This is a genomic window from Campylobacter sp. RM12654, from assembly GCF_020137585.1.
Taxonomy (GTDB): Bacteria; Campylobacterota; Campylobacteria; order Campylobacterales; family Campylobacteraceae; genus Campylobacter_E.
The window spans coordinates 1-57,671 of record NZ_JACGAR010000009.1; the positions used below are offsets into that span (position 1 = coordinate 1).

The 57,671-nt window shown below is 27.7% G+C and carries 56 protein-coding genes, 1 tRNA gene, 1 other RNA gene and 3 pseudogenes (1 of these 61 running past the window's edge); 42 read left to right on the forward strand and 19 right to left on the reverse strand.

Translation table 11 applies throughout. The annotated features are described in order from the left end of the window. Positions 1-495 precede the first annotated feature (495 nt). The 7 genes from AVBRAN12654_RS04180 to AVBRAN12654_RS04210 form a co-directional block, all read right to left on the reverse strand. Positions 496-1,257 carry an FAD:protein FMN transferase gene (locus AVBRAN12654_RS04180; protein ID WP_336613996.1) on the reverse strand — a complete coding sequence of 254 codons (762 nt, stop codon included), beginning with the start codon at positions 1,255-1,257 and terminating at the stop codon, positions 496-498. Continuing rightward, positions 1,254-2,858: a hypothetical protein gene (locus tag AVBRAN12654_RS04185; RefSeq protein WP_336613997.1), complete on the reverse strand. Its 1,605-nt coding sequence runs from the start codon at positions 2,856-2,858 to the stop codon at positions 1,254-1,256. The genes AVBRAN12654_RS04180 and AVBRAN12654_RS04185 overlap by 4 nt, the downstream gene beginning before the upstream one ends. Positions 2,859-2,980: 122 nt before the next feature. Continuing rightward, entirely contained in the window at positions 2,981-4,420 is a 1,440-nt protein-coding gene (gene pyk / locus AVBRAN12654_RS04190; RefSeq protein ID WP_239803220.1) for a pyruvate kinase, read from the reverse strand. Position 4,421: 1 nt separating this feature from the next. After that, positions 4,422-5,768 (reverse strand): FAD-dependent oxidoreductase, encoded by a 1,347-nt coding sequence (locus tag AVBRAN12654_RS04195; protein WP_214150335.1) that lies wholly within the window; start codon positions 5,766-5,768, stop codon positions 4,422-4,424. A 43-nt stretch (positions 5,769-5,811) separates the two neighbouring features. Next, entirely contained in the window at positions 5,812-6,423 is a 612-nt protein-coding gene (locus AVBRAN12654_RS04200; RefSeq protein WP_214116219.1) for a type III pantothenate kinase, read from the reverse strand. Then, entirely contained in the window at positions 6,420-7,340 is a 921-nt protein-coding gene (locus AVBRAN12654_RS04205) for a hypothetical protein (protein WP_336613998.1), read from the reverse strand. Before AVBRAN12654_RS04205 ends, AVBRAN12654_RS04200 begins: the two co-directional genes overlap by 4 nt. Then, positions 7,337-7,846 (reverse strand): hypothetical protein, encoded by a 510-nt coding sequence (locus AVBRAN12654_RS04210; protein WP_214116215.1) that lies wholly within the window; start codon positions 7,844-7,846, stop codon positions 7,337-7,339. Before AVBRAN12654_RS04210 ends, AVBRAN12654_RS04205 begins: the two co-directional genes overlap by 4 nt. Positions 7,847-7,978: 132 nt before the next feature. Between AVBRAN12654_RS04210 and gatC the strand changes: the two genes are divergently transcribed. Genes gatC through AVBRAN12654_RS04260 form a run of 10 tightly spaced genes read left to right on the forward strand, consistent with a single transcriptional unit; the run spans position 7,979 to position 15,618 of the window. Continuing rightward, the gene (gene gatC, locus AVBRAN12654_RS04215) at positions 7,979-8,257 is read left to right on the forward strand and encodes an Asp-tRNA(Asn)/Glu-tRNA(Gln) amidotransferase subunit GatC (RefSeq protein ID WP_214116213.1); all 279 of its coding nucleotides are present in this window, start codon (positions 7,979-7,981) and stop codon (positions 8,255-8,257) included. Positions 8,258-8,311: 54 nt separating this feature from the next. After that, positions 8,312-9,358 (forward strand): type IV pilus twitching motility protein PilT, encoded by a 1,047-nt coding sequence (locus tag AVBRAN12654_RS04220; RefSeq protein ID WP_275592004.1) that lies wholly within the window; start codon positions 8,312-8,314, stop codon positions 9,356-9,358. Then, positions 9,355-9,912 carry a CvpA family protein gene (locus AVBRAN12654_RS04225; RefSeq protein WP_214116211.1) on the forward strand — a complete coding sequence of 186 codons (558 nt, stop codon included), beginning with the start codon at positions 9,355-9,357 and terminating at the stop codon, positions 9,910-9,912. The genes AVBRAN12654_RS04220 and AVBRAN12654_RS04225 overlap by 4 nt, the downstream gene beginning before the upstream one ends. 11 nt (positions 9,913-9,923) lie before the next feature. Next, the gene (locus tag AVBRAN12654_RS04230) at positions 9,924-10,373 is read left to right on the forward strand and encodes a Fur family transcriptional regulator (protein WP_214116209.1); all 450 of its coding nucleotides are present in this window, start codon (positions 9,924-9,926) and stop codon (positions 10,371-10,373) included. Positions 10,374-10,397: 24 nt separating this feature from the next. Continuing rightward, positions 10,398-11,882 carry a lysine--tRNA ligase gene (lysS, locus tag AVBRAN12654_RS04235; RefSeq protein ID WP_214116207.1) on the forward strand — a complete coding sequence of 495 codons (1,485 nt, stop codon included), beginning with the start codon at positions 10,398-10,400 and terminating at the stop codon, positions 11,880-11,882. A gap of 59 nt (positions 11,883-11,941) precedes the next feature. After that, positions 11,942-13,177 (forward strand): serine hydroxymethyltransferase, encoded by a 1,236-nt coding sequence (gene glyA, locus AVBRAN12654_RS04240; RefSeq protein WP_336607011.1) that lies wholly within the window; start codon positions 11,942-11,944, stop codon positions 13,175-13,177. Further along, positions 13,171-13,716: a DUF1882 domain-containing protein gene (locus tag AVBRAN12654_RS04245; protein ID WP_214116202.1), complete on the forward strand. Its 546-nt coding sequence runs from the start codon at positions 13,171-13,173 to the stop codon at positions 13,714-13,716. Before glyA ends, AVBRAN12654_RS04245 begins: the two co-directional genes overlap by 7 nt. A gap of 10 nt (positions 13,717-13,726) precedes the next feature. Then, entirely contained in the window at positions 13,727-14,521 is a 795-nt protein-coding gene (locus AVBRAN12654_RS04250) for an SPOR domain-containing protein (protein ID WP_336613999.1), read from the forward strand. Next, positions 14,511-15,272, forward strand: a complete 762-nt coding sequence (locus AVBRAN12654_RS04255) for a shikimate dehydrogenase (protein WP_214119972.1) — start codon at positions 14,511-14,513, stop codon at positions 15,270-15,272. The genes AVBRAN12654_RS04250 and AVBRAN12654_RS04255 overlap by 11 nt, the downstream gene beginning before the upstream one ends. After that, positions 15,247-15,618 (forward strand): YraN family protein, encoded by a 372-nt coding sequence (locus tag AVBRAN12654_RS04260; protein ID WP_214119971.1) that lies wholly within the window; start codon positions 15,247-15,249, stop codon positions 15,616-15,618. The genes AVBRAN12654_RS04255 and AVBRAN12654_RS04260 overlap by 26 nt, the downstream gene beginning before the upstream one ends. Before the next feature lie 28 nt (positions 15,619-15,646). Here AVBRAN12654_RS04260 and AVBRAN12654_RS04265 read toward each other — a convergent pair whose 3' ends face one another. Together AVBRAN12654_RS04265 and AVBRAN12654_RS04270 are read right to left on the reverse strand one after the other, a co-directional pair. Beyond that, a complete protein-coding gene (locus AVBRAN12654_RS04265) occupies positions 15,647-16,420 on the reverse strand; it encodes a 3'-5' exonuclease (protein WP_336614014.1) in 774 nt (257 codons plus the stop codon). Between the two features lie 65 nt (positions 16,421-16,485). Then, on the reverse strand, positions 16,486-16,890 hold the full coding sequence (locus tag AVBRAN12654_RS04270) for an acyl-CoA thioesterase (RefSeq protein ID WP_214116195.1): 405 nt from the start codon (positions 16,888-16,890) through the stop codon (positions 16,486-16,488). Positions 16,891-17,088: 198 nt separating this feature from the next. Between AVBRAN12654_RS04270 and AVBRAN12654_RS04275 the strand changes: the two genes are divergently transcribed. The 3 genes from AVBRAN12654_RS04275 to AVBRAN12654_RS04285 all read left to right on the forward strand — a co-directional run bounded on the left by AVBRAN12654_RS04275 (position 17,089) and on the right by AVBRAN12654_RS04285 (position 19,979). Continuing rightward, positions 17,089-17,163 (forward strand) — tRNA-Glu (locus tag AVBRAN12654_RS04275). A gap of 92 nt (positions 17,164-17,255) precedes the next feature. Continuing rightward, positions 17,256-18,458: a uracil-xanthine permease family protein gene (locus tag AVBRAN12654_RS04280; RefSeq protein WP_214119970.1), complete on the forward strand. Its 1,203-nt coding sequence runs from the start codon at positions 17,256-17,258 to the stop codon at positions 18,456-18,458. 165 nt (positions 18,459-18,623) lie between these two features. Beyond that, on the forward strand, positions 18,624-19,979 hold the full coding sequence (locus AVBRAN12654_RS04285; protein WP_336614000.1) for a CitMHS family transporter: 1,356 nt from the start codon (positions 18,624-18,626) through the stop codon (positions 19,977-19,979). A 20-nt stretch (positions 19,980-19,999) separates the two neighbouring features. Here the strand turns inward: AVBRAN12654_RS04285 and AVBRAN12654_RS04290 are convergent, their stop codons facing one another. The 5 genes from AVBRAN12654_RS04290 to AVBRAN12654_RS04310 form a co-directional block, all read right to left on the reverse strand. After that, positions 20,000-20,812, reverse strand: coding sequence for an HpcH/HpaI aldolase/citrate lyase family protein (locus tag AVBRAN12654_RS04290; RefSeq protein WP_214116190.1), 813 nt, complete (start codon positions 20,810-20,812; stop codon positions 20,000-20,002). Further along, positions 20,802-21,995 carry a CaiB/BaiF CoA transferase family protein gene (locus AVBRAN12654_RS04295; protein ID WP_214116188.1) on the reverse strand — a complete coding sequence of 398 codons (1,194 nt, stop codon included), beginning with the start codon at positions 21,993-21,995 and terminating at the stop codon, positions 20,802-20,804. The genes AVBRAN12654_RS04290 and AVBRAN12654_RS04295 overlap by 11 nt, the downstream gene beginning before the upstream one ends. A gap of 10 nt (positions 21,996-22,005) precedes the next feature. Beyond that, positions 22,006-22,836, reverse strand: a complete 831-nt coding sequence (locus AVBRAN12654_RS04300) for a hypothetical protein (RefSeq protein ID WP_239803226.1) — start codon at positions 22,834-22,836, stop codon at positions 22,006-22,008. An 18-nt stretch (positions 22,837-22,854) separates the two neighbouring features. Beyond that, positions 22,855-24,144 (reverse strand): SLC13 family permease, encoded by a 1,290-nt coding sequence (locus AVBRAN12654_RS04305; protein ID WP_214116450.1) that lies wholly within the window; start codon positions 24,142-24,144, stop codon positions 22,855-22,857. 244 nt (positions 24,145-24,388) lie between these two features. After that, a complete protein-coding gene (locus tag AVBRAN12654_RS04310; protein ID WP_214116183.1) occupies positions 24,389-24,697 on the reverse strand; it encodes an SEL1-like repeat protein in 309 nt (102 codons plus the stop codon). A gap of 94 nt (positions 24,698-24,791) precedes the next feature. Here AVBRAN12654_RS04310 and glyQ point away from each other — a divergent pair, with 94 nt between their 5' ends. The 4 genes and pseudogenes from glyQ to AVBRAN12654_RS09535 form a co-directional block, all read left to right on the forward strand. Beyond that, the gene (gene glyQ / locus AVBRAN12654_RS04315; RefSeq protein WP_214116180.1) at positions 24,792-25,643 is read left to right on the forward strand and encodes a glycine--tRNA ligase subunit alpha; all 852 of its coding nucleotides are present in this window, start codon (positions 24,792-24,794) and stop codon (positions 25,641-25,643) included. Positions 25,644-25,847: 204 nt separating this feature from the next. Continuing rightward, positions 25,848-27,278, forward strand: a complete 1,431-nt coding sequence (locus tag AVBRAN12654_RS04320) for an acetyl-CoA carboxylase subunit A (protein ID WP_336614001.1) — start codon at positions 25,848-25,850, stop codon at positions 27,276-27,278. An 11-nt stretch (positions 27,279-27,289) separates the two neighbouring features. Further along, positions 27,290-28,772, forward strand: a pseudogene (locus AVBRAN12654_RS04325) (biotin attachment protein); the annotation flags it as partial. 137 nt (positions 28,773-28,909) lie between these two features. Continuing rightward, a pseudogene (locus AVBRAN12654_RS09535) lies at positions 28,910-29,092 on the forward strand (acetyl-CoA carboxylase biotin carboxyl carrier protein subunit); the annotation flags it as partial. Positions 29,093-29,141: 49 nt separating this feature from the next. Here AVBRAN12654_RS09535 and ruvC read toward each other — a convergent pair. After that, positions 29,142-29,615 (reverse strand): crossover junction endodeoxyribonuclease RuvC, encoded by a 474-nt coding sequence (gene ruvC / locus AVBRAN12654_RS04330; protein WP_214116175.1) that lies wholly within the window; start codon positions 29,613-29,615, stop codon positions 29,142-29,144. Between the two features lie 347 nt (positions 29,616-29,962). On the opposite strand from ruvC, the gene dnaA reads away from it, so the two are divergent. The 6 genes and pseudogenes from dnaA to AVBRAN12654_RS04360 all read left to right on the forward strand — a co-directional run. Then, positions 29,963-31,279, forward strand: a complete 1,317-nt coding sequence (gene dnaA / locus AVBRAN12654_RS04335; RefSeq protein WP_336614003.1) for a chromosomal replication initiator protein DnaA — start codon at positions 29,963-29,965, stop codon at positions 31,277-31,279. A gap of 26 nt (positions 31,280-31,305) precedes the next feature. Further along, complete coding sequence (gene dnaN, locus AVBRAN12654_RS04340; RefSeq protein ID WP_214116171.1) at positions 31,306-32,388, forward strand: DNA polymerase III subunit beta; 1,083 nt, start codon at positions 31,306-31,308, stop codon at positions 32,386-32,388. A gap of 9 nt (positions 32,389-32,397) precedes the next feature. Beyond that, on the forward strand, positions 32,398-34,710 hold the full coding sequence (gyrB, locus tag AVBRAN12654_RS04345; protein WP_214116169.1) for a DNA topoisomerase (ATP-hydrolyzing) subunit B: 2,313 nt from the start codon (positions 32,398-32,400) through the stop codon (positions 34,708-34,710). Further along, positions 34,707-36,035, forward strand: coding sequence for an EAL domain-containing protein (locus tag AVBRAN12654_RS04350; RefSeq protein WP_239803231.1), 1,329 nt, complete (start codon positions 34,707-34,709; stop codon positions 36,033-36,035). Before gyrB ends, AVBRAN12654_RS04350 begins: the two co-directional genes overlap by 4 nt. Continuing rightward, positions 36,032-36,454: a preQ(1) synthase gene (queF, locus tag AVBRAN12654_RS04355; RefSeq protein WP_336614004.1), complete on the forward strand. Its 423-nt coding sequence runs from the start codon at positions 36,032-36,034 to the stop codon at positions 36,452-36,454. Before AVBRAN12654_RS04350 ends, queF begins: the two co-directional genes overlap by 4 nt. Beyond that, a pseudogene (locus tag AVBRAN12654_RS04360) lies at positions 36,454-37,644 on the forward strand (HD domain-containing protein); the annotation flags it as partial. The gene queF and the pseudogene AVBRAN12654_RS04360, both read left to right, overlap by 1 nt. Here AVBRAN12654_RS04360 and ffs read toward each other — a convergent pair. Next, positions 37,645-37,742, reverse strand: an RNA gene (gene ffs / locus AVBRAN12654_RS09540) — signal recognition particle sRNA small type. A gap of 43 nt (positions 37,743-37,785) precedes the next feature. On the opposite strand from ffs, the gene AVBRAN12654_RS04365 reads away from it, so the two are divergent. The 4 genes from AVBRAN12654_RS04365 (at position 37,786) to AVBRAN12654_RS04380 (ending at position 44,746) form a co-directional block, all read left to right on the forward strand. Further along, positions 37,786-38,217, forward strand: coding sequence for a hypothetical protein (locus tag AVBRAN12654_RS04365; protein ID WP_214116160.1), 432 nt, complete (start codon positions 37,786-37,788; stop codon positions 38,215-38,217). Positions 38,218-38,264: 47 nt separating this feature from the next. Beyond that, on the forward strand, positions 38,265-39,866 hold the full coding sequence (locus AVBRAN12654_RS04370; RefSeq protein WP_214116158.1) for a CTP synthase: 1,602 nt from the start codon (positions 38,265-38,267) through the stop codon (positions 39,864-39,866). Continuing rightward, the gene (recJ, locus tag AVBRAN12654_RS04375) at positions 39,854-41,431 is read left to right on the forward strand and encodes a single-stranded-DNA-specific exonuclease RecJ (protein ID WP_239803232.1); all 1,578 of its coding nucleotides are present in this window, start codon (positions 39,854-39,856) and stop codon (positions 41,429-41,431) included. The genes AVBRAN12654_RS04370 and recJ overlap by 13 nt, the downstream gene beginning before the upstream one ends. A 75-nt stretch (positions 41,432-41,506) precedes the next feature. Then, complete coding sequence (locus AVBRAN12654_RS04380; protein ID WP_336614006.1) at positions 41,507-44,746, forward strand: autotransporter outer membrane beta-barrel domain-containing protein; 3,240 nt, start codon at positions 41,507-41,509, stop codon at positions 44,744-44,746. Between the two features lie 151 nt (positions 44,747-44,897). Here AVBRAN12654_RS04380 and AVBRAN12654_RS04385 read toward each other — a convergent pair whose 3' ends face one another. The 3 genes from AVBRAN12654_RS04385 to AVBRAN12654_RS04395 form a co-directional block, all read right to left on the reverse strand. Beyond that, positions 44,898-45,923, reverse strand: coding sequence for a GGDEF domain-containing protein (locus tag AVBRAN12654_RS04385; protein WP_214116147.1), 1,026 nt, complete (start codon positions 45,921-45,923; stop codon positions 44,898-44,900). 109 nt (positions 45,924-46,032) lie between these two features. Then, positions 46,033-46,620 (reverse strand): hypothetical protein, encoded by a 588-nt coding sequence (locus AVBRAN12654_RS04390; protein ID WP_214116145.1) that lies wholly within the window; start codon positions 46,618-46,620, stop codon positions 46,033-46,035. A 279-nt stretch (positions 46,621-46,899) separates the two neighbouring features. After that, positions 46,900-47,781: an RluA family pseudouridine synthase gene (locus tag AVBRAN12654_RS04395; RefSeq protein WP_442862317.1), complete on the reverse strand. Its 882-nt coding sequence runs from the start codon at positions 47,779-47,781 to the stop codon at positions 46,900-46,902. A gap of 137 nt (positions 47,782-47,918) precedes the next feature. Here AVBRAN12654_RS04395 and AVBRAN12654_RS04400 point away from each other — a divergent pair, with 137 nt between their 5' ends. The 15 genes from AVBRAN12654_RS04400 to rplX all read left to right on the forward strand — a co-directional run. Further along, on the forward strand, positions 47,919-50,294 hold the full coding sequence (locus AVBRAN12654_RS04400; protein WP_214116143.1) for a ribonucleoside-diphosphate reductase subunit alpha: 2,376 nt from the start codon (positions 47,919-47,921) through the stop codon (positions 50,292-50,294). A 698-nt stretch (positions 50,295-50,992) separates the two neighbouring features. After that, complete coding sequence (locus AVBRAN12654_RS04405; RefSeq protein ID WP_336614008.1) at positions 50,993-51,769, forward strand: RsiV family protein; 777 nt, start codon at positions 50,993-50,995, stop codon at positions 51,767-51,769. Positions 51,770-52,268: 499 nt separating this feature from the next. Then, positions 52,269-52,580 (forward strand): 30S ribosomal protein S10, encoded by a 312-nt coding sequence (gene rpsJ, locus AVBRAN12654_RS04410; protein ID WP_214116107.1) that lies wholly within the window; start codon positions 52,269-52,271, stop codon positions 52,578-52,580. Positions 52,581-52,589: 9 nt separating this feature from the next. Further along, positions 52,590-53,165 carry a 50S ribosomal protein L3 gene (rplC, locus tag AVBRAN12654_RS04415; protein WP_214116105.1) on the forward strand — a complete coding sequence of 192 codons (576 nt, stop codon included), beginning with the start codon at positions 52,590-52,592 and terminating at the stop codon, positions 53,163-53,165. Further along, positions 53,162-53,773: a 50S ribosomal protein L4 gene (rplD, locus tag AVBRAN12654_RS04420; RefSeq protein ID WP_214116103.1), complete on the forward strand. Its 612-nt coding sequence runs from the start codon at positions 53,162-53,164 to the stop codon at positions 53,771-53,773. The genes rplC and rplD overlap by 4 nt, the downstream gene beginning before the upstream one ends. A 1-nt stretch (position 53,774) precedes the next feature. After that, a complete protein-coding gene (locus AVBRAN12654_RS04425) occupies positions 53,775-54,056 on the forward strand; it encodes a 50S ribosomal protein L23 (RefSeq protein WP_214116101.1) in 282 nt (93 codons plus the stop codon). Position 54,057: 1 nt separating this feature from the next. Then, the gene (gene rplB, locus AVBRAN12654_RS04430) at positions 54,058-54,888 is read left to right on the forward strand and encodes a 50S ribosomal protein L2 (RefSeq protein ID WP_214116098.1); all 831 of its coding nucleotides are present in this window, start codon (positions 54,058-54,060) and stop codon (positions 54,886-54,888) included. Between the two features lies 1 nt (position 54,889). After that, positions 54,890-55,171: a 30S ribosomal protein S19 gene (rpsS, locus tag AVBRAN12654_RS04435; protein WP_214116097.1), complete on the forward strand. Its 282-nt coding sequence runs from the start codon at positions 54,890-54,892 to the stop codon at positions 55,169-55,171. A gap of 10 nt (positions 55,172-55,181) precedes the next feature. Further along, entirely contained in the window at positions 55,182-55,520 is a 339-nt protein-coding gene (gene rplV / locus AVBRAN12654_RS04440; protein WP_214116095.1) for a 50S ribosomal protein L22, read from the forward strand. 1 nt (position 55,521) lies between these two features. After that, positions 55,522-56,220 (forward strand): 30S ribosomal protein S3, encoded by a 699-nt coding sequence (gene rpsC, locus AVBRAN12654_RS04445; RefSeq protein WP_214116093.1) that lies wholly within the window; start codon positions 55,522-55,524, stop codon positions 56,218-56,220. A 2-nt stretch (positions 56,221-56,222) separates the two neighbouring features. Continuing rightward, positions 56,223-56,648 (forward strand): 50S ribosomal protein L16, encoded by a 426-nt coding sequence (gene rplP, locus AVBRAN12654_RS04450; protein WP_214116091.1) that lies wholly within the window; start codon positions 56,223-56,225, stop codon positions 56,646-56,648. Continuing rightward, a complete protein-coding gene (gene rpmC / locus AVBRAN12654_RS04455; protein ID WP_214116089.1) occupies positions 56,635-56,820 on the forward strand; it encodes a 50S ribosomal protein L29 in 186 nt (61 codons plus the stop codon). Before rplP ends, rpmC begins: the two co-directional genes overlap by 14 nt. 10 nt (positions 56,821-56,830) lie before the next feature. Continuing rightward, the gene (gene rpsQ / locus AVBRAN12654_RS04460) at positions 56,831-57,082 is read left to right on the forward strand and encodes a 30S ribosomal protein S17 (RefSeq protein ID WP_214116088.1); all 252 of its coding nucleotides are present in this window, start codon (positions 56,831-56,833) and stop codon (positions 57,080-57,082) included. Then, entirely contained in the window at positions 57,082-57,450 is a 369-nt protein-coding gene (rplN, locus tag AVBRAN12654_RS04465) for a 50S ribosomal protein L14 (RefSeq protein WP_214116086.1), read from the forward strand. The genes rpsQ and rplN overlap by 1 nt, the downstream gene beginning before the upstream one ends. After that, positions 57,450-57,671: the 5' portion of a 50S ribosomal protein L24 gene (gene rplX / locus AVBRAN12654_RS04470; RefSeq protein ID WP_214116077.1), read on the forward strand. 12 nt of this gene lie beyond the right edge of the window; 222 of the gene's 234 nt are visible here — the first part of the coding sequence; the start codon lies at positions 57,450-57,452; the stop codon falls past the right edge of the window. The genes rplN and rplX overlap by 1 nt, the downstream gene beginning before the upstream one ends.

Below are 57,671 nucleotides of genomic sequence, written 5' to 3' on the forward strand. Positions count from 1 at the left end.
TTTAATTTTATTTTTAGCTCGTATCTAAAATCAAACAAATATTTTAAATATTAAATTCACAATATAATTATTTGCAAAAAAATAGAATTTAAAATTGGTAGCACAATATAAAAATCATAGACAAAAACTATATTAAATATAAGTATAAAACTTAGTGAAACTTCTAATTATTTTAACAAAACAAACATATTAAGAATTAGTAAAATATTACAAATAAAATATAAAAAGCAATAGTTTTAAGCACTATTCATAAAAATATATTTAAGTTTTTAAAAATTCTTAAATTATGATTTTGATAAAAATTATGTTGCAATGAGTAAGATAAGAAGCGGTATTTGTAATTTTATATATTTTATGAAAGTAATACAAAAATTATTGCTATTTTTCTTTAAATATCTAAAAAACAAGCATTTGTAACAATATTTTTAATCAAGATTGTTCTAAAGTAACATAATAAAACTCTCTTTATTTTCACTTCACTTAAAATATATTAAATTACCTGTCGCGATTAGATTGGTATTTTATTTCGTTATTAAAATCAATGCAAATTGCTAAATACTCTTTAGGCAAAATAAATTCTTCAAAGCACAAAGCAGTGGAAAATACCCCGCAACTAAGCGTGTTTTCTCCTATTACACTAACTTGAGAGTATTTAAAATCTTTTGTATTTATTATGTGATTTGCTCTTTCATATTGTGCTGAAGTTGTTAGCGATTGATTTAAGATTTGCCATTTTTTAATAGCTTCTTGTGGATTTTTAGGATTTTTAATATTTACAAATATTTCTTTATTAGTCTTTAAATCCCCTCCAAAATTAATCACATATTTGTATTTTTCACAAATTTTAGCACATTCATCAACTGCAAATTCTTTAACCACACCACCTAAGTCAATTTTTGTATTTATATCTTCAAATTCTATAAATTTTTTAGATAAAAAATATGAATTTTTACCATATTTTGCATTGTTTTTTAATTTTTTATTGATTAGTGTAATATCAAAAGCATAATTAGTAATTTCACTAAGACTTAAGAGTTTTTGCAAAATCATCATAGTTTGTTGGTCTAATTTTATACGATTTTTGCTTTTATTATTAATTTTAGATACCAACGAAGAATTATCAAAATAATTATATTTTAAATGTAGATTTTTACAAAGCTCAAAACATTTAATAGCCAAATTAGAAGCTTCATATTCGCTAGCTTCTAATTTAACAACACATTTTGTACTAAAGCAAGAAAAAATAAATTCTTTCACTTACTAACTTTTATATTAAATGGAGTTGTTAAGGCTTCTTCACGAATTATTTTGCCGTTTTCACATAGCTTTAATATAACGCTAAATTCCCCACTTAAATCATTTTTTGGTAAAGCAAAAATTTTACCTTTTTCATCAACAAAATCTGCAAACTCATCAGGTAAAAGATAAACAATATTTATCCCATCAATATGTTGTGGAAAAATAATATCTGATTTTATTTTTTCTTTTCCACCACTATTTTTCATCTTAATTTTAATGTTTTCCATATTTGGTGCAATAAAACTAAAAATATTTGCTTTTAAATTCTCAAATTTATCATCTATACTAATGCTTTTGCCTTTTGATAAATCATAAATATCAATATTTCTACGATTATTAGAAACAATTAATGTATTATTGTCTTTAAATGTAGCGGCATAACTTACATTCCCACCCTTAATACTTCCTGCTAAATACGGCTTATTTTCAATATTAAAAATGCTAGTTTGCCCTAATCTATCTCCAAAAGTATAAGCCAAAGTTTTACCATCTGGACTAATAGCATAAGAGCCAGAATATAAAGCAAAACCTGTATTTGAACACTCTGTTGTGTGATTTAATACACTTACTTTACATAGCTTAGAATTATAATTATGTGGTGTTGTATAATAAATATTTTTTGCATCAGGACTTACTAAAAAAGGGCTTGTAGTAGCTTTTATAGGACGACCAAAATATTGTGCGTTAAAATCTGCGATTTTATTTAGTTTAGATTTTTTAATATCGTATTCATAAATGCCTTTATTTTCGCCTTTTAAAAGCACAAATAATCTATCAAGACTAACATCAGCCTTTACTACATCTTTAATCTTAAAGCTTTTTATCAATTTTAAATTCTTATCAAAAATACTAAAAGTTTCTTTATCATCTAAAGCAATTACACCATCTTTGTATTTTCTAAACAAAAAATATTCACCCTTTAAAAAGGCTAATTCCTTTAAATCACCGCTATTATCTAATTTTATTTTATGTAGTCCTGAATGGTGTAAATATGGTCTAGCATTTTTATTATCTCTTCCTAAATATTTTGGCATAGTATTTACAAAAGCAGTTTTATCATCTATAAATTCTACTTGCTCTACGAAAAGCTCACTTGCCCCACTCCACTCATCATCATCGTTATTATTATCTGTTTTGCTATCTTCTTTAACTTTTTCTTGTTTTTTTGCATCGTCGGTAGCTTCTGGATATTTCTTACCTAATTCAGAATGATCAGCATCCTTTATCGCATAAAAATCATTATAAACAATATTGTCATTTTTTAAGTCAAATAACACTATTGATGAATGATAGCTCCCTGCTGCTAGTAATTTATCATTTCTTACACTAATATCTCTAAAATATAAATCAGTTTTTGATTTTCCTTCAAAGTATCTTGCATAATGCCATTTAAAACTATCATCTGGATTTAAAGACTTAATAAGATTTGCTTGAATGCTAGTTTTATTAATACTATCATCATAAATATCAATCATTTCATTTGGTTTTATTACATAACTAGCATTTAAAGAACTTGCTAAAACACAAGCTAAAGTTGAGCTTAAGAATATTCTCTTCATTTAAACTTCCTTTCATAATTATTGATAAGTATTATAATAATTATTATTTAATATAAGTTTAAATATCATTCATTTTTTAGAATTTAAAATAAGCAAAAGCCTATTTTAAATTCCTTTTTTTTCTACAAGTTTAAATAATACTCTATTTGTTCTTTTCCAAGAACTCTGATTAAATTCGTGCTACCTGTTTCTCCTACAGGATAACCTGCTGTAATAACATAATTTTTACTCTTATCCATAATGCCTTTTTTTACCCCTACTCTTACACAATTTTGTAAAAGTTCGTGCAAACTACCTGCCTTATCAACCACATAAGCTTCACTAAGACCCCAACAAATACTAAGGCTTTTTAGTGTTTTATCACAATGGCTCATTGTTATTATCTTTGTATCAGGTCTATATCTTGCCATTTTTTTAACACTCGCACCACTACTTGTAAGACAAATCAATGCGTCTGCATTAATATCTTTTGCAAGTTGCACAGCTGATGCTGCGATGGTATCAGTCATATCTCTTTTATCGTGATTAAAATTGCAATATGGATAGATTTTCTCTACTTCGCTAATCGTTGCAGCCATAATGCTAACGGCATTTACAGGGTCAATTCCAACTGCACTTTCTTCGCTAAGCATAACTGCATCAGTTCCATCTAACACAGCATTTGCAACATCGCTTATCTCTGCTCTAGTTGCACTTTTGTTATTTGCTAAAGAAAATAGCATTTGAGTTGCAGTGATTACTGGCTTACCTATTTCATTAGCTTTTTTAATTATTGATTTTTGTATGCTTGGAACCTTATAAAAAGGAACTTCTATTCCTAAATCCCCACGAGCAACCATTATCCCATCGCTTACATTAAGAATTTCATCTATATTCTCAACAGCGTCAAATTTTTCAATCTTTGCAAAAACAGCAGTTTTATTTCCGTTTTCGGCTAATATTTGCTTAGCATTTTTGATATCATAAGCGTTTTGAACAAAAGATATTGCCATATAATCAACATCATTTTTAACACCCCACAATAAATCATCTTTATCTTTTTTAGTAATTACTTCTATATTGATTTTTGTATTAGGGAAATTTATACCTTTATTTGACGCTAATTTTCCATCGTTTTGAACTTGGCATTTTAAATAATCTTGATTTACATCTTCAACTATTACTTTAATAGAACCATCGCATAAATATATAGCTTCACTAACTCTTACTGCACCTAGAATTTCATTATAATTTGTGCTTACTTCATAGTGATTTTGTGCTTTTTGATTAGCCTTTATTGTATGTCTATAAATATCTAATCTATCGCCTTTTTTTAATAAAAATGGCTCGGGAAGTTCTAATACCCTAATCTTTGGCCCTGAAATATCTTGTAATACTCCGATATTTTCGCCTAATTCTTCAGCTATTTTTCTTACCTTATCTAAATTCGCTTTATGATATTCGTGAGAGCCGTGAGAAAAATTTAAACGAAATACATTAACACCTGCTTTTATCATTTCTCTTATACATTCTTCGCTATCGCTTGCAGGCCCTAAAGTTGCTATTATTTTTGTTTTTTTCATTTTATCCCCTTAGTTCTTTATTGAATAGTTCTTCGTTAAATTCAAGTTTTAAATAATCAACCACCATTCTTAAATCTCTTAAAGCATTTCCCATACAACTAGTCGCACCTGGACTTGGGGTCATATTAAAGATTATTCCTTGATTTTGTGGCACTATACTAGCTTCGCCTAGCATTAATTTCTTTTCAGTTTTGTTTAGCACTTGTGGGCGAACTCCACCAAAACCTTTTGCGTAAGTTATATCATCAGTTGTAAGACTTGGGACGATTTTTCTAGCGTCTTTTACGAAAAGATTTTTATTAAGGTATGGCACTTCAAATAAGAAATTTCTTAAAATATAATTTCTAATAGTGCTATCTTTCATTAAATCAAGCAATATTTTAATAGTAGTTCCATCAAGGCGTAAAGTTGTAAAAAATTCAGGCAAACTCTTAAGCCCGTGATAACGCTCAAGCTTAGGTAATACTAAAGCAGTCGGACCAAAACGAGTATTCATATCACATAAAATATCAGGGTCGCCGTGTAATGCTGCAAAAGGTAATTTTGGATTTTGAACCATATAAACTTTACCATTTAATAAATGCTTTTTAGTTAGATAAAAGCTACCTGCAACAGGCAAACAGGCGTAATCAAGACCATAACCCATCTTATGTGCTAAAAACAATGAATGAGCACCTGCATTTACCACTACGAAATTCGCACTAAATTCAGTCTTGTTAGCACTAATTAGATAAAAAACATCGCCTTTTTTATAAATATTTACAATTTCTTCATTAAAAAACATTTGATTTTCTTGATTAGCTTTCATTGCTTCTTCAGCTAAACTCTCGCTCATTTTGCCAAAATCAACCGTTGTATAACAATCCCCTGCTAATGCACCCATTGCAAATATTTCTTCAGGTCTATCACCACCACCTAAAGCTTCTACTACTTTTGGCTCTATTCTTTTTATTTCTGCTTTATCAAACTTTCTAATATAAGGATAAATATCTTTAAATTCTTCATATCTTTTTTGCATAAAAGCACATTCTTCTTCACCAACAGCTAAAGCCATTTTTTGATGAGAAAACATAAACTTCTCTTCTGCTTTTACTAATTTTGCGTAATTTACAATCATATCAGCGTTAGGTTTTACTTTTGAAGCTTTTTCATAAGTATAATTTGTCTCTATATCTCCGCTATGAATTGTTTGAGAATTGCTAGTGCCTTTAGAATTGAGAGTGCTTAATGCGTGATATTTTTCTATTAATGCCACTTTTTTTACATTTGTATATTTGCTAAGCTCATAAAACAAAGCCGCTCCACTAATTCCACCACCAACTACTATAACATCAAAATGTTGTGCCATACTCCATCCTTTTTGTAATTTTTTTAATGATAATTTTATTTATTTATAAATTCAAGTCTTTAATTAATTTTTGCATTCCTTGAAATACTAAATTTTTCTCATTTATTGCGTTTTTAAAAAACTGACTTAAAAAGCTTGCATCTCCACCAGTTAGATAAATTATCTCATCATTGGCAAAATCATTAATACTATTTACAACACTTGAAATTATCCCGTAGCTAATAGCGTCTTTTGTGGAATTTGGTAACGAATTTAAATCAATAGATGTATTTAATTCATAATCTAATCTACAAGAAATATTCTTATAAGCATTAAGATATGATTGAATACCTGGCAAAATAAATCCGCCTAAATGTTTACCACCACTCATTTTATCAATTGTAATTGCACTACCAGCATCTACAATAATGCCAGAATCAATGCAATAACAAGAAGCAATTCTATCAACACCCAGACCAACATAAGAAGTGTTAAGACTAAAATAAGGTTCAAGATTAATATAGTTATTAGGTAGTGTAGAAAAATTAGAATTTACACTTATATAAAATACTTTTTCTTTAAAAGAGTTTGGGATAAAGTCTTTTAACTCTATCCTTTTTGCATGTTCTTCTTTATAAACACAAGCTGTTGTGTTTCCAATATCAATTAAAGTCATTTCAATTCATAGCTTTTGTTATTATAAAATAAAATATTATCCTTAAAATAAGCACCTGAATCTATTTTAGAATCTAAATTATAAACAGCTAATTCATTTAATTTATCATCTAATTTTATCAAGTATCCATTATGCTCTAAAGCATAAATAAAGTTATTATAAACATAAACATCACTATAGTTTGCATATTTAAATTTAATTTTTGTAATTTCATTTAATAAATAATCAAATTTATAAATTACGCCTTCGTTTGATAAAATATAAATATAATTATCTTTTTCTAAAGCCTTTTTAATATTGATTAGTTTAGTATATGTTTTATTATCAATTATTGTAAATACCTTACTAGAACTTGCTGCGATTAATTTTTCACTATCAGCTTTTAAAAATACAACATTATTAAAAAATTCTTGAGTTCCTACATTTATACTTCTTATAAAAGTATTGGTATTGTTATTGATAACGATTAATTTGCCATCTAAGCTAGGAATTATTATCACATTGTTATTAAAACTAGGATTTGCTAATTTTTTCACCACTCCATTTGCTTGTCCGTAGTTTTCACTAAATAAATATTTTTGTTCTAACAAATCAAATATTATTATATTATTCAAAGCATCAACCATTACAGCTTTATTGCCTTCTGTTGCGATGCTTACAATTTTTGCATCAAATTTCTTATCAAAAATTATTTCTTTATCTTTTAAGATTTTTAAAAATCCTAAATCATTAGATAAATATAAGATATTATCTTGTTTGTTAATGATTTCATAGCCTTTAAAATTCTTCAAGATATTCTCATTTTTCGTTTTAATTGTTGTAAGCTTTTGAGTATTTTCTGGCTTATAGTATTGTTTTGAACCTGAACAAGCCGCTAAAAATACTAAAGATAAAGCTATTAAAGAATATTTTTTCATTGGTTACCTTGATAATGTTTTAAATTATTAGCAATTCTTAAAAATACAGAATTTGCACTTATTGAATTAAGTTTTACTTCAGCTTCTTTAATTTTATTATCTTTTAACAACGCATAAGCTTCTTGTATTGTTTTTAAATCTGTTAAGAAAAAATCTGATTTAAATTCTCTAGCTTTATAAATTTCTAACAATAATTTATCCTCATTACTAGGATTAAATTGTAATAATTCATCTAAATATTTTTCATCTAAAAGCACTGCTAAATATAAATTAGGATTTAAAGATTTTAATTGATTTAATTTATCATTATTTTTAGTAATTAATAGCTCATTATATAAAGCATTTGCTTCTTCTTTTGTTTTTTGTTTTATAGAATCATTAATAGATGTTATAACAAAATAAGCAACAATTACGATTATCAAAAATATAAAAAGAAATTTGTATTTTCTAATAAATCTTTCAACTTTAATGCCAAATTCTTCTACGCTATATGAATTTTCTTTCAAATTAAATTCCTTAAAAATTAATAAAATTAAAGCTGAAATTGTAACAATTTTTCGTAAATCTTGATAAATTTAGTGCTATATTAAATTTTTATTATATAATCAGATGAAATTTTATTAAAGCAAGGTGAACTTATGGTAGTCAATGAAAAGCTATTAGAAAGATTAGAAAAATTATCATCAATTAGGTTAAATGATAATGTAAGAAAAGAACTAATTGCTGATTTTGATGATATTTTAAAATTCGTAGATAATTTAAATGAAATTGATACTAATAATTTAAAAATCAATAATTTAAATTATACTCCACTAAGAGAAGATATACCACAAAAATCAGAAGTTATTGAAGATATTTTAAAAAATGCACCATCTACAAATGGACATTTTTTCTCTGTACCTAAAATCATAGAATAAGGAAAATAAATGGAAGAAAATATTCAAACTCAAGATAGCGTTAATACCATTCAAATGAATGGAATTTTAACATTTATGAAAGAAAATGATGCGAGTGATTTGCACTTTATTCCTGGTAGAAAACCACTTTTAAGAATTCACGGAACTTTGAATGATTTGGAATTTGCTGTTTTAAATTCTGAAATTATTAAAGCTTCTTGTTATAGCATTTTATCAGACGCACAAAAAGCAACCTTAGAAGAAGAAAGAGAACTAGACTTCGCTTATGCAGTTGAAGGAGTAGGGCGTTTTAGGGCAAACTATTACTATGTTGAAGAAGGAAAACTTGCAGCTGCATTTCGTCTAATTCCTGAAAATATCCCTAGTTTAGATGATTTAAAAGCACCACCAATTTTTAAAGAATTAATCAAAAAAGAAAAAGGACTAATTCTTGTAACAGGTCCAACAGGTTCTGGTAAATCAACAACTCTAGCAGCAATGTTAAATGAAATCAACGCAACAGAAAGTAAGCATATTTTAACCATAGAACACCCAGTTGAATTTATGCATAAAAACAAAAAATCAGTATTTTCTTACAGAAACGTTGATATAGATACTAAAAGCTTTCAAACAGCTTTAAAATATGCTTTAAGACAAGACCCTGATATTATCTTAATCGGTGAGATGAGAGATAGAGAAACAATAGCAGCAGCAATTACAGCAGCTGAAACAGGTCACTTAGTATTTGGAACCCTACATACAAACTCAGCTATGCAAACAATCAATCGTATCGTAGATAGCTTTAGTGGTGGAGAACAAGACCAAATTAGAAATATGTTATCATTCTCATTACAAGCAGTTATAGCACAAAGCTTAATACCTAAAAAAGGTGGTGGTCGTTTAGCAATTCACGAAATTATGATTAATAATATGGCTATCGCAAACCTTATTCGTGAAAACAAAAACCATCAAATATATTCACAAATGCAGTTAAATCAACAAGGCACAGGTATGAAAACCCAAACACAAAGCTTAGTTGAAGCGGTTCGCTCTGGTTTAATCACTCGTGAGCTTGCTTTAAGATATAGCACTCAATATAATGAGCTAGTGAATTTGATATGAATAGCGGCTTAATACTAGATTGTGTAATAATTGGCGTAACGCTAATTTTAGGTATTGGTGGAATTATTTCAGGACTTATTAAAGAAGGTTTTGGATTAGCTGGTATTTTAGTAGGCGTATATGTAAGCACTAGCAATTCAGAAAAAGTAGGGGCATTAATTAATCAATATGTTTATAAAAGTGATAATGAGCTTTTATTAAACCTATGTGGTTTTGTTATAACTTTAGTTATAGTTTGGGGAATTTTTCTTATTTTAGGAAGAATAATATCAAAACTAGTAGCCTTAAGCGGACTTGGAATAATTGATAAAATTATGGGATTTATATTTTGCGCTGGAAAAATATTTATAATTTTTTCTATAATTGCATCTTGTATAAATGCCTTACCTATAATAAATAGTAAAGTAAACCAATTTTTTGCAAATAGTATGATGTATCCTGTTTTAATTCAAACAGGTGGAGCAATCGCTAATATACAAGCGATTCAAAATACTATAAATACAAAAAAAGAAAATTTATTAAATAATGAATTAAAAGAAGAAAATTCAAAATAAAAGGAGAAAACATGGAAAATATGGAATACGATGTATTATTAGAAGAATTTAAAAAAATTCTAAAAACAAGTGGATTAAAATACACAAAACAAAGAGAAAGTTTATTAAAATTACTTTATAACAATGACGAACACTGCACTCCAGATGAACTTTATGAAGCATTAAAAGAAATGGATCCTAATCAAAACATAGGTATCGCAACAATTTATAGAACTTTAAATCTTTTAGAAGAATCAGGAATGGTAACTTCAATTTCTTTTGGAACTGCAGGTAAAAAATTTGAGCTTGCAAACAAGCCACACCACGACCATATGATTTGTAAATCTTGTAATAAAATTATAGAATTTCAAGATGATATAGTAGAGCAAAGACAATTAAAAATTGCAAAAGAACATGGTTTTAAACTATCAAGCCATTTAATGCAATTATATGGAACTTGCAAAGAATGTCAAAAAAAATAATTTAATATAAAGAAAGGTAAAAATATGTTTGAAAACCCACTAGAACAGCAAAAAATTAGTAAAGCTAACGAACTAAGGTCTTTAGGTATTAATCCTTATTCTCATTTTGTAACAAAACCGATGAGTATAAAAGAATTTAAAGATAAATATGATTTCATAAATGAACTTGAAGAAAAAAAAGCAGAAGAAATCTGTGAATTAATCGGTAGAATTAAATTTATGCGTGATGGTGGGAAAGCCGTTTTTGCGAACATTGAAGACTTTAGTGGCTCAATTCAGATTTATTTTAATAAAAGCACAATTGATGAAACTTGGTTTGATAATATTAAAAAACTCATAGAAGTAGGCGATATTATCAAAGTTCGTGGTTATGCTTTCGTAACAAAAAAAGGCGAATTTAGTATTCATGTAGATAAATTAGATTTAGTTACTAAAAGTATTTGCGTATTACCTGAAAAATTTCACGGCTTAGTGGATATGGAAAGCCGCTATAGACAAAGATATCTTGATATGATTATGAATGCTGAAATTAGACAAGATTTTGTTAATAGAAGTAAGATTGTTTCATTTGTTAGAAGATATTTTGAAAATCTAGGATTTTTAGAAGTTGAAACTCCTATGATGCACGAAATTGCAGGCGGAGCTAACGCAAGACCATTCATTACCCATCATAATACTTTAGGTGTTGATAGATTTTTAAGAATTGCACCTGAACTTTACTTAAAACGCTTAATAGTTGGTGGTTTTGAAGCTGTATTTGAATTAAATCGTTGCTTTAGAAACGAAGGAATGGACCTTACTCACAATCCTGAGTTTAGCACGATTGAGTTTTATTGGGCTTATCATAATTATAAGGATTTAATGAATTTGACTGAAGATTTATTAAGCAAATTAATAGCTCACTTAGGACTTAGCACTACTATTACATACGATGATAAGCAAATAGATTTTAGCACTCCATTTGCAAAAATTCCATATAAAGATGCCTTAGTTCAAATAGGTGGTATTGATGCTGCTATAGTAAATGATAAAGCTGCAATTTTAAAGAAATTAAAGGCTGATGGATTTGAAGCAAATGAAAAATTAGATTTAGGACATTTACAAGCAGAATTATTTGATAATTATGTAGAAGACAAGCTTATAAATCCTACATTTATTACGGATTTTCCAGTATCAATTAGTCCATTAAGTAGAAGAAGTGATGAAAATCCTGAAATAGCCGAGAGATTTGAATTATTTATAGCTGGAAAAGAACTAGCAAATGGATTTAACGAATTAAATGACCCACTTGATCAATACGAAAGATTTTTGGCTCAAGTAGAAGCTAAAAAAGCTGGAAATGACGAAGCATGCGAAATGGATGAAGATTTCGTAAATGCGTTAGGGTTTGGTATGGCACCAACTGCAGGTGAGGGCATAGGAATTGATAGACTTGTTATGATGCTAACTAACAAAAAATCAATCAAAGATGTAATATTATTCCCTGCTATGCGTCCTAAAAAGGATTGATAATTTCAATTTGTGAATGATTACTAGCGAGAATTTATATATAAAAAAAAGGGGTTAAGATGATATTTGATACAGAAATTAATGAAATTATAAAAGAAGAATTTAAAAGACAAAATGAGAATTTAGAAATGATTGCTAGTGAGAATTTCACTTTTCCTGAAGTTATGATGGCTACAGGTAGTATTCTTACAAATAAATACGCAGAAGGCTATCCATCAAAAAGATATTATGGTGGTTGTGAAATCGTTGATAAAGCAGAAGTTTTAGCAATTGAGCGTTGTAAAAAATTATTTAATTGTAATTACGCAAATGTTCAACCCCATTCAGGCTCACAAGCAAATCAAGGTGCATACGCAGCATTATTAAATCCAGGAGATATTATTTTAGGAATGGATTTAAGTGCAGGTGGGCATTTAACTCACGGCTCAAAGGTAAATGCAAGTGGCAAAGTATATACTAGCTATAGCTACGGAGTGGATGAAAATGGTTATTTAAATTATGATGAAATTGAAAAAATTGCCCTAGAAGTAAAACCAAAATTAATAGTTTGTGGTGCTAGTGCTTATGCTAGAATAATTGATTTTGAAAGATTTCGTAAAATTGCTGATAAAGTAGGAGCATTTTTATTAGCTGATATTGCACATATTGCTGGTCTTGTAGTAGCTAATCTTCACCCAAGTCCATTTCCACACGCTCACATAGTAACTTCAACAACTCATAAAACTCTAAGAGGGCCAAGAGGTGGGATAATAATGACTAATGATGAAGAACTTGCAAAAAAAATAAATTCAGCAATCTTTCCTAACCTTCAAGGTGGTCCATTAATGCATATTATTGCAGCAAAAGCAGTTGGATTTAAATATAATCTTGATGAAAGTTGGAAAACATACGCTAATCAAGTTATAAAAAATTGCAAGGTATTAGCCGATGAATTGCTAAAAGAAGGATTTAAATTAGTAAGCGGTGGAACTGACAATCACTTATTGTTAATGGATTTTAGTGATTGTGAATTTAGTGGAAAAGATGCTCAAATAGCATTAGAAAAAGCAGGTATTACAGCTAATAAAAATAGCGTTCCTAACGAAAAGCGTTCTCCTTTTATTACAAGTGGATTAAGACTTGGCACTGCTGCACTTAGTGCTCGTGGTATGAAAGAAGAAGAAATGAAAGTAATAGCACAGACAATAAGCCTAGTGCTAAAGAATTTAAATAACGATGAAATTATAAAAAAAGCAAAAGAAACTACGCTAAAATTAAGCGAAAATTTCCCATTATATAAGGACTTAAAATGTTAACAAGCAATGAATTAGCCTTAATTAAAATGATTAATTCACATTATTTTATAAAAAGAGATACTATAGTAAGCAAAATTGAGCATAAAGGTAGAACTTTTTTTAATAAGTATGAAAGAGTTAATGAATTTTTATCTCCAAGCTTAATAAGAGAACATTCAGAAGGTAAAATAACAATAGCTCACAATTTAATAAACGCACAAGATAAAGTAGAAAATATAGTATTTGACTACAATGGTTTTAATACTGAAAAATTTTGGCATAGAGCTCAATTATTATTAAGAGAAGAAGGTTTTATTAATTTCACAGCGTATAAAAGCAAAACGCCAGGTCATCTTCATTTATATATTCACAAAGGTCATACTGCATTTGCCGAAGGTTGTGGATTAGCTAATAAACTAAGTGCAATGTTGGCTCAAAAAATGCCCGTTGAATGGAGAGTATTTCCAACACTTGATATGCCTAAGGAATACAATATTTTAGCATTACCTTATGAAATTTATCAAAAAGAGCGTGGGGCATCTTGGTCAAAACATATGTAAAGGATTGAAAATGCAAGAACACAATAAATTTGAAGATTTAGTTTTAGAAAGTAACAACAAAAAGAATAAACAAAAACAAATGTTATTTAAGATAATTATAGGCATAATAGTTTTTCTAATTGCCTTAATTATATATAAATTAATAAGCAATGGAGATAGTCAAAAAAGCCCATTACCACCGATAGAACCTAATGCTACATTTGAACAAAAAGCTCAAGATAATGAAGTTTTTGAGAATTTAAAAAGTGAAAATGATGGTTTTAGTGATGATTTTACATCTTTAGAAGAAAGATTAAAAAAAGAAAATAATATAGTAGAACCAGAACCTAAAAAATCTCAAGAAGTTCAAAATGTTGTAAAAGAATTAGCAAAAGCAAATCAACAACCTACACCAGCACTTGAAACTCCTAAAGAAGAAGTAAAACCTGCTGTAGTTGAAGAGAAAAAGCCTGTGGTTGTAGAAGAGAAAAAACAAGCTACTCAAACAACAAAACAAGAAAACTCAGTATTTGATACATTAAATATTAAAAAACCAGTTGCTCAACAAGAAAAACCAGCAAATAAAGCACCTACTACAAGTGATAATGGAAGCTATATTCAAGTATATGCAGGTAAAAATATTGACCTAAAATCACACGAAATTAAAAAACTAGATACGCTAGGATTACAATATAAAGTAGTTACTGATAATAAAGGTATGAGTAGAGTAATTGTAGGACCTTATTCAAATTCTGATAAAGCAAATGCCTTAAAATTTGTAAGAGATAATGTGAAAAAAGACGCATTTTATTATCATGCAAAATAATATTTACGGAGTGATAGGAAATCCTATCGCTCACTCAAAATCTCCTATAATTCATAATCTATGGTATGAAAGATTAAATATAAATGCTAATTATGAGAAAATTTTAGTAGAAAATCCAAATGATTTAAAAAACACAATTTTAAAATATAAAGGTGTTAATGTAACTTTGCCTTATAAAGAAGAAGTTGCAATACTAGCAAATTATAAAGATGAAGGCGTTATAAACACAAAAGCAGCAAATACTATAATAAATGATAATGGAACTTTAAAAGCTTATAATACTGATATATTTGGGTTTTATGAACCTATAAAAAATTACAAAATAAACAATGCCTTAATAATAGGGGCAGGTGGGGCTGCTAGAGCTGTTTATTATTCTTTAGCAAAAAATAATATAAAAACCAAAGTAATTAATAGAAGTAAAAAAGATGATTTTTTATGCGAAGTTCATACGACATTAGATGAATTTGAATTTGATTTAATTATAAACTCAACAAGCGCAAGTTTAAAAAATCTACTACCTTTAGAAGAAAATCTTTTAGAAAAACTAGCAAAAAATACAAAAATTGCTTATGATTTAGCATATAATCACGATATATTTTTAGATTTTTGTAAGTTAAAAAATCCAAATATTATTACTCAAGATGGACTTGATATGCTTATTTTTCAAGCAGCCCTTGCTTTTGAGTATTTTTGCGGAATTTATCCTAACGAAGATTTAATAAATGAAGCAAGAGAACTTATTAAATAAGAGTATAAAAGGACTAAAGTCATATATTTTTGGCTATGAAAACGAACAAAAAGCTAAAAAATACTTAGAAAAAAATAATTTCAAAATAATTAAAACAAATTATAAAACCAAATTTGGAGAAATTGACATAATCGCTTTAAAGGATAAAACCTTGCATTTTATTGAAGTAAAATCAAGCAAAAATTATGAAAGCGAATATTATTTAACACCAAAAAAATTAGAAAGAATTATAAAATCTATTTATATTTTTAATCAACATTATGAAGATTATAATAATTTAAATTATTGTATAGATTTAATAGCAATAAACGATAATAACATTAATTATATAGAAAATATAACATAGAAAAAATGATAATTTGAGATTTAAATTCTCAAATTAATCCTAAAAATTTCTTGATAGAATATTTTAAATCTTCATCATCTAAATTATTCATAGCCCACAACAAATATCCATTATCAACAGCTCTAACCTCATCAAAACTTTTGCCCTTGTATTTTCCAAAGCTAAATTTAGTGCTAATTAATGGGGCTTTTGTAATTTCATGCAATTCTTCATAATTTTTATGTTTTAATAATTCATCTAATAATAATTTCATAACCAAAACATCACCTATCGCATCATGAGCTTTTATAATTATTCCTAATTTTTGTGCTTCTTCTTGCTCAATTTTATAAAGCCCTAAAAAATATCTTAAATATTGCAATCTGTGATGATTAAAGTCAGGAAAAATAGCCTTAGCGCACTTATAAGTATCAATTAATTTAAAATTATTTTGAAAGCCTTCTTTTTCTAACATTCCTAAATCAAACTTAATATTATGAGCTATTAAGTAATTTTCGTTTGAATTAAGTTCATTTAACATTTTTGAAAATTTCGTTTCACTAAATTTTGGCTTATTAACAAGCATTTCAGGGGTTATGTTATGAACTTCCATAGCTTCAAAAGAAATATTTACTTCACTACTACATAATTCATCAAATACTAAAACTTTTCTTTCTTGTATATTGTCAAAAATATTTTCAGCATATTCTATTTCATTAAATTCATATTTTTCACTATCAATTACCAAAGCGCCTACTTGAATAATCCTATCTAATTCTGTATTTCCTGTAGTTTCTGTATCAAATAAAACATATTTCATAATTATCCTTAAAAGTTTTTTTAATTCTAACAAGTAAGTTTAAAAAGTAGGTTGAATAAAAGGGATTATTAAAATCCCTTGTAGCGTTTTAAATTTTCATCAATTTTGATTTTTTCTCCGTTTTCATCAACATTTACATAAGTTAAAAGTGCACTTGTAACAGGCACACAAACTCCATATAATTTAGGAGTGCAGCGTTCAGCGATAACTTCTACTTGAACTTGTATTGATGTGCTTCCAACTTTTACAATATCAGCATAAAAGCTCACAATATCTCCAACATAAACAGGTTTTTTAAAGGTCATTTGTTCAACTGCGATAGTAACTACTCTACCATTTGCTATTTCTTTAGCTGCAACTGCACCAGCTAAATCTATTTGACTCATTATCCAACCACCAAAAATATTGCCTGCAGGATTTGTATCTTTTGGCATAGCAACTAATCTAAGCCTTGCTTCTTTTAATTCTTTCATATATTCTCCTTATAAAAAAATGTAAATATTAAACATAAAAGATTAAAATTATCGTTTTTAAATTGAAAATTTTCATCAAAATTACAATTTTTTACAAAAATTTTAAAAAAATTGAAAAAATTTTTATAATTTAAGAAAACTTTAAGAATTTTCACATATAATAACGGCTTTTACATCACAAGAAAAAACTTCTTGAAAGGCCCATTCGTCTAGCGGTTAGGACATCGCCCTTTCACGGCGGTAACACGAGTTCGAGTCTCGTATGGGTCACCAATCCTCCTTTATGTTTATTTAATTTAATGAAAAAAATCCTTTTTTACCTTACCCCTGTGAGATAATAACTCAAAATAAAAAAGGATTTTTTTATGATTAAAGACGCGATATCTGGACTTCAGATTTTATTCGTAGCCTTTGGTGCAATGGTATTAGTTCCTTTACTTACCGGACTAAATCCTGCAATGGCTCTTTTAGGTGCTGGGTGCGGAACGATTATTTTTCAAATTATTACGAAATTTAAAGTTCCTATCTATCTTGGCTCATCATTTGCATTCATAACCCCTATAATTTATTCTATGAAAGAATGGGGAATTAATTCAACTATGTTTGCCTTATTTTGCACAGGATTTGTTTATTTTATCTTTGCTGCAATTATCAAAACAAAAGGCGAGAGTTTTATTAGCAAACTTTTTCCCGCAGTTGTAATTGGCCCTGTAATTATCGTAATAGGTCTTAGCGTTGCTGTAAGTGCGGCTGGAATGGCTATGGGTATGAGTGGTTCAACTCAAGTAATTGATAAAGATATAGCTTTAATGCTTTCTACTTTTTCATTCTTAGTTACTATTGTAATTGCTATTTTTGGCTCAAAAATGTTTAAATTAGTTCCTATTTTAATAGGTGCTATTTGTGGATATATTTTAGCCTTTATTTTAGGCTATGTTGATACTAGTGCAATTAAAGCTGCACCTTGGTTTGCAATCCCACATTTTGAAACACCTAGCATTAATTTTAGTGCAGCAATTTTTATGATACCTGTTGCAATTGCTCCTGTAATTGAGCATATTGGTGCAGTTATGGCAATAGGTGCAGTAACTAAAAAAGATTACACAAAAGACCCAGGTCTTCATAGAACTTTAAGTGGAGATGGTGTTGGAGTTTGTGTTGCAGGTTTAATAGGTGGTCCTCCAGTTACAACCTATTCAGAAGTTACAGGTGCAATAATGATTACAAAAAACGCACAAGTAAAAATTATGACTTGGGCTGCAATATTTGCAATATTACTTGCATTTGTGGGTAAATTTAATGCTATTTTACAATCAATTCCATTGCCTGTAATGGGTGGAGTTATGATACTTTTATTTGGAACAATTGCTAGTCTTGGGATTAAAACCTTAGTTGATGCTAAAATAGATTTAACTAACAATAAAAACCTAGTAATTATTAGTTCTACTTTGATTGTAGGTGTTGGCGGTCTTAGTGCTAGTTTTGGAAGCGTTTCGTTTTCAGGAGTTGGACTTAGTGCCTTACTTGCAATTACTCTAAATCTAATCTTACCTAACAAACAAGATTAATTATTAATTCAAATTCTTTTTAGAATTTGAATTATTATTTTTTAATTTTTTCTTAAATTCTAAAATTTGTTACGAAACTTAACACTTTTTAAAAAAATTATCCATTTTCAATTATTTCAAATTGTAACTTTGTTAAAATCTAACATTTTTTTATGGAGGTTAAAAATGGATTTATTTTTATCACTTACAGGCTTTATTGGGCTTGGATTTATTGTATGGCTACTCTTAAAAGATAAAACCACTCCTGCGATAGCATTTATTTTAGTTAGCTTTGTAGTTGCTGCGATGCTTATGATAATGGATTATTGTGGGTTAGAAGTCGGAAAAGCTTTAGGAGTTAAAGGAGATGTTTTAAACTTTAAAGCAATGAAAGGTTTTATAAAAGATGGTGTAAACACCGTTAGCGATACAGCGGCTTTATTTGTATTTTCTATTCTTTTTTTTAGTGTGCTTAGTGCTAGTGGATTTTTTAATAAAATTATTAATTTCTTACTTAGCAAAGTTACACCAAATGTATTTGTAATCACAATTCTTACTTCACTTATGGCAATGTTTGTTCATCTTGATGGTAGTGGAGCAGCTACATTTTTAATAGTTATTCCAGCTATGCTTCCAATTTATGAAAGACTTGGAATGAGAAAATCATCACTTTTATTAATTTGTGCTAGTGCAATGGGTGTTATGAATGTTCTTCCTTGGGGAGGTCCAACTCTAAGAGCTGCAACGGTTATTAAAGCTGACGCTAATGATTTATGGCATCAATTAATCCCTATGCAAGTTTTAGGTCTTGTTTTAGCACTAGCTTTAGCTATTTTTATCGGTTATCAAGAAAAAAGGCGTGGTGCTGGTGGTAATCTTGAAGGAATTAAACTTGAAATTGAAAAAAGCGAATTTCAAAACGATAAATTTTTCTTAGTAAATGTATTTTTACTAATAGCTGTTATTGCTGCTTTAGTAATTAATGTATTACCTTCTTATGTTTGCTTTATGATAGGTTTTGCAATTGCGTTGCCACTAAATTATCCTAATTTAAAAATAGCTAAAAAAGTTTTAGATAAAGCAAGTAGTGGAGCAATAATGATGTATATTACTTTAATTGGTGCAGGAATTTTAATTGGTGTATTTGATAAAAGTGGAATTATGAATAAAATGGGAGCTTCAATTCTAACTCTTGTGCCTAATGAATATGGTAATTTAATTCCTTTAGTAGTAGGCTTACTTGCTGTTCCTATGGCATTAATCTTTTGCACAGATTCTTATTTTTATGGCGTTATGCCTGTGGTTTTAAGCGTTACAAATGCTTTTGGAATTGACCCAATGAACCTTGCTATTATTATGGTTTTAGCTAGAAATTGTGCTACATTTATAAGCCCTGTTGTTCCTGCTACATTGCTTGGATGTGGTCTTGCTGATGTATCTATAAAAGACCATATTAAACGCTCATTCTTTTATATTTGGGCAATTAGTATTATTTGCTTGATTTTTGGATATATTGCAGGAATAATCCCACACTTATTTTAATATCTCTCCTAAGAGAGATATTAGATATTTGCTAGTATATTTTGAGCTTTCTTAATTACTGGCAAATCTATCATATTGCCTTTATAATTAAATACAATATCATCAGTATTTTTTGCCAATTCTACTATTTCTTTAGCCCATAGAATTTGTTCTTTAGTAGGACTAAATACTTGATTAATTATTGGAATTTGATTTGGATGAATGCTTAAAGACCCGCCAAAACCCATAGAAGATACAAATTCTAATTCAGATTTTAAACCAATTTCATCTTTAATATCAGGATATACTCCATTAATTGGTGGTAATAATTTATATTTTGCACTTTTTATCACTATTTGATTTCTTATGTGATTTAATAAATTTTCTCTTCCACTGCCTTCTTTTAATCCTAATTCTAAAGAAATATCTAAAGCACCAAAACTTAATAATTTAATTAATTTTGAACTTGCAATATCATCTAAATTATCAACGCCCAAAGCACTTTCAATAATTGGAATTATTATTAAATCTTTAAAATCTTTAAATAATTCAAATTCTTTTGAGCTCTCACTCTTAGGCAATACAATTGCATATAATTTTTTCATTTTATTTAATTCATCTAATAATTTCATATCATCATTAAAATATTCACTCTTAGTATCATTAATTCTTATAAAAAAATTAGCATCTGTATTATTTGCAAATTCTAAAATGTTAGCCCTGCCTTTATCTTTTTGATTAGGGCTAATTGAATCTTCTAAATCAATAATAATATAATCAGCTCCGCTATTTAAAGCCTTATTAAATCTATCATTTTTAATTGATGGAACAAACAAAAAACTCTTAGTTTTCATCTCTTACCTTTATTATGTTTTTTGATTGTAGTTGAGAAATCTCATCTTTAAATCCAAATTCTTTTAAGATTTTATGAGTATGTTCTCCTAACGCTGGGATTTTATCCATTCTAGGCTCATAATTATTATTTGTAGCCGGTGGCAATAATGCTGGGATTTTACCTACTTCAGTATCAACTTCTCTCCATCTATTTCTACTTTTTAATTGAGAGTGATTCCACACATCTTTTAATTCATTTACATTACCATTTGCAATTTTTGCTTTTTCTAATCTATCCACAACATCTTTTGCCGTTAGATTTTTAAATTTATTTTCTATTATTTCTTTAATCTTTTGTGCGTTTTTTGTTCTTAATGTGTTATTTTTAAATTCTTCATCATTAATTAAGCTTTCATCTTCTAATACAATCTTACAAAAATTACTCCATTCTCTTTCATTTTGAAGACCAAACATAACAACATTACCATCACCAGCCTTATAAGGACCATAAGGAGTAATACTAGCGTGAAAAGCACCTTTTTTAATAGGCGGATTAGCACCCTTATAAGTATAATATATTGGATACCCCATCCATTCAGCCATACATTCTAACATTGATATTTCTATTCTTGAGCCTTTATTTGTTTTTTCAAGATATAAAAGAGCTTGTAAAATCCCACTATAAGCATACATTCCAGCAGATATATCAGCTATACTAATTGGCACTTTTACACACTCATCGCCAGTTCCTGTTATAGATACTAAGCCACTTTCTGATTGAATTAATAAATCATAAGCTTTTTTATGTTCGTATTCTCCACCTTCTCCATAGCCAGAAATATCACAAACAATCATTTTTGGATTATATTTAATTAAATTTTCATAATCTAATCCTAATCTTTTTGCAGCCCCAAATGCTAGATTTTGAACGAAAATATCCACCTTAGGTAAAATTGATTTTATTATTTTCATACCTTCTTCAGTTTTTAAATCAATAGCTAAACTCTCCTTACTTCTATTAGTCCATACAAAATGACTTGCAAGTCCATCTACTCTAGTATCATATCCTCTTGCCAAATCCCCTACATCAGGGCGTTCTATCTTAATAACTCTAGCACCTAAATCAGCTAATTGTCTAGTGCAAAATGGTGCTGCTATTGCTTGTTCTATACTTAATACTAATTTTCCTTCTAATGGCAACATTTTTTCTCCTTTATTTATAATTTATAATGCCTTGATGAGCTATAAAGCCGTCTTTATTTATCCACACATTTGCTTCGTTTTCACTAATTATTTTTGACTCGACGCAAAAACTACTAGGAGTGCAAACTGCGTGTAATCCTCTATAACTATATTTTGTGATTTTTTTATCTTTATGATTTTTTGCAAAACAACTAATCATCTTAGTAGCTAATAAAGGTCCGTGAATTACTAAGCCGCTATATCCTTCAACCATAGTAGCGTAAGGATAATCATAATGAATTTTATGCCCATTAAAAGTAAGTGCTGAATATCTAAATAATAAAGTAGAATCAGGGCAAAAACTTTCAGAAAAATCAGCTTCGCTTACAGGTTTATTGCTAGTTAATTTTGGTGGAGTTGGCTCTTTATAAACTATATCTTGTTCTTCAATAATTTTTAAATCTTCATCTTGATAATATTTATGCTCTAAAGTAACAAAAATTAATTTTCCTGTATTTCCAATTTTTTCTTGAATATCTTTTATAGTAGTAATTTTAGTAGCGATTTTGCCTATAATCAACGCTGAATTAAAAGTAAATCTACCACCAGCCCACATACGATTAACATTTCCAAAACTAGGTAAAAAACTATCATCGCTTCCGCCTAATTTAGGGTGTCCGTCTTTGCCTAATTTATCTTTATTTAAAGCCTTATTAAAAAAGCACCATTGCCATAAATAAGGTAATTCATCACCTAATTTTAAATCTTTATAATCAAGTGTTGCGACTATTTTTTCAACTTGAGTAAGACTTATTTCTTCTTTTATAATTTCTTGTTTGCCTATATAATTTTTAAATTCCATAATTTTCCCTTTCATAAATTAATTAATAACACCTAAAAACAATAACAAAAACCCAAATAACACAAGCAAAATAGGTAATATTAATAACCTAATAAATAAATATTTTCTTTCTTGCTCATCTTGTGTCCCTGCTAAAACCAATGCTCCACCTGATGAAAAACTTGAATACCCCGTAAATGTTGCAAATGTTGCGATAATAGAAAATGCCAAAGATGGCTCTAATACGCTAAGACTTGGAACAATAGGAAAAAATGTCGGCATTACAACGCCCATACTAGATGCAAATGCACTCATTGAAGAAGATAAAACGCCTAATAAATAATATATCCAGCTACTATCATTGCCACCTTGAGCGCTTAAAAAATTGCTTATTATTTGCATAGCACCAGTAGATTTTCCAAGTGCTATTAGCATAGTTAATGCACCAATCATAAAAATTAAATTCCAAGGTATATTTTTAAAAGCTTGTGTTTCATCTCCTATCTTAAATACAATAGCTAAAATAATTCCTAAGAATGAAACAAAAGTAGGATTAAAAAATATAGTCATTTTACTCATCAATAAATTTTCAGGTTGAAAAGATAAATAAATTGATGGAACCATAACCAAAGAAAATACAAATGTAACTATTAAAATCGTTTTAATTTGTATAGAATTTAGTTTTTCAGGTTTATCAATATTTGATGAATATACAACCTTATACCCCTTTAATAACACATATCCTAAAATAAAAATTAAAGTATGTGCTATAAACATATTTTTTCCAAGATTTAATTGCATAATTGCTGATTGTTCAGGTGTAAAACCTAAATTCTCAATTAGATTATAAGTAACCCTACCACCTAAAGTAAAAGGATTAAATCCCCCAGCACAAGAACCTGAATAAATTATAATAGCAGCTAAAATTTTATTCATTTTAATCTTATTAGCTATGTATAAAACTAATGGGCTCATAAAGGCAAATCCAGCATAATGTCCTGGTCCAATACCGACAAAAATTACAACAACAATATACAAAACAATAGGAATACTCCAAGGATAGTTTCTTACCCCATAAACTGCTTTTGAAGCTAGATTATTTAAAGTTCCATTATTTATGACAAAGCCATAAAAATATGTAATAGAAACTAAGATAAAAAATAAATCAAGCCCCCATAATTTTACAATTTCACTAGGTTTTAAGCCATAAATATAAGCAGCAATAAAGCATAATACAATTGCAAAAATACCAATATTTGCTTTAAATAAATAGCCTAAAACTATTGACAATAATAAAAAAAATAAAATGATTAAGTTAATTTGTTCAATCATAAATCCTCCTTGCTTAAATACTATAAGAAAAGAAAATCATTAAGATTAATATAAGAATAAAATATAATAAAAATAAAAATCATTGTTACAATTTTACACAATTAATAATAATTTTTATTCTTTAATATATTTTCTTAAAAAATTATAATTATTTTATTAATTTGATATTTTGATTTTTTATTTAATTGAAAGAATATATTTAAAAGAATTTAAAACTAACTTGTTTTAAATTCTTAAAAGGTTATTTTTTTAATTCGTTAGCTTTATCGCACCCAATTGCTAAGCCAAAAGAACAAGCTAATTGATAGTAATAACCTGCTGCTTGAATGTTTTGAGAAGTTGAAGTGCCTTGTAATAAAACATTTGCAATATTTAAACAAGAGCTTGCATTTTTGTTAGTAATGCAGTTAGTTTGTTCGTCTTTTAAGCTAGGATTTAAAGCAGTTTGTAAAGCAAGATTCATTAAATTGCTTTTTACAACTTCATTTTCTTGACTAACACAAGCACTAAAAACAAATAAAGAACTTGTAATTAAAATTAATTTTTTCATATAATCTCCTTAAAAAATCGCTAATTATATGCAAAATAACATAAATTTATATTAATTTTGTATGATAAATAAAATTTATTTTAAAGGCTTTTAAATGACATTTTCAGAAATTATTTTAAACTTACAAAAGTATTGGTGTGAGCAAGGTTGTGCTTTAATTCAGCCTTATGATTTTCCTGCAGGTGCAGGGACTTTTCATCCACAAACATTCTTAAAATCACTTGGAACAAAACCACATAATGTTTGTTATGTTGCTCCATCTCGCCGTCCAACTGATGGAAGATACGGAGAAAATCCAAATCGTTTAGGTGCTTATTATCAATTTCAAGTATTAATGAAACCAAGTCCAGCAAATATTCAAGATTTATATTTAAATAGCTTAAAAGTTTTAGGAATTGATTTAAATAAACACGATGTAAGATTTATAGAAGATAACTGGGAAAGCCCATCTTTAGGAGCTTGGGGGCTTGGCTGGGAAGTATGGCTTGATGGAATGGAAGTTACTCAATTTACTTATTTTCAACAAGTTGGTGGATTTTCTTGTGATTTAATTAGTGCAGAGATTACTTACGGACTTGAACGCTTGGCAATGTATATTCAAGATATTGATAATGTTTATGATATTAATTGGGGCGGTGGGCTAACTTATGCTGATGTTCATAAGCAAGGTGAGTTTGAATACTCTAAGTTTAATTTTGAATTAGCAAATGCTTCAAGACTTAAAGAAATGTTTGATATTTCATATAATGAAGCAAGAAGTGTGCTTGATAGTGGTTACTCACTACCTGCGTATGATTATTGTCTAATGTGCGCGCATTTATTTAATACCCTTGATGCTAGGGGTGCAATTAGCGTTACTCAAAGACAAGATTTTATGCTAAAAATAAGAGAACTTAGCAAAGATTGTGCTAGTGTATATTTAAAAAGCCAAGAGAATTTAAAATAAATTATAATTTGCTTATTTTGGTTTATATTGATTTTTCAATATAAACCAAGTAAAAATATTAAAATCAAATTCCATAAACTAAAAAATTGAATATTTAATTTTGTTACTTTTAGTAACAAATAAATGGTTAAAACAAAAGCAAACTCATCTTTTTCAATCTAAAATATTAAAATAAAATCACTATTTAAAATTAGGAGTTTAAAGGTGATTAGTAAGGTTTTAATAGCAAATAGGGGAGAAATTGCTGTTCGTATCATAAGAGCTTGTAGGGATTTGCATATTCAAAGTGTAGCTATCTATACAAAGCCTGATGAAAATTGTCTGCATGTAAAAATCGCAAGTGAAGCAAAATGTATAGGTGAAGATGCCATTAAGGGCTATTTAGACGCAAAAATAATAATTCAAACTGCAAAAGAATGTGGTGCTGATGCAATCCATCCTGGATATGGATTTTTAAGTGAAAATTATGAATTCGCAAAAATGGTAGAAGATGCAGGATTAATTTTCGTTGGACCAAAATCTCAAGTTATTAAAAATATGGGAAATAAAAATATAGCAAGAGAATTAATGCAACAAAACGGTATTCCAGTAGTTCCAGGAACAAAAGTATTAAATGAATGCAAAGAAGAAGAAATAAAAGAATTTGCCAAAAAAATTGGCTATCCTGTAATATTAAAAGCTAGTGGAGGTGGCGGTGGTCGTGGGATTAAAGAAGTCTGGAATGAAGATGAATTAATACCTGCATTTAATACTTGCAAAAGAGAAGCTAAAGCATATTTTAATAATGATGATGTCTTTATGGAAAAACTCATAGAAAATCCACGCCACATAGAATTTCAAATATTAGGCGATAATTATGGCAATATAATTCATTTATGTGAAAGAGATTGTTCTATTCAAAGACGCCATCAAAAAATAATAGAAATCGCACCTTGTCCATCAATAAGCGAACATTTAAGAAAAAGTATGGGAGCTACTGCAGTAGCAGCTGCAAAAGCGGCTGGATATACTAATGCAGGAACGGTTGAATTTTTGTTAGATGATTACAATAGATTTTATTTTATGGAGATGAATACTAGAATACAAGTTGAACACGGCGTTACAGAAGAGATAACAGGGGTTGATTTAATAGTAAGACAATTAAGATATGCAGCAGGACAAATTCAAGAATTAGAACAAAGTGATATTAAATCAAATGGTTTTGCTATTGAAGCTAGAATTACTGCAGAAGATGCTAATAAGAATTTCATACCAACACCAGGAATGGTTACAGAATATTATCCTGCTTTAGGACCTTCAGTTAGGGTTGATAGCCATCTTTATAAAGGTTATAAAATCCCGCCATTTTATGATTCTTTAGTCGCAAAATTAGTTGTAAAAGCGTCTAGTTATGATTTAGCGGTAAATAAATTAGAAAGAGCTTTAGAAGAATTTACAATAGAAGGCGTAAAAACAACAATTTCATTTTTAAAAACTATTGCAAAAAGTAAAGAATTTAGAAAAGGTATTTTTGATACGAGTTATATAAAAACAAATTTAGAAAAAATTCTAAGCAATATTGATGATAAAAATAAAAAAGATAAAGATGAAATAATCGCTTCAATTTGTGTGGCATTAAAAGATAAATTAAATTAAAGGAGAGAAAAATGGCTAAAAAATATATAGATATTATGGATACAAGTTTTCGTGATGGCTTTCAATCAGTTTATGGAGCTAGAGTTTTAATGAATGATTTTTTCCCAGCATTACAAGCTGCAAAAGAAGCTGGGATAAGGCATTTTGAATTTGGTGGAGGGGCAAGATTTCAAAGCCTTTATTTTTATACAAACGAAGATGCATTTACTATGATGGATAAATTCCGTGAAATTGTAGGAGATGGTATTAATCTTCAAACCCTTGCTCGTGGAGTAAATACCGTTACACTTGATACTGGTAGTCGTGAAATAATAGATTTACACGCAAAATTATTCGCAAAACACGGAACTACTACGATTAGAAATTTTGACGCTTTAAATGATGTTGAGAATTTAAAATATAGTGGCGAAAGAATAGTGCATTATGGTTTAAAACACGAAATTGTAATAACTATGATGGATTTACCAATAGGTTGCAAAGGCGCTCACGATACTAAGTTTTATGAAAAAACCTTAAAAGAAATTTTAAAAGCTAATATCCCATTTTATAGCATTTGTTTTAAAGACGCATCAGGGACAAGTAATCCACAAAAAGTATATGAAACAATAAAAATGGCTAGAAAAATTTTACCTGCAAATACTCACATTAGACTTCATACTCACGAAAGTGCAGGTGTTAGTGTAGCTTGTTATTTAGCAGCACTTGAAGCTGGTGTTGATGGAATTGACCTTGCAGCAGCTCCTGTTAGTGGTGGAACAAGTCAGCCTGATATTCTTACAATGTTACACGCTGTAAAAGGTAAAAATTATGATTTAGGTGGGCTTGAAGTTGAAAAAATCTTAAAATATGAAGAAGTATTTAAAGATTGTATGAAAGATTATTTTATGCCACCTGAAGCTATACAAGTTAGTCCATTAATACCGATTTCACCTATGCCAGGTGGAGCATTAACAGCGAATACTCAAATGATGAGAGATAATAATGTATTAGATAAATTCCCTGATACTATAAAAGCGATGAGCGAAGTGGTAAAAAAAGGTGGCTTTGGAACTAGCGTAACTCCTGTTAGTCAATTTTATTTCCAACAAGCATTTAATAATGTAATGTTTGGCGAATGGAAAAAAATTGCAGAAGGCTATGGCAAAATGGTTTTAGGCTATTTTGGAAAAACTCCTGTAGCACCAGATCCAAAAATAGTAAAACTTGCAAGTGAGCAATTAAATCTAAAACCAACAAAAGAAAAAGCAATAGATTTAGCCGACCTTGATGAAACCAAATCACTTAAATATATTGAAAAAATACTTAAAAAAGAAGGTATTTTAGTAACTGATGAAAATCTATTCATAGTTGCAGCTTGTAAAGAAAAAGGATTAGCATTTTTAAAAGGTGAAGCAAAAGTCAATGTTAGAAAAATTTCTCAAAATACTAAATCAAATTCTAACAATCTTTATTCAGTGCAAGTCAATGATAAAACCTATGATGTAGAAATTGAAAAAGATAAAATTTTAGTAAATGGCAATAGCTATGAAGTAAAAGTAAAAGAAAAAGAAAATACTTCAAAAATTATTGAAAAACAAGAAATTTCACAATCAATAGCTAATGATAAAAGCATTTTAGCCTCAATGTCAGGAAATGTGTTTAAAGTGCTTGTAAAAGCAGGAGATAAAGTAAAAGCAGGGCAAGAATTATTTATTCTTGAAGCTATGAAAATGGAAGTTCCAATTGAAGCAACGAGTGATGGAACAATAGATAAAATACTTGTAAAACAAGGAGATAATGTAGAAGCTATGCAAATTTTAGCTAGTTTAAAATAAATTTTAGAATCTGTTTTGACAGATTCTAATATATCTTTAAGTTAATATTTTAAGTATTTTTTATATAAAAACTATGAGTTAATGCAACCGCCATTGCGTCGGTTATATCAAGTGGTTTTATTTCTTTATTGATTTTTAAAAGCTTTTTAACCATAAAAGCTACTTGTTCTTTCTCTGCTTTTGCTTTGCCTGTGATTGTTTTTTTAACTTGTAAAGCTGTATATTCACTAAAATTTCCATAAGTTTGTAAGATTTTAAGTAGCATTGCTCCACGAAATTGTGCGAGTTTTAAAACACTTTGCGGATTATAAGCAAAAAATATATTTTCAACCGCAACACTAGCATTTGGGACTTTTTTAAAAATCATTTCTAAAGCTTCGTTTAATTCTAAAATATTATCTATTAATTCTTTACTCTTAAATCTTATTAAACCTGCTTCTAAAAGAGTATTTGTGCTACCATTTTTTTCTAAAAGGCAATATCCACAAAATCTAGTTCCTGGGTCAAATCCTAAAATTTTCATATGTGAAATCCTTGTGAAATTTAAAATTATTTTTTTATGAAATACTTATTATTACGATAAATTTCTTAATGAAATAGAATTTCACATAAACTGATTTTTATAGAATTTCACGAAAATTTATAAGAATTTTAAAAATTACAATAAAAATTCATAAAAAAATTTCACTAAATTAAAGAATTTTTTTAAAGAGCTTGTGAAATTTATGATGAAATATTGTAAATTGTTTGTATATTTTTGGTATATTTTTTCACTATTAAATGCATTGATATATAGGTGTTTTAAATATTTTTAAACAAATATTACTAGATTTTCACATCATCAAAGGTAATAACAAAAAAGAGGAATAAATGTTAAATAAAATTCTAGAAGAATTAAAAGTATTAATTGGAGAAAATCAATATAAAAATTATTTTGAAATTTTACAAATTAATGAAAGCAAAAATAATGAAATAATTCTAAATGCACCTAATCAATTCATAGCTAAACATATTCAAACAAAATACCAAAACATATTAGAAAAAATAGCAGAAAAAACAAATAGTAAAAAATATAAAATTACAATTCAAGTAAATAATGAAAAAATAAACAAACCACAAGAAACTCAACCAATAGTAACTAAAAAACAAATTTCAATATTAAATCAAAGTCTTACTTTTGATAATTTCATAGTAGGACAAAGTAATGAGTTTGCTTATAGAATTTGTAAAACAATAACAGATGAAAATAAATTTGGAAAAGACTTTAATCCAATTTTTATATATTCAAATACAGGTTTAGGTAAAACGCATTTATTGCACGCTAGTGGACATGAATGTTTAGAACTTGGAAAAAAAGTAATTTATAAAACTTCAAAAGGATTTAAAAAAGATTATTATAATGCTATATTAACAAATAAATTTGATAGTTTTAATAGTGAATATAAAGATTGTGATTTATTATTAATTGATGATATTCAGTTCTTAGGCACTACTGATAAAATGCAAGAAGAATTTTTTCATATTTTCAATGATATTATTGAAAGAAAAGGACAAATTATAATAACTTCTGATGTAGCACCAAAAAATCTAAATGGAATTGAAGATAGATTAAAATCAAGATTTAATAAAGGAGTTCTTGCAAATATTAGTGTACCCGATATAGAAACCAAAAAAGCAATTATTAAGAAAAAAAGCCTTGTATATGATATAGAATTAAATGATGAAATGATTAATACTATTGCTAATTATATAGGTGAAAATGTAAGGGATTTAGAAGGAATTATAAATTATATTTACGCTTTTCAAAGTATAAGAAAACAAAAAATAACCTTAGATGATTTAAAAAATCAAATAAAAGAATACATTAAAGAAAATCAATCAAATATTGAAATTGAAGATATTTTTGATATAGTAAGTTCAGAATTAAATGTAAAAACAAGCGAAATAAAATCAAGTTCTAAAAAACAAGAAATAGTAAAAGCTAAAAGAATAGTTATATTTTTAACTAAAGAATTAATTTCAAATTCAGTAAGTCAAATAGCAACTCATTTTCAAATGAAAGACCATAGTGCTATTTCAAAACATATTAAAAAAATAAATGAAATGATATGTCTTGATGATGATTTTAGAAGCTTAGTAGAACATTTAAAAAATAAAATAATAAACTCAAAAAATAAAGATTATTAAATATAATAAAGCGAAAAAGGAAGAATATGGAAATACAAATAGACAAAAAGAGATTAGAAAATATAGCTTTAATAGTTAGTAATTATGTTGAAAAAAAAGATAATACAAGTTTAAATTCTAATATTTTATTATTAGCTTATAACAATGAATTAATTTTAAGAGCAAGTGATAGTGAAATAGGAATTGAATATAAAATTCAAGAATGTAATATCATAAATGAAGGGCAAATTTTTATCAATGCTAAAAAATTAATTGATATTTTAAAAAGCCTTGATAATAGTGATATTAAAATCAAAAAATTAGAAAAATCTATCAAAATTACTCAAAATAAAACTAATTTTTCATTGCCAATAAATAGTGAAAATAATTTTTCTTTCTTAGAAGATGAAAATAGCAAAACACCTATTTTAATAAGTGCAAAAGAACTAAATATCGGCTTTAAAATGATTTTACCTGCTGTTGATAATAATGGTATTTCTTTTCAATTTAATTGCTGTTATATAGATATTTTAAAAGATAGCATTGTTTTTGTAGGAAGCGATTCTAAAAGAATTCACAAATATTCATTCATAGCTCAAAATGAATACGAACAAAGATTAATAATTACAAAAAAATCAGCTCAAGAACTACAAAAATTATTAAATGAAGAAGTAAGGGTTTATAAAACAAATAATTATTTAATCATTGAAAATGATAATTTTAAATTCTTTACAAAATTAGCAACTATTGATTTTTTAAGATATGTTGAAGTAATGCCACATAAATTACCTACAAATGAAATTATCATTAAAAACGAAGACTTTTTAAATGAAATAAAAAAACTAAGTGCAGTTTGCACAAAATGTCAAATAGAATTTGAAACCGGTAAAATCACATTTAAAAATAATGCTTTAAGTGATGATTTTAACGAAACAAATGCTACAAGTGAGCTAGAAACAAATATTACTATAGAAGATAAATTTGAAATAAATCTTACGAACAAACATATGATGGATTTTTTACATTTAAATGAAAATGAATATTTCACATTTAAATTCTATTCATCAGCAGCTCCTGTTGTGTTAGAAAGTAAAAATTTCTTATCACTAATATCAGCAAATAAAAACTAAGGATAAATAATGCAAGAAAATTATGCAGAAAGTAAAATTAAAGTATTAAAAGGACTAGAAGCAGTTAGAAAACGCCCTGGAATGTATATTGGCGATACTAACTTTAATGGTCTTCATCATATGGTTTATGAAGTAGTTGATAACTCTATTGATGAAGCTATGGCTGGCTTTTGTAATACTATTGATATTGAAATTACCAAAGAAGGTTCTTGTATAGTTACTGATAATGGTCGTGGAATTCCTGTTGGAATTCACCCAACTGAAAATATATCAACTCTAACTGTTGTTTTAACCGTTCTTCACGCTGGTGGAAAATTTGATAAAGATACTTATAAGGTTAGTGGTGGTTTGCACGGCGTTGGTGTATCGGTTGTAAATGCACTTTCATCTAAATTAATTGCAACCGTTAAAAGAGATGGAAATACTCATAGACAAGAATTTTCTAAAGGTATTCCAACAAGTGAGCTAGAAATAATTAAAACAACTAATCGCACAGGAACTAGCATAGAGTTTTTCCCTGACCCTGAGATATTTGAAGTAGTTGAGTTTGATTATGATACTTTAGCTAAGAGATTTCGTGAATTAGCATATTTAAATCCACAAATTACTATTAATTTTAAAGACCAAAGAAATGGTAAAAGCGAAACTTATCATTATGATGGTGGTATTTCTCAATTTGTAACTGATTTAAATAAAAAAGAAGCTGTTACAAATGTAATTGCATTTAATGATGAAGCAGAAGATGTAGTTGTAGATATTGCACTAATGTATAATGATACTTATAGTGAGACTTTATTTTCATTCGTAAATAACATTAAAACTGCAGATGGTGGAACTCACGAAGCAGGCTTTAGAATGGGGCTTACAAAGGTAATTACAAGTTATATTGAAGCAAATGCAGCTGCTAGAGAAAAAGATATAAAAATAACAGGAGAAGATACTAAAGAAGGGCTTATTGCAATAGTTAGTGTAAAAGTTCCTGAACCACAATTTGAAGGACAAACTAAAGGTAAATTAGGTAGTTCTTATGTTCGTGGTATAGTAAATAAAATTACAAACGATGCTTTAACTAAATTCTTTGAAGAAAATCCAAATGATGCTCGTGCTATTATGAATAAAGCTTTAATGGCTGCAAGAGGTCGTGAAGCAGCAAAAAAAGCAAGAGAATTAACTCGTAAAAAAGAAAGCATAAGTGTAGGGACTTTACCTGGAAAATTAGCTGATTGTTCTTCAAAAGACCCTGAAATTAGAGAAATATATTTAGTAGAGGGCGATAGTGCGGGTGGTTCTGCTAAACAAGGAAGAAATAGGGAATTTCAAGCGATTTTACCTTTAAAAGGAAAAATCTTAAATGTTGAAAAATCACACCTTGATAAAATCTTAAAATCTGATGAAATTAAAAATATGATTACGGCATTTGGTTGTGGAATAGGCGATGATTTTGATATAGAAAAATTAAGATACCATAAAATTATCATTATGACAGATGCTGATGTTGATGGTTCTCATATTCAAACTCTAATTCTTACATTTTTCTTTAGATTTATGCAAGAATTAATTAGAAATGGACATGTATATTTAGCTCAACCACCATTATATCGTTATAAAAAAGGTCAAAGAAAAGAAATATATTTAAAAGATGAAAAAGCTTTAAATGATTATTTGATTGAAACTGGAGTTGAGAATTTAGAATTTAGTGGAATTGGGACAAATGATTTAAAAGATTTCTTAAAAGTTGTAGCAGCTTATAGAAGTATTTTAAATGAGCTTAAAAAACGCTTTAATGTGATTGAATTAATTAGACATTATGTTGAAAATCCTGATATTTTAGCTCTTAATATGCAAGAGATTTTTAAAGTATCAAAAGAATTTTTAGAAGCAAAAGGATTTAATATATTAAATCATTATCTTAGTGAAGATGAGATTAAAATCTATGTTCAAACTCAAAATGGTTTAGAAGAAATAGTTGTAAATAATGATTTATTTTATAGTCCATATTTTGAAGAAGCTTCTTATATTTATAAAAAAATTGAAGAAAGAAATATTTTTAATGATAAAGATTTCTTAGAAGTTCTTGATGAAGTTGAAAAAAATGCTAAAAAAGGAACTTATATTCAGCGTTATAAAGGTCTTGGTGAGATGAACCCAGAACAATTATGGGAAACTACAATGGACCCTGAAAATCGCCGTTTAATTCAAATTAGTGTTGATGATTTTGATAGGGCTAGTGGAGTGTTTAATTTATTTATGGGAGATGAAGTTGAGCCTCGCCGTGAATATATTCAAGCACACGCTAAAGATGTAAAACACTTAGATATATGACAATTAGTAAAAAAATTGAAAGAAAAAATAGGCAAGATGCAGCTATTAAGCTCATTATGCCTTTATTGTTATTAGTTTTTGCTTTTGTATATTTGCAAGAATTTAACGAAATAGTTTTTAAACCATTAGATATATTAGTAATTTTATGTTTTATATTTTTGTATTTTTATTATTTTGTTTTTGTAATTTATAAATCAGTAAAGCATAATGTAATTGATGAAAAAACTGGGACTTTATTACAAAGTGAATTTACAAAATATCTAAATAATGATGATTTTATAGTGTTTTTTACAATTTCTAATATAAACGAAATTAAATTAATGCTAGGGTTTAATAAAAGTGATAGATTATTGAAAAAATTAATTGATAAATTCTATGCGTGGGATGAAAATCTAATAATAGGTAGGATTACTACTGCTGATTTTATGATTTTAAGTAGTTCAAAGCATAAAACCTTGCAACACGAAATTAAAAAAATATTTTTAGAAATTAAAAGAGAAAGAATAGATGGAGTTGATTTTAAGTGCTATTATTCTATTATAAAATCAAGTATTAATTTTAATAAACTTTATTTAGAAGCACAAAATAGATTAAAAGATGATGTAGATGTAGCTACTGAAAATATCATTACTAATAGTGTTGTAAGCTCTATAAATAAGAGTGATTTTTTCTTAAAAATCCAAAGGCTAGAAGGCGAAGAAGAAATATATTATTTAAATTATAGGATTAATTCAGATTATCCAGAGAAAATATCTCAAGCAAAATTAGAAGAAATAATTATTAAAAATAATTTAGAATTTAATTATTATAAAAATCTTTTAGAACTTTTAGCGAAAGAATATCATTTTGATAATAGGATTATTATTAAAATATCTCCTGATTTTTTAAGGAATTTAAATTTCTTATTTTATTTAGGAGAATATTTTATTAAGCACCCTAATACAAATGGGAAAATTATTTTTGAATTTTTTGAAAATGATGTTTATTATGATATGCCAAGATTTGAAGAAATAATAAAAGAATATAGAGAAATTAATATCAATTTTGCCCTAAATCGTATAGGTTCGCCTAGTTCTTTAGAATATTTAAAACGATTAGAATTTGAATTTGGTATTTTTGATATTGAGTTTAATAAAAATGTAAAAAATGAAAAATATTTTATAATTTATGAAAATTTATTTAATTTATGTAAAAGCCTAAATATCAAAACTATTATGAGATTTATTGATAATAAAAATCTACTTGATTTAACAAAAGATATTAAATTTGATTATTATCAAGGCTTTTTATTTTATAAGGACAAAAATCTTAAGGAGATGAAATGAAAGAAAAATTAAAATACGGACAAAAAGAAATAAAAAAAATTAAAGGTAAAAAATTAGAGCGTTGGGAAAATAAGCAAAAAAATGATTATGTTATTAAAATAACTCTACCTGAATTTGCTTGTCTTTGCCCAAGAAGTGGCTATCCTGATTTTGCAACATTATATTTAGAATATATACCTAATAAATGGGTAGTTGAACTTAAAGCAATTAAACTTTATATTAATTCATTTTATAACAAAAACATAAGCCACGAAGATAGTATAAATAAGATTTATAATACTCTTAAAAAGCGTTTAAAACCAAAATATATTAAATTAGTTGGAGATTTTAATCCTCGTGGTAATGTTCATACGGTGATTGAGTGCTGCTCTGATACGGAAATTAAAAAAGAAAAGAAAAAAGATAAAAAGGATAAATAATGATTAGTCCAGAGCTTGTTTTACATATTTTTAAGGCTGCTTCAATTTCAAGATGGAATGATTTTCCTAGAATTTGTAATTTAGTTGAACTTGATAAACAAGCTCATAAGGCTATTATTGCTTATTTTTTAGCAAAAAGTGAAAAAGATATTGATATGAGATTTTTACTTGATGCTATTGTTGTTGAGTTTATTTCTCGTGTAATAGTTACTGATATTCGCCCTGATGTATTAAATGAAATCAAAAAAACAAAACAAAAAGAATTAGATGAATGGATACAAAAACAATTTAGTTTAATCAATAAAAACGATGATTTTTTAAAAATTTTTAATGATTATTATAATGATAAAACTCACGAAAAAGAAAAATTTATTTTAAAAGCAGCAGGGTATTTATCAACTAGATATGAGTTTTCATTTATATATCCAAATGTTAGTAATTATGAAGAAATTAAAGCTAAGTTAGATGAAGAATTAGAAGATTATTTAGAAATTTTAGCAGTTCAAAAAATATCATTAAATCAAAAATTAGCTAAGGTAATTGATTTAAGTGGTCGTTTAAGATTTCAAAAGCGTTGGGCTCAAACTCCTAGAATTCCTGAAACAAGTGTTTTAGGACATATGTTAGTAGTAGCTGTTTTAAGCTATTTTTATTGTCTTAAAATAAAAGCTTGTGATACTAGATTTATTAGCAACTTCTTTTGTGCGATTTTTCACGATTTACCAGAAAGTCTTACAAGAGATATTATTACCCCTGTTAAATACGGAATTGATGGACTTAGTGAGATAATAAGTGATTATGAGCTTAAATTAATTGATGAAAAGATTTTACCTTTTGTGCCTAATAATATAAGAGCTGAATTTGCTTATCTTTTAGGAATTTATAATGAAGATGGTAAGATTAAAAAAGATGAATTTAAAAATAGAATAAATAAAGAAAATGTAAAAATTATTCAAAATCCTAACGATTATAATGAAGATTGTTTTAATACAATTGATGGAAAAATGCTTAAAGCTTGTGATAAAACTGGAGCTTTTTTAGAAGCAATCATTTCTAATTATTACGGCGTTAAATCTAAGGATTTAAAAAATGGTTATTTAAAGATTTTAAATGATTTTAAAGAAAATCCTAAAATTGGTGAAGTAAATTTTTATGAAATGTTAAAAGAATTTGAAGAGTTTTTTACAAACCCAAGCCAAGAGACTTGCGGCACACACTCATAAAAAGTGCTCTGCTATGTTCCCATCCTGAAGCTCTGCTTTTTACAAACATTGCACAAGGCTTGACTTGAGAAAACGCATTTTAAGATAAAATGACTTAATAGAGGGTAAATGAAATTAGATTTAATTTATATTTTTTTAGCGAATTTAAGAATTACTTTTATAGGAGTTAATAATTCTTTTGATTTAAGAGCTAAATTAATTTCTTGTATTGCAGGAGTTGTTAAAGATGAAAGACAAGATTTAAAGCGAAAAATAGAACAACTCTCAAAAGAAATCTATAAAAAAGAAATCAAAAGAAGAATATTTTTAGCGACCATTTATCAATATATAAAATATATTAAACAAGATACAATGGGAGTTGATAATATACTTAAAGGAATTAAAAAATTAACTAAACAAAATCCAAAACTAAAGCGAAAAATTAATTTCGTTCAACTTGATAGATTAGTATTGAAAAAATCAATTAAAGAAGGCGAAGAAGAAATTGAAGATTTCGCACAAATTAGGGTTTTAGAATTTTTAAAAAATGAAGTTATTTGATTGGTTATTAAAATTATATACAATAAAAAAAACTGATAGGAAAAAGTATGGCTAAATTTATATTTGTAACAGGTGGAGTTTTAAGCTCACTTGGTAAAGGAATTGCAGCAGCTAGCATTGCAAGTTTATTAAAACAAAGTGGATTAAAGGTAAGTATTTTAAAGGCTGACCCTTATATAAATATTGACCCAGGAACTATGAGCCCACTTGAGCATGGAGAAGTTTTTGTTACAAAAGATGGTGCAGAAACTGACCTTGATTTAGGACATTATGAAAGATTTTTAGATGAAGATTTAACTCATCTTAATAACTTTACTACAGGAAAAGTATATCAAAGCGTAATTGAAAAAGAACGCCGTGGAGAATATCTAGGTAAAACTATTCAAGTAATTCCACACATTGTAGGCGAAATTGCTAGTAGAATGGAAGCAGCAGCTTTAAATCAAGATGTTTTAGTAGTAGAAATTGGTGGAACGGTTGGAGATATTGAAGGCTTACCATTCCTTGAAGCAATTCGTTCTTTAGGACTTAAATACGGAAAAAATAATGTATTTTACGCACATTTAACTCTTGTTCCTTTTATAAAAGTAGCAGGAGAATTAAAAACTAAACCAACCCAACATTCAGTTGGAGAATTAAGAAGAATAGGTATTAGTCCTGATATGATAATAGCTCGTAGTGAAATTCCACTAGGCGATGAAATAAAAGAAAAAATTGCAAAGAGTTGCGGTGTAGAAATTGATTGTGTAATAGAAAGTATTGATGCAAAAAGCATATATCAAATTCCACTTAAATTTTTAGAGCAAAATATACTTTTACCTATTGCAAAACATTTAAATCTAAAGCTAAAAACTCCTAATTTAAAAGAGTATGAAGCATTAACAGAAAAAATAATTAATCCAAGCAAAAAAGTTAAAATTGCTTTCGTAGGAAAATATATAGATTTAAAAGAAAGTTATAAATCTTTAACAGAAGCACTAATTCACGCAGGTGCAAATCTTGATACAAAAGTAGAGATTAATTGGATAGATAGCGAAGAATTAAAAGATGAAAATGATTTAGCTGGAAATGATGGAATACTTGTAGCTGGTGGATTTGGACAGCGTGGTGTTGAAGGTAAAATAAAGGCTATTAAATACGCTCGTGAAAATAATATCCCATTTTTAGGAATTTGTCTTGGAATGCAGCTTAGTTTAATTGAATTTGCTAGAAATGTTATAAAACTTGATGATGCTAACTCAACTGAATTTGATGAGAATACTAAAAATCCTATTGTTTATTTAATTGATGAATTTATTAATCAATCAGGTTCAAAAGAAATCAGAACAATAAAAACTCCATTAGGTGGGACTTTAAGACTTGGCGAATATGTTTGCAATATAAAAGAAGGCACACTTTTAAGTAAGTTATATAATTCTAAAGTAGCTTATGAAAGACATCGCCATCGCTATGAAGCTAACTCAAAATATCGTGATTTATACGAGCAAAATGGACTTATTATTAGTGGAGAATCAAATGGACTTATTGAAGCTATTGAAAATACAAATAATGATTTCTTCGTAGCCGTTCAATATCATCCTGAATTTACTTCAAGGCTAACTAAAGCAAATCCTGTCATCTTAGGCTTTATTAGACAATGCTTACACTAAATAAAACTAAAATTAAGCAGGTTTTAGAAGATAGATTTAAAAACGATTTTCATAAAAGCCTTAGCACTATTCCAAAACCTCATACCTTTAAGGATATGAATAAAGCAGCAATTAGAATAGCTAAGGCAATAAAAAATAAAGAAAAAATAGCAGTAGTAGGAGATTATGATGTAGATGGCATAGTATCTTCTACTATTATGAGTGAATTTTTTGCTAATTTAGGTGTAGAAATAATTGTTAAAATTCCAAATCGTTTTAGCGATGGATACGGAATTAGCGAAGATATAGTGAGTAATTTAGACGCTAGTTTAATAATCACGGTTGATAATGGAATAGTAGCTTATGAAGCTGCAAATAAATGTAAAGAATTAGGTATAGATTTAATAATAAGCGATCATCACACCCCAGGAGATACTTTACCAAATGCTTATGCTGTAATTAATCCAAAAAGAGATGATTGTGAGTTTTCTAAGCATATTAATTGTGAGATTTGCGGGGCGCAAGTAGCTTGGTGGCTATGTGGGGCTATTAAAAAAGAATTAGATATAGAATACAATATGGCTAGTTTTTTAGATTTATTGTGTATTGCAATTGTTGCTGATATGATGAATTTAAATGATTTAAATCATATATTAGTTCGTTATGGCTTAAAAGAGTTAAATAAATTAAATCGTCCTGCTTTTGTAGTTTTAAAAGAAAAATACAAAAAGAAATTCTTTGATTATGAGAGTATTCCGTTTTTAATAGCACCATTATTAAATGCTAGTGGAAGAATGGATGATGCTAGTATTTCTTATAAATTTTTAAGAGCAAAAAGCCTTAATGAAGCTAAGAATTTATTAGAAATAATAGAAAAATTAAACCAAGATAGAAAAGAACAAGAAAAGCAAAGTTTTTTAGAAAGCATAGAATTTGCAAACGAAAATGATAAAGTAATCATAGCTTATTCTAAGAATTGGCATAAGGGTATTTTAGGCATAGTTGCAGGTCGTTTAGCTAAACAATTTAATAAACCTAGTTTTGTTTTTAATATTGAAGATGACTTAGCAAAAGGAAGTGCTAGAAGCGTAGCAGAGCTTGATATTTTAGAGCTTTTATCAAATGTTAGCGATATTTTGACTAATTACGGCGGACATAAAGGAGCTGCTGGACTTGCTTTAAAGGTTGAACATTTAAAAGAATTTAAAACAAGGCTAAATAATTTAGAACTTAATTATAATGATATTGATTTTTGTGATACTACTAATACTTTAGGCGAGTTAGAATTTAGCGAAATTGATATGGAATTATTAGATATTTTAAGTGATTTTGAGCCTTTTGGGCAAGGTAATGAAAAGCCATTTTTTATAAGTAAAGGCGTAATTATTAAAAATCTAGTTTTATTAAACGAAAAGCACTTAAAATGCACTTTTACTCAAAATAATTTAACTTTTGAAGCGATTTGTTTTAATTGTGATTTTATCCCATTTGAAAATGAATGTGTCAATATTCATTATAGTTTGCAAAAAAATTATTTCAAACCTAGCCCTACAATTCAGCTAAATATTTCTAATATTTATATTTAATATTTTAAAATAACTTAATTTTATTTAATATTAATTTATGTAATACAAATTTATGTAAAAAATAAAGGTTTTTTAATGAAAAATATTTTTAAATTAAGTATAGTTCTTACAACTATTTTATATTCATATGATGCTACAAATATTGTTGGTGACTTAACAAAAAATATAGACATAAAACAAACAGGAATATCTAGTATTAAAGCCAATAAAATAGATGATAGTATTTATTCAACTTTTGTAATTAATGGCACATTAACTACAAATAGTATAGAAAATAAAAATCTAATATTTGATTATAAAAATACACAAATTGATAATAAAGATTATTTAATATTAGTATCTGGCGGTAATTTTACAGATAATGGTTCTATTTTTATTTCTCAAGGCAATAGTGTATTTAGTAATAATATAGAAGCTATTAAAATAAAAAATAATGGAATAGTTACTCTAATTAATTCTAGTGTTTATGCTGGTAATGCTGATAGAACAGATTTTCAATTTGCTTCTGCTATTTTAATAGATAAGGGGACATTAAATTTAAATAATTCTTTAGTAGAAGGAGGTTATCAGCGTGGTAGAAGTTATCAAGCTATTAATGCTCGTAGTTTTGGAACTGATAAAACCTATTTAAATATAAGTGGTTCAATTATAAAAGCAGGAGATAATGATATAAAATCAACAGCTATTATGGCTAATCAATCAAGCACTATTGTAATAGATGATACTAAAAATAATAAAGGCTCTAATATAACAGGGTATATAAATACTGATGGGGATTTTACTATTAAGGGTATTTATAAAAATAATGCAAATTTCATTGCAAAATCAAGCAATACTATGAATGCTACAAATAATACTTTTGATACTATTATCAATTCAAGCACTAAAACAAATCTCGGAAAAAATGCAAATATTGACAAAGCTTATATTGGTGGTGGTCTTGATTTAAATAAAAGTTCAACTTCTACTGGAACATTTATAATTACAAATAGTTATATTAAAGGCGATATTGTAAATTCTGATGATATTAGACTTATAAAAACTCTAAAACCTACTATCAATTCTAAAATAAGCTTAGATAATGTTTATTTAGATGGGGCTTTAAATAATTATTCAGGAGAAATAAAAAGCTCTAATTCAGTATTTAATAAAATTGTAAAAAGTGAATATGTAAGCAAAATTGATGATACTAATTCAATTTTTAAAGGTGGTTTTAGTGCTGATGAAATAATTTTAAATAAAAGCACTTTAGAAGGATTTAAATTACCATCTATAAGTGATGCTAAATATAGTGCTAAAAATTTTAATTTAACTAATACAAAAGTAGGTAAAGATATAAATACTAAAGGATATTTAGAATTAATGGGGGGGGGTGTTTTAAAGGCTACAAATTCAGCTCTTAATTTTGATATTAAAAGTAATAATTCTATTAATATTGATTTAACTAGGAGTTCTTTAGTAGGTAGTTTTAAAGATTTAGCAGGAAATAAAATATCAGCAAATAAAATAAGCTTAAATAATTCTACAAGTTTAGGAGCATTTAGCACAAATGAACTAATTGCAAATAATTCTACATTCTTCTTAGGTGGCACAAATACTACTTATAATGGAGCAATAATTTCTAAAATTAGCACAAGTGGGGCTAATAATAATTTTGGAATTATTGGAGTAGTTAGCAAAGATACTAAAGGGAATTTAGTAGCAAATAATTTAAGTGTTAATTTACCTTTAGCTATTTTAAAGGGTGCTAATAATGATTTTGCTACAAATCTTAAATTCTATTCAGGAATTAGCGAATATGCTTTAGCGAATTCTTATTTAAAGAGTGAAAAGGTAGGAGATTATCAAGTATATGTTTTAGCTAAGGATAATAAGCAAAGTTTTAATGATTTAACTTATAAAAATAATTCTAAATTAGATATAAATAAAATAAATGAAATAGTGACTAATAGTGATAAAATAAAAGATTTAGTAGATTTTAATGATAATTTATTAGCAAGTAACGAAGCAAAAGAATTGATTAATCAAAATACAGATAAAAGTCTAGAAAATAAAGGCACAATGATAAAAGATTTTGATAATAAAAGCATTCCTTGGATAGATTTAAAACCTGCAAATCCTATTAAGCCAACAACCCCACCAAATATTGAAGATACTAAACCAAGTGAGCCAGAAATAAAACCTGACATTAAGCCAGAAGTTACACCAGAAACTCCTATAAATCCTGATGAAAATAAGCCTAATCCTGATGAAGAAACAAAACCTGAAATCAAACCAAGCATTCCTTGGATAGATTTAAAACCTGCAAATCCTATTAAACCAAGTGAGCCTAAGACTGATGAAGAAAAATTTGAAATAGCATTAGAAGAACAAAAAGAAGCTATCAAATTAATGGTAACAGGTAAAAATGAAAAAGCTTTAGAATCAGCTAAATTAATGACTTCGCAATTTTATTTTTCTCAAGTGTTTGAATATAATAATCTTAATAAGCGTTTAGGAGAATTAAGAAGTTTTACTAATAACAATGCAGGAATTTGGATTCGTGGATATATAAATAAAGGTAGTATAAAAAATACTTCTATAAAAGCCAATGAAATACAATTAGGTGCTGACAAAATCATAAATAATAATGATTTTGATACTTATGCAGGAATTATGCTAAATATCGGTAAAACAACCACTGATAATACTACTAATTCAAAAATTAATAATTATGGTTTTGGAGTGTATGTTAGTAATGTTTATAATAATGGATTTTTCTTAGATGCTACTCTTAAAACAAATCATTATAAAAGCGAGTTTAAAAACGATACATTTTTAGGCAATTCTACAAGTAAAGGAACAGGTATAATAGCAAGTGCTGAATTAGGTTATAGATTTGGTGATGAATTTTATTTAGAGCCTAGTTTAGAATTGATTGCAAATTATATCCCGAAGACTGATATTAAAGGTGAAAAAGTAATTCAATTTGGCAATTTATCTCAAGTATCAAATGTCAATATTACATCTTCTTCAAAAGTTTTAATGGTATCAAAAGCAGCAGTTTATACTGGAGTAGATATTAATAATACAACATTAAGAGCTGGAATTGGTGGAATATTTGATTTAACTAATAATCCTGATTTTTTAGTTAGTGATGGGATTAGCTCTTTTGCTTTTAGTGGAGCGAAGAAAGATAAAAGAGGTTTTGCAAGTATAGGGCTTAATAAAAATATTAGTAAAAAATTAGGATTAAACATAGAAGCTGAAAAGACTTTTAGTGGGAATTTAAATATTGATTATAATATTAATGCAAGTATTAGATTTGAGTTTTAAGTATTGAATTTTCTTATTTTAAATTCTAATTTATAGGATTTAAAATAAGGTTTTCAAATATTATTATCTTTTAAGTAATTTTATAAAAATAAATATACTCACAAACTTAGTATAAATAATAAATTTATTAAAGAATTTAATATGACTTTGGTTATTCAAATATAGTTTTATTTCTTCCTGTTTGTTTAGCTTTATAAAGTCTATTATCAGCAGTTTCAAACGCTCCAAATTTAGAGTTTGTAACCAAACTAACACCTATACTAATAGTTAGTTTTATTTCGTGATTTTTAGCTTTAAAAGTATGATTTTGCACTTCGTTTCTAAGGTTTTCAAGTAAGCTAACACATTTATAAAAATCATATTCTTTAAAAATTAAAACAAATTCTTCTCCCCCATAACGATAAGCTTTTGAATATTGTTTCAAAATACTTGCAAGACTTCTTAAAATAATATCTCCTACATCATGCCCGTAAGTATCATTAATCTTTTTAAAAAAATCTATATCAACTACAGCAATTACATCTTTATTTTTTACTTCAGTAGTGTCATAAGCTCTTCTGTTATAAACATTAGTTAGTGAATCATAAAACGCTAGTTTATATCCTTGATAACCAATAGCAGCTAAGAATATAAATGAGCCTAATTCAAAATAACTTAAATTATAAAATTGAAGGCTATTGTAGAATATAAATTGAAAATAGGCTGCAATATATGCACCTTGCAAGAAACATTCAAAATTTTTAATTTTTCTAAGAATTACAACATAAATCATTAAAACTAAAAATAAGCAAAAAGAAAAATCTGAATAAGCATAAGTAAGATTTATAAAGTTTAAATTATGTAAATACGATATGAATTGATAATCTTTAATAAATATACCAATTAAGATATAAAACAATACTACTAAATAAGCAGGAATTAATCTCTTTGTAGAAAGATAATCTTTTTTAAGCGTTAATAATATTGCAAATACAATCGGTGAAAATAGTGAAATATATGCGTGGGCTTGTTGAAAATCCATAAAAATAAATAATATCCTACTAGCTAAAAATAACAATGTTATAAAAGTGATATTTAGTTTTTTAAAATATATTGAACCTAAAAATACTAAAAGTTCAAAACCAAGTGTTGCCGCAGGAAGTGGATATATTAATTCTAATAGAAGTGATTGCTTCATAATTTACCTTTATATTTAGTTACTGATTATACTAATATATCGGTAATTAAATTTATATTTTAATATGTTTTTAAAGTTTAACCCTATTTATAAAATAGGGTTTGTGAATTTATAAAGAAAGTTCTTTTAAAAATTCATCTTTTAAATAAATTTTCATATCTTCAAAATTAATAATAATTTGATTTTTAAAATCCTTTGATAAGAATACAAAACCATTACTACTAATATAGAATTTGTCTAATTCTATATTTTTATCAAGATTTTTTGAATTAAAATACACCTTAAAAGTATCAAAATCTTTTATAATATCTTTTAATAAATATTCCTTTTTTGTGTTTTCGTTATATGTTTTTATTTCTATTTTTGAATTGGTTTTATTATCTATATTTTGTGAAGTTTGTTTCATATAAGATATGATATTGTTGATTTGAAAATAACTTGAGTAATTAGAATTTGATTTGTAGTTTTTAAAATCATCTTCCATTGATTTTTTGATTTCATTTAAAGCTTTTATATGTTGTTTATTGATTGCATCAAAACTTTTAAAAAAATCATCAAACGGGTCATAGAATTTATTTTCTAAAGCATCAATTCTTTGTTTTAGAATTTCATTTTCTTGTTTTAATTTTTCAATTTCACTGATTGAACTAGCATTTAATGCACCTATACAAAATAAAGAAATTAATATCTTTTTCATATTTTCTCCTTCAATAAAATTTATAAAATATTTTATATTTATATTTATAACAAAGTTTTAGAATAAAATTTTTGTTTAATGAATTTATTTTGTATGTAAATAATTTTAATTTTATTATAAGTTTTTTTGTTTCACGTGAAACATTAAAATAATCTAATGATAAAAAGTTTCACGTGAAACATTATTTTTTCTTTTCATTGATTATGATAAAAATCATTCCAATAATTCCACCAATACAAACCGCACCCATAAATAAGTATTGAAATATATCTAATCCATTCATTTAATTGCTCCTAAAAATTCATTTTCTATATCATCATTAAAAAAATCATAATCTTGATTTTTATAAGTAAATTTTAATCTTGCAGAATGAAGACAAAGCCTACTTGCACCACAAAGTTCTTTTATATTTGATATTTTCTTATCTAAAATATCTCTTGCTTGTTTGTTAGTAAGTCCATACAAATTATCCCCTGCGATTTTATTTCCTACATAATGCAAATGCACTCTTAATTGATGTTGTCTTCCTGTTAGTGGAATTGCTTTTAAAAGTGTATATTTAGGATAATTTTTGATAACTATAAATTCAGATTGTGAAATTTTGCCATCTATACTAACTTGCATTTTATTTTTTAAATCATCATCATTTTTAAGTCTTGCACTAACACAAAAATCATTTTTAATATTACCACATACTAATGCTAAATATTCTTTGTGTATTTTTTGTTTTGCAAAAAGTTCTTTTAATTCTTTATTGGCAGTTTTTGTTTTAGCTACCATTATAAGACCACTTGTAGCAGCGTCAAGTCTATGAGCTACACTTGCATTTTCTCCATATTTTTGCCAAATTTCATCATTTAAAGAATACTCACAATTTCTTCCATTAGGATGTGATAAAACTCCGCTTGGTTTATTAAAAATTGCAAAATATTCATTTTCAAAAATTGGTTTTAAATTATTACTAACGCATTCATAAATTAGTAAATAATATTCTCCACAAATAATAGAATTTTTTTTACATATTTCAATATCAGTTAAATTTATTTCTTCTATATTTAAAGTATTTTCTAGCTTTTTACTAACATTATTTTTAAAAATAATAACACGATTTTTATCACAAAATCTTTGTGCTTTTTTTAAATCGTAGTTTAAATTTTGCATAACTAATTGATAAGCTTTTTTATTTTCTGTAGTAAAAAATTTTTTATATAAATATCCCACTCTTTTTAACCTTTATTATATATCTACTTATTATAATACATTCTTTTTTAAAATTCACAAAGGAAAAATAATCAATCATGAAGGTAGTAAAAAGAACAGGTAGAGTAGAAGAATTAGACATATCTAAGATTAAAAAATATACAACTTTAGCAACTGAAGGGCTTGATAATGTAAGCCAAAGTGAGCTAGAAGTTGATGCTAAAATACAATTTAGAGATATGATAACTTCTGAAGAAATACAAAATACTTTAATAAAAACAGCAGTTGATAAAATAGATATAGATAGACCTAATTGGACTTTTGTAGCTGCGAGATTATTTTTATATGATTTATATCACAAAGTTAATCCACAAAAAGAATATGTGCATTTAAGAGAATATTTTGAGCGCGGAGAAAAAGCAGGAAGATTATTTTTAGGTCTTAAAGAAAAATATGACTTAGATGATTTAAATTCTTATATAAAACCTGAAAGAGATTTACAATTTACTTACTTAGGTATTAAAACCCTTTATGATAGATATTTAATTAAAGATAGCAAAGGTAATCCTATTGAATTACCACAACATATGTTTATGGCAATAGCTATGTTTTTAGCTCAAAACGAATTAAATAGGCAAGAATGGGCTAAGAAATTCTATGATTTAATAAGCAAATTTGAAGTTATGTGTGCAACTCCAACTTTAAGTAACGCAAGAACAACAAGACACCAATTAAGCTCGTGTTATATCGGCTCAACCCCTGATAATATAGAAGGTATTTTTGATTCTTATAAAGAAATGGCTTTATTATCTAAATTTGGCGGTGGAATAGGCTGGGATTGGAGTAAGGTTCGTGCTATGGGTGGTAGTATAGACGGACATAAAAATGCAGCTGGTGGAATTATTCCATTTTTAAAAATCACAAATGACATTGCCGTAGCGGTTGATCAATTAGGCACAAGAAAAGGTGCAATATCTGTTTATATTGAGCCTTGGCATATGGATGTTTGTGATTTTATTGACCTTAGAAAAAATAGCGGAGAAGAAAGAAGAAGAGCTCACGAATTATTCCCTGCTTTATGGATAAATGATTTATTTATGAAAAGAATTGCTGAAAATGGAAAATGGACTTTATTTGACCCATTTGATACTCCACAACTTTGTGATTTATACGGAAAAGAATTTGAATTAGAGTATGAAAGACTTGAAAAAGATGAAAATATAGTAAAAGAAGTAATGGATGCAAAAGAGCTTTGGAAAAAGATTTTAACAAATTATTTTGAAAGTGGAATGCCGTTTTTATGCTTTAAAGATAATGCTAATAAAGCTAATCCAAATTCTCATTCAGGTCTTATTAGAAGTTCTAATTTATGTACAGAAATTTTTCAAAATACAGACCCAAATCATTATAAAATAAAAGCTACTTTTGAAGATGGTAGTATAAAGATTTATGAAGAAAATGATATTTTAACTCTTGATAATTCACAAGTAAAAACTGCAAAAAAATTAAGTAGCCTTGATACTTTAAATGGTAAAAAAGTTTATATAGTAGAAAAAGAATATGATGAAGGAAGAACCGCAGTTTGTAATCTAGCTAGTATAAATTTAAGTAAAATTAATAGTATAGAAGATATTAAAAGAGTAGTTCCAATAGCAATTAGAATGCTTGATAATGTAATTGAACTTAATTTTTATCCACACGCAAAAGTAAAAAACACTAACCTTAAATCTCGTGCAATAGGTTTAGGTGTTATGGGTGAAGCACAAATGTTAGCAGAAAAAGGAATAATGTTTGGGACTAACGACCACTTTGAATTAATTGATAAAATTATGGAAAATATATCTTATGAAGCTATAAGTGCAAGTAGTGATTTAGCAGTTGAAAAAGGTGTATATCCTGAATATGAAGGAAGTAATTGGAGTAAGGGAATTTTCCCTATTGATGTCGCTAACGATAATGCAAAAATGCTAACACTAGGAGATAATTTATTTAATCAATCAAATTGTGATTGGAATGATTTAAGAAAAAAAGTTAGCAAACAAGGTATGAGAAATGGCTATTTAATGGCAATAGCTCCAACTTCTAGTATATCAATTCTAGTTGGAACTACTCAAACAATTGAACCTGTATATAAAAGAAAATGGTTTGAACAAAACTTAAGTGGAATGATACCTAATGTTGTACCAAATCTAAGTCTTGATACCTGGCAATATTATGTTACAGCTTATGAGCTTGACCAAAGAGATTTAGTTCGTGCTGCTGCAATTCGCCAAAAATGGATAGACCAAGGACAAAGCTTAAATATATTTGTTAGTCTTGACAAAGCAAGTGGCGGGTATTTAAATAGTATTTATACATTAGCTCACTCGCTAGGACTTAAATCTTGTTATTATCTAAGAAGTGAAAGTCCAGCAAGCGAACATCTAGATAATAAACCTGTCGATAGAAGCATTGAATGCGAAGGTTGTCAATGAAAATTAAATTATTTTAGGATATAATTAGCAAGATTATATCTTAAAAACAATTTATATATTATATTGATATTTATAGATTTTCTAAATAACTAACAAGATTTAATTATATTTGTTATTTTCTTAGTTATTTTTATAATGTTAATTAAACTTTACTTTTATTATATTTTAGATTTATAGAATATAAGTTATTGTAATCTATCTATAATTGTACAAGTGTTAGTAATTTAAAATAGATAACATTGTAACTATCAATAATCTTAAACACACTTGGAATTTTATATATAAAATTATAAACTATAGGTTCAACTTAACTCATTAATTAGATTACAAAATATTTAGTTTTACAATAACTTGTAAAACTAAAATAACGCATAAAGAAGAATTTGTAAAAAAATTAAATAAGATACAAAAAATAGTAAATGCCACAAAAGAACATTGTTCTAATACTTTATCCAATTAGAAGACAAATTTTTATTTATAGAAATAAAATAACAAGCTTATTTTGTGCTAATAAAATTTTTGATTGAAAATTAAATATACCTATTGAACCAATTATATGTTATTAAATAAATAATTCAATAAATATTATTAATTTTATTTAGACTAAAATATTTTGTTCCACGTGAAACAAAATTAATTAAAATTTTTAAGTGTTATTAACTTAGGATAAAATACTATTTTTATTTAAGGAGTATAAAATGAAAAAAGTATTAATTTCAAGTATTTTGGCACTTAGTTTAAATTCTGCTGGGTTTTTAATGATAGATAAAGATAAAACCGCATATTTTACAATTAACGACCATAAAGATAAAGTTGATTTTGTTAGTGGTATGAGTATAATTCAAGATAATGTATGTTTTGCGTGTAACGATACGATAATAAATAATATAGATTATGAGGCTTCAAAATCAATTGGGGTTAAATATGATAGTATTAGTATCAGTACAAGCGATGGTAATTTTAAGATTAGATATTTATCTGGAAATAATAAAGAAGAGCTTAATTTAAATGAATTTTTTGCTCAAAGCTTAACTCATTTTGGAACTTTAGAAATACTAGAAGATGTAATATTTGCTAAGAATGATTTAACGAGTATAAGTTTTAGTTTAGTAGAAGACAATAAAGGTGCCCATCCTTTACATTTTAAAAAATATGCAATTTTAGATAAAACAGGTAAAATTATTTCATCAAACGAAGCTTTTAAAGATACAGATAAGTTAAAAGAAAAAATCACTAAAAAAATAAGAGATTTTCAAAATACAACTAAACATCCAGAAAAAGATAATAAATTTTTTAGTCCTTTAGAATTAAATAATTTTTATTTTGATAATTTAGGAATAGTATTTTCATATAGTCCTTATGAATTATTTTCATACGCTAGTGGATATATAAAAGTTCGTTTAACATATAAAGAAATAGAACCATTTTTAAAAGAAGAATTTAAAAAATTATTAAAAGATAATAAAGTATTGTAAAAATTTATGATTTAATTTTTTCCGAATTTAAAATAAAATTCGGAAAAAATTATTATTCAACAATATTAATTATGAGCGAGTTTTATAAAATTTTTATTAATTTTTTGAGATTTAATACTTTTTGCTTATATCAACAAATAGATTTTATACAAAATACTATTTTATTGATTATTAATTTTATTAGTGATTTTGTTTCATACTGAGTATTATTAATAATTTTCTAATTTTTACTTTTTTACATATATTTTTCTATATATCTTATCATAATGAGTAAAAATTTATATTAGTATATTTTAAAATAAATTTAGTATTTTATAGTTCATAATTTTTATTTTTATCTTTTTAAAAAAGACAAAAAATATGAAAAAATTTATTTTTTCTTGACAAATAAACTTATATTAAATACACTTGCGAACCTATTTTAGTTTTTGTGATACTTATCACATGTTCTTTAATGGGTTGGCTTAAATGCCAACGAGTTCTTTTAAAAGGAAAAATTATGGAAAGAATTAGGTTAAAGTTAAAAGCTTATGACCATAGGGTTCTAGATCGTACAGTTGCGGCAATTGTTGAAGCCGTTAAGAGAACTGGTGCTGAAATTAGAGGTCCAGTGCCAATGCCTACAAAAATAAAGCGTTATACCGTTTTAAGATCTCCGCACATCAATAAAGATTCAAGAGAACAATTTGAAATGAGAATTCACGCTCGTATGATTGATATTTTGGCTGCTACTACTGACACCGTTGATAGCTTAACAAAGCTTGATTTGGCACCAGAAGTTAATGTTGAAGTTCGTGCAATGGGCAAGTAAGGATAGAGTATGGAATATATTGTTGAAAAAATCGGAATGAGTAGAACAATTAACACATCTAGCACTCCTGTAACATTACTTAAGTTAGTAAAAACAAAAGTTTGCGAACTTAAAGATGGTAAAGCTATCGTTGCTTACGCACAAGGTAAACATCAAAACAAGTGCATAGCAGGTCAGCAAAAAAAATACAGCCTAAGTGCAGAGTTTAACAAATTTGCTAGTTTAGAAGTAGCAAATAAAGAAGCAGGTGACATTGACACTACACCTTTAGCTGAAGCAAAAGTTTTAAAAGTAAGCTTTAATTCAAAAGGTAGAGGTTTTGCAGGTGTTATTAAAAGACACGGATTTGCAGGTGGTCCAGCAAGTCATGGTAGCCGTTTTCACAGACGCTCAGGTTCTATAGGTAACCGCGAGTGGCCAGGTCGTGTTCAAAAAGGACGCAAAATGGCGGGTCATTTTGGTAATGAATTAGTTACTGTTAAAAATGAAGTTGTTTCATTTGACGCTGAAAATGGTGTTTTAGTATTAAAAGGTAGCGTTGCAGGTTATAATGGTGCAATGGGTAAAGTAAGGATTGTAAAATGAAAGTATGCGTATTAAACGATAAATTTGAAAAAGCTAGCGAGCTTGATTTACCAGCAAGATACGCTGAAGTAAATCCTCATAACCTTTATTTATATGTAAAATCATATCAAGCTAGCATGAGAGCAAATACAGCTCATACTAAAGGTAGAAGTGATGTTAGCGGTGGTGGTAAAAAACCATGGAGACAAAAAGGTCGTGGTGGTGCTCGTGCAGGTTCAACTAGAACTAACGTATGGGTAGGTGGTGCAGTTGCATTTGGTCCAACAAATAATAGAAACTATTTTCAAAAAGTAAATAAAAAGCAAAAGAGATTAGCATTTGAAAGAGCTTTAGCTGATAAAGCAAATGCAAACGCAATATTTGCAGTAGATAATATAGTTATTGAAAGTGGTAAAACAAAAGATGCAAGAGCTATGATTAATAAAATAGGTGTTAAAGATGCTTTAATAGTTAAATCATTATTAGATGAAAAAACATTATTAGCATTTAGAAATCTTGCAAATTGTTATGTTGTTGATATTACTGAAGTAAATGCTTATTTATTAAGTATATTTAACTCAGTTATTATTGAAAAAGATGCTTTAGCATCAATTACGAAAGAGGGCTAAGATGGCTGATATCACAGATATAAAAAATATAGTTTATACAGAAAAAACTTTAGGCCTTCAAGAAAGTGGCGTAGTAGTTATTCAAGCTAGCCCTAAAATGACAAAAAATGGTCTAAAGCAAGTGTTAAGAGAATATTTTGGTATCGTTCCTTTAAAAATAAATTCATTAAGAATGGATGGAAAAGTTAAAAGATTTAGAGGAATTGAAGGCCAAAGAAGTGACTTTAAAAAGTTTTATGTAAAGCTACCTGAGGGTGCTAGTTTAGAGAATAAGGAAGGCTAAGATGGCTATTAAAACTTATAAACCATATACCCCAAGCAGAAGATATATTACAGGTGTAAGTAGCGATGATATTACAGCAAAAGCTAGTGTTCGCTCATTACTTGTAAAACTTCCAGCTGCAGCAGGTAGAAATAACAACGGAAGAATAACAAGTCGCCATAAAGAAGCAGGTGCTAAAAAACTATATCGTATCATCGATTTCAAAAGAAATAAATTTGGAATTGAAGGTCGTGTAGAAGCTATTGAGTATGACCCATACAGAAATTGCCGTATTGCATTAATTGCTTATAAAGATGGTGAAAAAAGATATATTATCCAACCTCGTGGTTTAGCAGTAAATGACATTGTTTGTTCAGCTGCTGAAGGTTTAGATATTAAACCAGGAAATGCTATGAAATTAAAATCAATTCCTGTAGGTACAATTATCCATAACCTTGAGTTAAAACCAGGTAAAGGTGGACAAATGATTCGTTCAGCAGGTTCTTTTGCTCAATTAATGGGTAAAGAAGAAAAATATGTAATCGTTCGCTTACAATCAGGTGAAATGAGAAGAGTATTAGCTGAATGTATGGCTAGTATTGGTGAAGTTGGTAATGAAGATTGGGCTAACGTTACAATCGGTAAAGCAGGACGCAATAGACATAGAGGTATTCGCCCACAAACTCGTGGTAGTGCAATGAACCCAGTAGATCACCCACATGGTGGTGGTGAGGGTAAAAAGAACTCAGGTCGTCACCCAGTTACACCTTGGGGTAAACCAACTAAAGGTGCTAAGACTCGCCGTAAAAAGGCTAGCGATAAGCTAATAATATCAAGAAGAAAAGGAAAATAAGATGGCTAGATCATTAAAAAAAGGTCCTTTTGTTGATTCTCATGTTATGAAAAAAGTTATCGCAGCAAAAAAAGCTAACGATAATAAACCAATTAAAACTTGGTCAAGAAGAAGCACTATAACTCCTGATATGATCGGTCTTACTTTTAACGTTCATAATGGTAAAAGCTTTATTCCAGTATATGTAACTGAAAATCACATAGGTTATAAATTAGGTGAATTTGCACCAACTCGCACATTTAAAGGCCACAAAGGTTCTGTGCAGAAGAAAATTGGAAAATAAGGGGTAGTAGATGAGTAAAGCATTAATTAAATTCATAAGACTATCACCAACTAAGGCAAGATTGTTAGCAAGAGAAGTTCAAGGAATGAATGCTGAATTAGCAATGGCTAGTTTAAAATTTATGCCAAATAAAGCAGCAAAATACATTTCTAATGCAATTTCAAGTGCTGTTGCAAATGGTGGATATGAGCCAAGTGAAGTTGTAGTAAGTTCATGCCGTGTTGATGCAGGTGCAGTTCTAAAAAGAATTAGACCAAGAGCAAGAGGTAGTGCAAGTCGCATTAGAAAACCAACTGCTCATATTATGGTTGAAGTAAGCAGAGCAAAAACTGAAAGTAAGGAAAGCTAAAATGGGACAAAAAGTAAATCCGATCGGTCTTAGACTAGGAATTAATAGAAATTGGGAATCAAGATGGTTTCCAGCTAAAGCTAGTTTAGCACAAAGCATAGGCGAAGATTATAAAATCCGTGCTTTTCTTAAAAAAGAGCTATACTATGCAGGCGTTAGTCAAATAATAATAGAAAGAACTGCTAAGAAATTAAGAGTTACTGTAGTTGCAGCTCGTCCTGGAATTATCATTGGTAAAAAAGGTAGTGATGTTGAAGTAATTAAAACAAAACTACAAAAAATTATCAATAAAGAAGTAAATCTTAATATTAAAGAAGAGCGTCGTGCTAATGCATCAGCTCAATTAGCAGCAGAAAGTGTTGCAACTCAACTTGAAAAGCGTGTTGCTTTCCGCCGTGCTATGAAAAAAGTTATTCAAAATGCACAAAAAGCAGGAGCAAAAGGTATTAAAGTTAGCGTTGCAGGTCGTTTAGGTGGTGCTGAAATGGCTAGAACAGAGTGGTATCTTGAAGGTCGTGTGCCTTTACATACTTTAAGAGCAAAAATTGATTATGGTTTTGCTGAAGCTCATACAACTTATGGAAACATAGGTATTAAAGTATGGATATTCAAAGGTGAGGTATTACATAAAGGTGTTCAAGCTGATAAAACTGAAGAGCCAGCAGCAAAGAAGACAAGAAGAACCAGAAGAGGTAAATAATTATGTTGATGCCAAAAAGAACAAAATTTAGAAAAATGATGAAAGGCCGCAATCGTGGCTATGCTTGCCGTGGCACAAAACTTGCTCTAGGTGATTATGCTTTAAAAGCTACTGAGGGTGGTAGAGTTAATTCACGCCAAATTGAAGCAGCTCGTATTGCTCTAACTCGTCATGTTAAAAGACAAGGTAAATCATGGATAAGAGTATTCCCAGATAAACCTTTAACTAAAAAACCACTTGAAACAAGGATGGGTAAAGGTAAAGGTAGTGTTGAAGAATGGGTAATGAATATTCAACCAGGCAGAATTCTTTTTGAAATGACAGGCGTTAGTGAAGATATGGCTAGAGAAGCTCTTGCACTTGCTATGAGTAAATTACCATTTAAAACTAAGTTCGTTACAAGAGAGAGTGAAAATGAAATATACTGAGCTAAAAGATAAAACAGCAGAAGAATTAAATGCTATGTTAAAAGAGAAAAAGGTGCTTTTATTTACACTAAAACAAAAGCTTAAAACGATGCAGCTTACAAATACAAATGAGCTTCGCGTAGTAAGAAAAGATATTGCTAAAATCAATACTGCAATATCAGCTATGAAATAAGGGGCTAATTATGAGTTTTAAAAGAGAAATACAAGGCGTAATCGTTGCAAAATCAGGTGATAAAACAGTTAGCGTTCTAGTTGAGCGTAAAGTTGTTCACCCAAGATATAGAAAGATTGTAAAACGCTTTAAAAAATATTTAGTTCATGATGAAAAAAATACTGCTAATGTTGGCGATACAGTTGTGGCAATTGAATGCAGACCATTGTCAAAACGCAAATCTTTTCGTCTTAAAACAATCTTAGCAGCAGGAGTTGAGTAATGATTCAAAGTTTTACAAGGCTTGTAGTTGCTGATAATAGCGGCGCAAAAGAAATTATGTGTATAAAAGTATTAGGTGGTAGCAAGAGAAGATATGCTACTGTAGGTGATGTTATAGTTGCATCTGTTAAAAAAGCTTTACCAAATGGTAAAATTAAAAAAGGTCAAGTAGTTAAAGCTGTAATCGTAAGAACTAAAAAAGAAGTTCAAAGAGAAAATGGCTCATTAATTCGTTTTGATGAAAATGCAGCAGTTATTTTAGATGCTAAAAGAGAGCCAGTTGGAACTCGTATTTTCGGGCCAGTTGGTAGAGAAGTAAGATATGGTGGCTTTATGAAAATTGTTTCACTAGCTCCGGAGGTTTTATAATGGCTGTTAAATTTAAAATTAAAAAAGGTGATAATGTAAAAATTATCGCAGGTGATGATAAAGGTAAAACAGGTGTTGTAAAGGCAGTTTTTCCTAAGAAAAATCAAGTAATCGTTGAAGGTTGCAAAATTGCTAAGAAAGCAGTTAAACCAAGCGAGCAAAATCCACAAGGTGGTTTTGTAAATAAGGAAATGCCTATGGATATTTCAAATGTAGCAAAG

Bases quoted from the DNA above. Each gene is read 5' to 3' on its own strand.
- AVBRAN12654_RS04185 (WP_336613997.1), bottom strand. From the start codon at position 2,858: ATGAAGAGAATATTCTTAAGCTCAACTTTAGCTTGTGTTTTAGCAAGT.
- pyk (WP_239803220.1), bottom strand. From the start codon at position 4,420: ATGAAAAAAACAAAAATAATAGCAACTTTAGGGCCTGCAAGCGATAGC.
- AVBRAN12654_RS04195 (WP_214150335.1), bottom strand. From the start codon at position 5,768: ATGGCACAACATTTTGATGTTATAGTAGTTGGTGGTGGAATTAGTGGA.
- AVBRAN12654_RS04200 (WP_214116219.1), bottom strand. From the start codon at position 6,423: ATGACTTTAATTGATATTGGAAACACAACAGCTTGTGTTTATAAAGAA.
- AVBRAN12654_RS04205 (WP_336613998.1), bottom strand. From the start codon at position 7,340: ATGAAAAAATATTCTTTAATAGCTTTATCTTTAGTATTTTTAGCGGCT.
- gatC (WP_214116213.1), top strand. From the start codon at position 7,979: ATGGTAGTCAATGAAAAGCTATTAGAAAGATTAGAAAAATTATCATCA.
- AVBRAN12654_RS04220 (WP_275592004.1), top strand. From the start codon at position 8,312: ATGAATGGAATTTTAACATTTATGAAAGAAAATGATGCGAGTGATTTG.
- AVBRAN12654_RS04225 (WP_214116211.1), top strand. From the start codon at position 9,355: ATGAATAGCGGCTTAATACTAGATTGTGTAATAATTGGCGTAACGCTA.
- AVBRAN12654_RS04230 (WP_214116209.1), top strand. From the start codon at position 9,924: ATGGAAAATATGGAATACGATGTATTATTAGAAGAATTTAAAAAAATT.
- lysS (WP_214116207.1), top strand. From the start codon at position 10,398: ATGTTTGAAAACCCACTAGAACAGCAAAAAATTAGTAAAGCTAACGAA.
- glyA (WP_336607011.1), top strand. From the start codon at position 11,942: ATGATATTTGATACAGAAATTAATGAAATTATAAAAGAAGAATTTAAA.
- AVBRAN12654_RS04245 (WP_214116202.1), top strand. From the start codon at position 13,171: ATGTTAACAAGCAATGAATTAGCCTTAATTAAAATGATTAATTCACAT.
- AVBRAN12654_RS04250 (WP_336613999.1), top strand. From the start codon at position 13,727: ATGCAAGAACACAATAAATTTGAAGATTTAGTTTTAGAAAGTAACAAC.
- AVBRAN12654_RS04255 (WP_214119972.1), top strand. From the start codon at position 14,511: ATGCAAAATAATATTTACGGAGTGATAGGAAATCCTATCGCTCACTCA.
- AVBRAN12654_RS04260 (WP_214119971.1), top strand. From the start codon at position 15,247: ATGAAGCAAGAGAACTTATTAAATAAGAGTATAAAAGGACTAAAGTCA.
- AVBRAN12654_RS04270 (WP_214116195.1), bottom strand. From the start codon at position 16,890: ATGAAAGAATTAAAAGAAGCAAGGCTTAGATTAGTTGCTATGCCAAAA.
- AVBRAN12654_RS04280 (WP_214119970.1), top strand. From the start codon at position 17,256: ATGATTAAAGACGCGATATCTGGACTTCAGATTTTATTCGTAGCCTTT.
- AVBRAN12654_RS04285 (WP_336614000.1), top strand. From the start codon at position 18,624: ATGGATTTATTTTTATCACTTACAGGCTTTATTGGGCTTGGATTTATT.
- AVBRAN12654_RS04290 (WP_214116190.1), bottom strand. From the start codon at position 20,812: ATGAAAACTAAGAGTTTTTTGTTTGTTCCATCAATTAAAAATGATAGA.
- AVBRAN12654_RS04295 (WP_214116188.1), bottom strand. From the start codon at position 21,995: ATGTTGCCATTAGAAGGAAAATTAGTATTAAGTATAGAACAAGCAATA.
- AVBRAN12654_RS04300 (WP_239803226.1), bottom strand. From the start codon at position 22,836: ATGGAATTTAAAAATTATATAGGCAAACAAGAAATTATAAAAGAAGAA.
- AVBRAN12654_RS04310 (WP_214116183.1), bottom strand. From the start codon at position 24,697: ATGAAAAAATTAATTTTAATTACAAGTTCTTTATTTGTTTTTAGTGCT.
- glyQ (WP_214116180.1), top strand. From the start codon at position 24,792: ATGACATTTTCAGAAATTATTTTAAACTTACAAAAGTATTGGTGTGAG.
- ruvC (WP_214116175.1), bottom strand. From the start codon at position 29,615: ATGAAAATTTTAGGATTTGACCCAGGAACTAGATTTTGTGGATATTGC.
- dnaA (WP_336614003.1), top strand. From the start codon at position 29,963: ATGTTAAATAAAATTCTAGAAGAATTAAAAGTATTAATTGGAGAAAAT.
- dnaN (WP_214116171.1), top strand. From the start codon at position 31,306: ATGGAAATACAAATAGACAAAAAGAGATTAGAAAATATAGCTTTAATA.
- gyrB (WP_214116169.1), top strand. From the start codon at position 32,398: ATGCAAGAAAATTATGCAGAAAGTAAAATTAAAGTATTAAAAGGACTA.
- AVBRAN12654_RS04350 (WP_239803231.1), top strand. From the start codon at position 34,707: ATGACAATTAGTAAAAAAATTGAAAGAAAAAATAGGCAAGATGCAGCT.
- queF (WP_336614004.1), top strand. From the start codon at position 36,032: ATGAAAGAAAAATTAAAATACGGACAAAAAGAAATAAAAAAAATTAAA.
- AVBRAN12654_RS04365 (WP_214116160.1), top strand. From the start codon at position 37,786: ATGAAATTAGATTTAATTTATATTTTTTTAGCGAATTTAAGAATTACT.
- AVBRAN12654_RS04370 (WP_214116158.1), top strand. From the start codon at position 38,265: ATGGCTAAATTTATATTTGTAACAGGTGGAGTTTTAAGCTCACTTGGT.
- recJ (WP_239803232.1), top strand. From the start codon at position 39,854: ATGCTTACACTAAATAAAACTAAAATTAAGCAGGTTTTAGAAGATAGA.
- AVBRAN12654_RS04380 (WP_336614006.1), top strand. From the start codon at position 41,507: ATGAAAAATATTTTTAAATTAAGTATAGTTCTTACAACTATTTTATAT.
- AVBRAN12654_RS04385 (WP_214116147.1), bottom strand. From the start codon at position 45,923: ATGAAGCAATCACTTCTATTAGAATTAATATATCCACTTCCTGCGGCA.
- AVBRAN12654_RS04390 (WP_214116145.1), bottom strand. From the start codon at position 46,620: ATGAAAAAGATATTAATTTCTTTATTTTGTATAGGTGCATTAAATGCT.
- AVBRAN12654_RS04395 (WP_442862317.1), bottom strand. From the start codon at position 47,781: ATGCAAAATTTAAACTACGATTTAAAAAAAGCACAAAGATTTTGTGAT.
- AVBRAN12654_RS04400 (WP_214116143.1), top strand. From the start codon at position 47,919: ATGAAGGTAGTAAAAAGAACAGGTAGAGTAGAAGAATTAGACATATCT.
- AVBRAN12654_RS04405 (WP_336614008.1), top strand. From the start codon at position 50,993: ATGAAAAAAGTATTAATTTCAAGTATTTTGGCACTTAGTTTAAATTCT.
- rpsJ (WP_214116107.1), top strand. From the start codon at position 52,269: ATGGAAAGAATTAGGTTAAAGTTAAAAGCTTATGACCATAGGGTTCTA.
- rplC (WP_214116105.1), top strand. From the start codon at position 52,590: ATGGAATATATTGTTGAAAAAATCGGAATGAGTAGAACAATTAACACA.
- rplD (WP_214116103.1), top strand. From the start codon at position 53,162: ATGAAAGTATGCGTATTAAACGATAAATTTGAAAAAGCTAGCGAGCTT.
- AVBRAN12654_RS04425 (WP_214116101.1), top strand. From the start codon at position 53,775: ATGGCTGATATCACAGATATAAAAAATATAGTTTATACAGAAAAAACT.
- rplB (WP_214116098.1), top strand. From the start codon at position 54,058: ATGGCTATTAAAACTTATAAACCATATACCCCAAGCAGAAGATATATT.
- rpsS (WP_214116097.1), top strand. From the start codon at position 54,890: ATGGCTAGATCATTAAAAAAAGGTCCTTTTGTTGATTCTCATGTTATG.
- rplV (WP_214116095.1), top strand. From the start codon at position 55,182: ATGAGTAAAGCATTAATTAAATTCATAAGACTATCACCAACTAAGGCA.
- rpsC (WP_214116093.1), top strand. From the start codon at position 55,522: ATGGGACAAAAAGTAAATCCGATCGGTCTTAGACTAGGAATTAATAGA.
- rplP (WP_214116091.1), top strand. From the start codon at position 56,223: ATGTTGATGCCAAAAAGAACAAAATTTAGAAAAATGATGAAAGGCCGC.
- rpmC (WP_214116089.1), top strand. From the start codon at position 56,635: ATGAAATATACTGAGCTAAAAGATAAAACAGCAGAAGAATTAAATGCT.
- rpsQ (WP_214116088.1), top strand. From the start codon at position 56,831: ATGAGTTTTAAAAGAGAAATACAAGGCGTAATCGTTGCAAAATCAGGT.
- rplN (WP_214116086.1), top strand. From the start codon at position 57,082: ATGATTCAAAGTTTTACAAGGCTTGTAGTTGCTGATAATAGCGGCGCA.